The organism is Amycolatopsis sp. QT-25 (genome assembly GCF_029369745.1).
Lineage (GTDB): Bacteria > Actinomycetota > Actinomycetes > Mycobacteriales > Pseudonocardiaceae > Amycolatopsis.
In genome coordinates, this window is record NZ_CP120210.1 from 510208 (window position 1) to 567878 (window position 57671).

General features: G+C 68.4%; 50 protein-coding genes (2 of these 50 only partly in view). 27 read left to right on the forward strand and 23 right to left on the reverse strand.

Annotated elements, in window-relative coordinates; all coding sequences use genetic code 11:
• The 9 genes from nuoF to nuoN all read left to right on the forward strand — a co-directional run.
• A protein-coding gene (gene nuoF, locus P3102_RS02570) for an NADH-quinone oxidoreductase subunit NuoF (RefSeq protein ID WP_276366209.1) crosses the window boundary here: on the forward strand, positions 1–304 show its final stretch. Its footprint begins 977 nt before the window's first position; the window shows 304 of its 1281 coding nt (coding positions 978–1281); its start codon lies beyond the left edge, outside the window; the stop codon is at positions 302–304.
• Positions 301–2787 (forward strand): NADH-quinone oxidoreductase subunit G, encoded by a 2487-nt coding sequence (locus P3102_RS02575; RefSeq protein ID WP_276366210.1) that lies wholly within the window; start codon positions 301–303, stop codon positions 2785–2787. Before nuoF ends, P3102_RS02575 begins: the two co-directional genes overlap by 4 nt.
• Positions 2784–4121 (forward strand): NADH-quinone oxidoreductase subunit NuoH, encoded by a 1338-nt coding sequence (gene nuoH, locus P3102_RS02580; protein WP_276366212.1) that lies wholly within the window; start codon positions 2784–2786, stop codon positions 4119–4121. The genes P3102_RS02575 and nuoH overlap by 4 nt, the downstream gene beginning before the upstream one ends.
• Positions 4108–4653: an NADH-quinone oxidoreductase subunit NuoI gene (nuoI, locus tag P3102_RS02585; protein WP_276366213.1), complete on the forward strand. Its 546-nt coding sequence runs from the start codon at positions 4108–4110 to the stop codon at positions 4651–4653. The genes nuoH and nuoI overlap by 14 nt, the downstream gene beginning before the upstream one ends.
• Entirely contained in the window at positions 4650–5498 is an 849-nt protein-coding gene (locus tag P3102_RS02590) for an NADH-quinone oxidoreductase subunit J (protein ID WP_276366215.1), read from the forward strand. The genes nuoI and P3102_RS02590 overlap by 4 nt, the downstream gene beginning before the upstream one ends.
• Positions 5495–5794 (forward strand): NADH-quinone oxidoreductase subunit NuoK, encoded by a 300-nt coding sequence (gene nuoK / locus P3102_RS02595; protein WP_005151882.1) that lies wholly within the window; start codon positions 5495–5497, stop codon positions 5792–5794. The genes P3102_RS02590 and nuoK overlap by 4 nt, the downstream gene beginning before the upstream one ends.
• A 65-nt stretch (positions 5795–5859) precedes the next feature.
• Entirely contained in the window at positions 5860–7758 is a 1899-nt protein-coding gene (gene nuoL / locus P3102_RS02600) for an NADH-quinone oxidoreductase subunit L (RefSeq protein ID WP_276366217.1), read from the forward strand.
• Entirely contained in the window at positions 7755–9344 is a 1590-nt protein-coding gene (locus P3102_RS02605) for an NADH-quinone oxidoreductase subunit M (protein ID WP_276366218.1), read from the forward strand. Before nuoL ends, P3102_RS02605 begins: the two co-directional genes overlap by 4 nt.
• 2 nt (positions 9345–9346) lie before the next feature.
• A complete protein-coding gene (gene nuoN / locus P3102_RS02610) occupies positions 9347–10912 on the forward strand; it encodes an NADH-quinone oxidoreductase subunit NuoN (protein ID WP_276366220.1) in 1566 nt (521 codons plus the stop codon).
• A gap of 182 nt (positions 10913–11094) precedes the next feature.
• On the opposite strand, the gene P3102_RS02615 is transcribed toward nuoN, so the two are convergent.
• Genes P3102_RS02615 through P3102_RS02630 form a run of 4 tightly spaced genes read right to left on the reverse strand, consistent with a single transcriptional unit; the run spans position 11095 to position 14197 of the window.
• Positions 11095–11847 (reverse strand): ESX secretion-associated protein EspG, encoded by a 753-nt coding sequence (locus P3102_RS02615; RefSeq protein WP_276366221.1) that lies wholly within the window; start codon positions 11845–11847, stop codon positions 11095–11097.
• A 27-nt stretch (positions 11848–11874) separates the two neighbouring features.
• Positions 11875–13158, reverse strand: coding sequence for a PPE domain-containing protein (locus P3102_RS02620; RefSeq protein ID WP_276366223.1), 1284 nt, complete (start codon positions 13156–13158; stop codon positions 11875–11877).
• A complete protein-coding gene (locus P3102_RS02625) occupies positions 13158–13781 on the reverse strand; it encodes a DUF3558 domain-containing protein (RefSeq protein ID WP_276366225.1) in 624 nt (207 codons plus the stop codon). The genes P3102_RS02620 and P3102_RS02625 overlap by 1 nt, the downstream gene beginning before the upstream one ends.
• On the reverse strand, positions 13781–14197 hold the full coding sequence (locus tag P3102_RS02630) for a hypothetical protein (RefSeq protein ID WP_276366226.1): 417 nt from the start codon (positions 14195–14197) through the stop codon (positions 13781–13783). The genes P3102_RS02625 and P3102_RS02630 overlap by 1 nt, the downstream gene beginning before the upstream one ends.
• A 656-nt stretch (positions 14198–14853) precedes the next feature.
• Between P3102_RS02630 and P3102_RS02635 the strand changes: the two genes are divergently transcribed.
• Complete coding sequence (locus P3102_RS02635; RefSeq protein WP_276366228.1) at positions 14854–16041, forward strand: ATP-binding protein; 1188 nt, start codon at positions 14854–14856, stop codon at positions 16039–16041.
• Positions 16038–16778 carry an HNH endonuclease gene (locus P3102_RS02640; protein WP_276366229.1) on the forward strand — a complete coding sequence of 247 codons (741 nt, stop codon included), beginning with the start codon at positions 16038–16040 and terminating at the stop codon, positions 16776–16778. Before P3102_RS02635 ends, P3102_RS02640 begins: the two co-directional genes overlap by 4 nt.
• Here P3102_RS02640 and P3102_RS02645 read toward each other — a convergent pair.
• Together P3102_RS02645 and P3102_RS02650 are read right to left on the reverse strand one after the other, a co-directional pair.
• Entirely contained in the window at positions 16754–17389 is a 636-nt protein-coding gene (locus tag P3102_RS02645) for an SRPBCC family protein (protein WP_276366230.1), read from the reverse strand. The genes P3102_RS02640 and P3102_RS02645 overlap by 25 nt on opposite strands.
• A gap of 108 nt (positions 17390–17497) precedes the next feature.
• Complete coding sequence (locus P3102_RS02650) at positions 17498–18157, reverse strand: hypothetical protein (RefSeq protein WP_276366232.1); 660 nt, start codon at positions 18155–18157, stop codon at positions 17498–17500.
• A gap of 179 nt (positions 18158–18336) precedes the next feature.
• Between P3102_RS02650 and P3102_RS02655 the strand changes: the two genes are divergently transcribed.
• The 3 genes from P3102_RS02655 to P3102_RS02665 all read left to right on the forward strand — a co-directional run bounded on the left by P3102_RS02655 (position 18337) and on the right by P3102_RS02665 (position 21212).
• Positions 18337–18642: a DUF6204 family protein gene (locus tag P3102_RS02655; protein ID WP_276366234.1), complete on the forward strand. Its 306-nt coding sequence runs from the start codon at positions 18337–18339 to the stop codon at positions 18640–18642.
• Positions 18643–18854: 212 nt separating this feature from the next.
• Positions 18855–19880 carry a polyprenyl synthetase family protein gene (locus P3102_RS02660; protein ID WP_276366235.1) on the forward strand — a complete coding sequence of 342 codons (1026 nt, stop codon included), beginning with the start codon at positions 18855–18857 and terminating at the stop codon, positions 19878–19880.
• 15 nt (positions 19881–19895) lie between these two features.
• A complete protein-coding gene (locus P3102_RS02665) occupies positions 19896–21212 on the forward strand; it encodes a hypothetical protein (protein ID WP_276366237.1) in 1317 nt (438 codons plus the stop codon).
• Positions 21213–21283: 71 nt separating this feature from the next.
• On the opposite strand, the gene P3102_RS02670 is transcribed toward P3102_RS02665, so the two are convergent.
• The 4 genes from P3102_RS02670 to P3102_RS02685 all read right to left on the reverse strand — a co-directional run bounded on the left by P3102_RS02670 (position 21284) and on the right by P3102_RS02685 (position 25889).
• Positions 21284–22351 carry a 2-oxoacid:ferredoxin oxidoreductase subunit beta gene (locus P3102_RS02670; RefSeq protein ID WP_276366239.1) on the reverse strand — a complete coding sequence of 356 codons (1068 nt, stop codon included), beginning with the start codon at positions 22349–22351 and terminating at the stop codon, positions 21284–21286.
• Complete coding sequence (locus P3102_RS02675; RefSeq protein ID WP_276366241.1) at positions 22348–24255, reverse strand: 2-oxoacid:acceptor oxidoreductase subunit alpha; 1908 nt, start codon at positions 24253–24255, stop codon at positions 22348–22350. The genes P3102_RS02670 and P3102_RS02675 overlap by 4 nt, the downstream gene beginning before the upstream one ends.
• 289 nt (positions 24256–24544) lie before the next feature.
• Positions 24545–25297: an enoyl-CoA hydratase gene (locus P3102_RS02680; RefSeq protein ID WP_276366243.1), complete on the reverse strand. Its 753-nt coding sequence runs from the start codon at positions 25295–25297 to the stop codon at positions 24545–24547.
• Positions 25298–25442: 145 nt separating this feature from the next.
• Positions 25443–25889: an Lrp/AsnC family transcriptional regulator gene (locus P3102_RS02685; protein WP_005151923.1), complete on the reverse strand. Its 447-nt coding sequence runs from the start codon at positions 25887–25889 to the stop codon at positions 25443–25445.
• Between the two features lie 73 nt (positions 25890–25962).
• On the opposite strand from P3102_RS02685, the gene ddaH reads away from it, so the two are divergent.
• The 13 genes from ddaH (at position 25963) to P3102_RS02750 (ending at position 44124) form a co-directional block, all read left to right on the forward strand.
• Positions 25963–26805 (forward strand): dimethylargininase, encoded by an 843-nt coding sequence (gene ddaH, locus P3102_RS02690; protein WP_276366245.1) that lies wholly within the window; start codon positions 25963–25965, stop codon positions 26803–26805.
• A gap of 105 nt (positions 26806–26910) precedes the next feature.
• Positions 26911–27567: a polysaccharide deacetylase family protein gene (locus P3102_RS02695; protein WP_276366246.1), complete on the forward strand. Its 657-nt coding sequence runs from the start codon at positions 26911–26913 to the stop codon at positions 27565–27567.
• 294 nt (positions 27568–27861) lie between these two features.
• Positions 27862–29178, forward strand: coding sequence for a nucleotide sugar dehydrogenase (locus P3102_RS02700; protein ID WP_276366248.1), 1317 nt, complete (start codon positions 27862–27864; stop codon positions 29176–29178).
• Complete coding sequence (locus P3102_RS02705) at positions 29159–30346, forward strand: glycosyltransferase family 4 protein (RefSeq protein WP_276366249.1); 1188 nt, start codon at positions 29159–29161, stop codon at positions 30344–30346. Before P3102_RS02700 ends, P3102_RS02705 begins: the two co-directional genes overlap by 20 nt.
• Positions 30347–30485: 139 nt before the next feature.
• On the forward strand, positions 30486–31766 hold the full coding sequence (locus tag P3102_RS02710; RefSeq protein WP_276371600.1) for an exopolysaccharide biosynthesis protein: 1281 nt from the start codon (positions 30486–30488) through the stop codon (positions 31764–31766).
• Positions 31763–33313 (forward strand): Wzz/FepE/Etk N-terminal domain-containing protein, encoded by a 1551-nt coding sequence (locus P3102_RS02715; protein ID WP_276366250.1) that lies wholly within the window; start codon positions 31763–31765, stop codon positions 33311–33313. The genes P3102_RS02710 and P3102_RS02715 overlap by 4 nt, the downstream gene beginning before the upstream one ends.
• A 15-nt stretch (positions 33314–33328) precedes the next feature.
• Positions 33329–35263 (forward strand): asparagine synthase (glutamine-hydrolyzing), encoded by a 1935-nt coding sequence (asnB, locus tag P3102_RS02720; RefSeq protein ID WP_276366252.1) that lies wholly within the window; start codon positions 33329–33331, stop codon positions 35261–35263.
• 7 nt (positions 35264–35270) lie between these two features.
• The gene (locus tag P3102_RS02725) at positions 35271–37442 is read left to right on the forward strand and encodes a bi-domain-containing oxidoreductase (protein ID WP_276366254.1); all 2172 of its coding nucleotides are present in this window, start codon (positions 35271–35273) and stop codon (positions 37440–37442) included.
• Entirely contained in the window at positions 37442–39397 is a 1956-nt protein-coding gene (locus P3102_RS02730) for an alginate lyase family protein (protein ID WP_276366256.1), read from the forward strand. Before P3102_RS02725 ends, P3102_RS02730 begins: the two co-directional genes overlap by 1 nt.
• Positions 39394–40917: a right-handed parallel beta-helix repeat-containing protein gene (locus tag P3102_RS02735; protein WP_276366257.1), complete on the forward strand. Its 1524-nt coding sequence runs from the start codon at positions 39394–39396 to the stop codon at positions 40915–40917. Before P3102_RS02730 ends, P3102_RS02735 begins: the two co-directional genes overlap by 4 nt.
• 1 nt (position 40918) lies before the next feature.
• The gene (locus tag P3102_RS02740) at positions 40919–42145 is read left to right on the forward strand and encodes an O-antigen ligase domain-containing protein (RefSeq protein WP_276366259.1); all 1227 of its coding nucleotides are present in this window, start codon (positions 40919–40921) and stop codon (positions 42143–42145) included.
• Between the two features lie 165 nt (positions 42146–42310).
• Positions 42311–43492, forward strand: a complete 1182-nt coding sequence (locus tag P3102_RS02745; protein ID WP_276366260.1) for a glycosyltransferase family 4 protein — start codon at positions 42311–42313, stop codon at positions 43490–43492.
• Complete coding sequence (locus P3102_RS02750; RefSeq protein WP_276366262.1) at positions 43489–44124, forward strand: phosphatase PAP2 family protein; 636 nt, start codon at positions 43489–43491, stop codon at positions 44122–44124. Before P3102_RS02745 ends, P3102_RS02750 begins: the two co-directional genes overlap by 4 nt.
• On the opposite strand, the gene P3102_RS02755 is transcribed toward P3102_RS02750, so the two are convergent.
• The 13 genes from P3102_RS02755 to P3102_RS02815 form a co-directional block, all read right to left on the reverse strand.
• Entirely contained in the window at positions 44031–44660 is a 630-nt protein-coding gene (locus P3102_RS02755) for a hypothetical protein (RefSeq protein WP_276366264.1), read from the reverse strand. The genes P3102_RS02750 and P3102_RS02755 overlap by 94 nt on opposite strands.
• Before the next feature lie 635 nt (positions 44661–45295).
• Positions 45296–46732, reverse strand: a complete 1437-nt coding sequence (locus P3102_RS02760) for a right-handed parallel beta-helix repeat-containing protein (RefSeq protein ID WP_276366266.1) — start codon at positions 46730–46732, stop codon at positions 45296–45298.
• A 56-nt stretch (positions 46733–46788) separates the two neighbouring features.
• Complete coding sequence (locus P3102_RS02765; protein WP_276366267.1) at positions 46789–48288, reverse strand: right-handed parallel beta-helix repeat-containing protein; 1500 nt, start codon at positions 48286–48288, stop codon at positions 46789–46791.
• Positions 48285–49601, reverse strand: coding sequence for a glutamate-1-semialdehyde 2,1-aminomutase (locus P3102_RS02770; protein WP_276366269.1), 1317 nt, complete (start codon positions 49599–49601; stop codon positions 48285–48287). Before P3102_RS02770 ends, P3102_RS02765 begins: the two co-directional genes overlap by 4 nt.
• Before the next feature lie 4 nt (positions 49602–49605).
• A complete protein-coding gene (locus P3102_RS02775) occupies positions 49606–50154 on the reverse strand; it encodes a dTDP-4-dehydrorhamnose 3,5-epimerase family protein (protein WP_276366270.1) in 549 nt (182 codons plus the stop codon).
• On the reverse strand, positions 50151–51338 hold the full coding sequence (locus P3102_RS02780; protein ID WP_276366272.1) for a polysaccharide pyruvyl transferase family protein: 1188 nt from the start codon (positions 51336–51338) through the stop codon (positions 50151–50153). The genes P3102_RS02775 and P3102_RS02780 overlap by 4 nt, the downstream gene beginning before the upstream one ends.
• Positions 51335–52285, reverse strand: a complete 951-nt coding sequence (locus tag P3102_RS02785) for a glycosyltransferase family 2 protein (protein ID WP_276366273.1) — start codon at positions 52283–52285, stop codon at positions 51335–51337. The genes P3102_RS02780 and P3102_RS02785 overlap by 4 nt, the downstream gene beginning before the upstream one ends.
• Entirely contained in the window at positions 52282–53556 is a 1275-nt protein-coding gene (locus P3102_RS02790; RefSeq protein WP_276366275.1) for a hypothetical protein, read from the reverse strand. Before P3102_RS02790 ends, P3102_RS02785 begins: the two co-directional genes overlap by 4 nt.
• A gap of 7 nt (positions 53557–53563) precedes the next feature.
• On the reverse strand, positions 53564–54838 hold the full coding sequence (locus P3102_RS02795) for a DUF4910 domain-containing protein (protein WP_276366276.1): 1275 nt from the start codon (positions 54836–54838) through the stop codon (positions 53564–53566).
• The gene (locus P3102_RS02800; protein ID WP_276366277.1) at positions 54838–55860 is read right to left on the reverse strand and encodes an SDR family oxidoreductase; all 1023 of its coding nucleotides are present in this window, start codon (positions 55858–55860) and stop codon (positions 54838–54840) included. The genes P3102_RS02795 and P3102_RS02800 overlap by 1 nt, the downstream gene beginning before the upstream one ends.
• Before the next feature lie 5 nt (positions 55861–55865).
• The gene (locus tag P3102_RS02805; RefSeq protein ID WP_276371601.1) at positions 55866–56519 is read right to left on the reverse strand and encodes a PIG-L deacetylase family protein; all 654 of its coding nucleotides are present in this window, start codon (positions 56517–56519) and stop codon (positions 55866–55868) included.
• On the reverse strand, positions 56516–57313 hold the full coding sequence (locus tag P3102_RS02810; RefSeq protein WP_276366279.1) for a sugar phosphate nucleotidyltransferase: 798 nt from the start codon (positions 57311–57313) through the stop codon (positions 56516–56518). The genes P3102_RS02805 and P3102_RS02810 overlap by 4 nt, the downstream gene beginning before the upstream one ends.
• A protein-coding gene (locus tag P3102_RS02815; protein ID WP_276366280.1) for a class I SAM-dependent methyltransferase crosses the window boundary here: on the reverse strand, positions 57310–57671 show its 3' end. 874 nt of this gene lie beyond the right edge of the window; only the last 362 of its 1236 coding nucleotides appear in the window; the start codon falls outside the window, past its right edge; it ends in the stop codon at positions 57310–57312. The genes P3102_RS02810 and P3102_RS02815 overlap by 4 nt, the downstream gene beginning before the upstream one ends.

The window sequence follows — 57671 nt, forward strand, 5'->3', positions numbered from 1 at the left end:
CGTGCCGTGGGCCGTGATGAAGTGGACGCAGTTCTACGAGCACGAGTCCTGCGGCAAGTGCACGCCGTGCCGCGAGGGCACGTACTGGCTGGTGCAGATCCTGGAGCGCATGGTCGAGGGCCACGGCACCGAGGAAGACATCGACACCCTGCTCGACGTCTGCGACAACATCCTCGGCCGCTCGTTCTGCGCCCTCGGCGACGGCGCGGTCTCGCCGATCCAGAGCGGGATCAAGTACTTCCGCGAGGAATTCCTCGCACTCTGTGAAATAAACAAGCGCGAACTGGTGGGGGCGCAGGCATGACGATCGCACCCGACAAGCCGGGAACGTCCACAGCGGACACCCCCGTTCCCGAGGGCCATGTCAAGCTGGTCATCGACGGTGAAGAGGTCATCGCGCCCAAGGGCGAGCTGCTGATCCGCACCGCCGAACGGCTCGGCACGGTCATCCCGCGCTTCTGCGACCACCCCCTGCTCGACCCGGCCGGTGCCTGCCGCCAGTGCCTGGTCGAGGTCGAAATGGGCGGCCGCCCGATGCCGAAGCCGCAGGCCTCGTGCACCATGACGGTCGCCGACGGCATGGTCGTCAAGACCCAGCTGACCTCGGCCGTCGCGGACAAGGCCCAGCAGGGTGTGATGGAGCTGCTGCTCATCAACCACCCGCTGGACTGCCCGGTCTGCGACAAGGGCGGCGAATGCCCGCTGCAGAACCAGGCGCTCGCGCACGGTCGCGCGGAGTCCCGCTTCGTCGACACGAAGCGGACGTTCCCGAAGCCGCTGCCGATCTCCTCGCAGGTGCTGCTGGACCGCGAACGCTGCGTGCTCTGCCAGCGCTGCACCCGTTTCTCCCGCGAGATCGCCGGCGACCCGTTCATCGAACTGCTCGAACGCGGCGCCCACCAGCAGATCGGGACCGCGGAGACGGCGGACGTGCTGGACCTGGCTTCGCGGACCACGTCGGGGCAGCCGTTCCAGTCGTACTTCTCCGGCAACGTCATCCAGATCTGCCCGGTCGGCGCGCTGACTTCGGCGGCGTACCGGTTCCGCTCGCGGCCGTTCGACCTGGTGTCGGCGCCGAGTGTGTGCGAGCACTGCTCGTCCGGCTGCGCCGAGCGGACCGACTTCCGCCGCGGCAAGGTCATGCGGAAGCTGGCGGGCGACGACCCCGAGGTCAACGAAGAGTGGATCTGCGACAAGGGTCGCTTCGCCTTCCGTTACTCGACCGCCGACGACCGCATCCGCCGTCCGCTGGTCCGCGACGCCGACGGCGTGCTGGCCGAGGCTTCCTGGACCGACGCGCTGCGCGCGGCCGCCGAAGGGCTGGCCAAGGCACGCGACGGCAAGGGCGCCGCGGTGCTGACCGGTGGCCGTCTGACCGTCGAGGACGCCTACGCGTACTCGAAGTTCGCGCGGATCGCCCTGGGCACCAACGACATCGACTTCCGGGCTCGTCCGCACTCCGCCGAGGAGCTGGGCTTCCTCGCCTCGCACGTCGTCGGGACGACGCCGGAAAGCGGCGTCACCTTCCGCGAGATCGAGCGGGCGCGCACGGTGCTGTGCGTCGCGTTCGAGCCGGAGGACGAAGCGCCGATCGTGTTCCTGCGGCTGCGCAAGGCGGCTCGCAAGAACCGCACCCGCGTCGTCCACTTGGGACAGTGGACCACCTCGTCGGTCCGCAAGACCTTCGGCGAGCTGCTGGCCTGCGCTCCGGGCGCCGAGGCGGTGGCGATCGACGGCATCGCGCAGCACGCGCAGGACGTCGACCAGGCGCTTTCGGCCGAAGGTTCGGTGATCCTCGTCGGCGAACGCGCCGCCGAGGTGCCCGGCCTGTTCTCGGCCCTGCACCGGCTGGTGGAGCGCACCGGCGCCCGGCTCGCGTGGATCCCGCGTCGCGCGGGTGAGCGCGGTGCCCTGGCGGCGGGCGCGGCGCCGACGCTGCTGCCGGGTGGCCGTCCGGTCACCGACGACGTGGCCCGCGCCGAGATCGAACGGGCTTGGGGCGTCACGCTTCCCGCCACGGAAGGCCGCGACACCACCGCCATGCTGAAGGCCGCGTCCCGCAACGAGCTCGACGGCCTGCTGGTCGGCGGCGTCGACCCCGACGACCTGCCGGACCCGGTGCTGGCCCGTCGCGCGCTCGTGAACGCGAAGTTCGTGGTGAGCCTGGAACTGCGGCACAGCGCGGTCACCGAACACGCGGACGTCGTCCTCCCGATCGCCCCGGCGGTCGAGAAGGCGGGCAGCTACCTGAACTGGGAAGGCCGCCGCCGCGAGTTCGCCGTCACCCTCGAAGGCACCGGCGCCCTGCCGGACTGCCGGGTGCTCGACACCCTCGCCGTCGAGATGGACGCGGACATCTTCACCCAGACCCCGGCCGCTTCCGCCGCCGATCTCGCGAAGCTGCCCACCCATGAGATGAAGGACGCTTTCATCGCAGATTTCGCAATGAAGGACGCTTTCATCGCACGTCCGGAGGCGGGGAACGGAAAGGCTCTCCTCGCCACCTGGCGCCAGCTGATCGACAACGGCTCGCTGCAGGACGGCGAACCGCATCTCAAGGGCACGCAGCGCGAGGTCGTCGCCAAGGTCTCGGCGAAGACCGCCGAAGGTTTGGGCAAGACCGTGAAGGTCTCCAACGAACGCGGTTCCATCACGTTGCCGATCGAGGTCGCGGACCTGCCGGACGGCGTCGTGTGGCTCCCGGGCAACTCCGACGGCTCGGCCGTCCGCGCCTCTCTCGGCGCGGGGCACGGTTCGGCCGTCACCCTCACCGGAGGTGAGAAGTGACTCCGTTGCTCAGCCAGATGCCGGACGCCGCCGAGCGGGCGGCGCTGCTGGCCGACGACCCGTTGTGGCTGATCCTGATCAAGACGGTCGTCATCCTGCTGATCGGCCCGATCCTGACGATCTTCCTGATCGTCTGGGAGCGCAAGGCCGTCGGCCGGATGCAGAACCGTCCCGGCCCCAACCGGGTCGGCCCCGGCGGCTACCTGCAGTCCCTGGCGGACGCGATCAAGCTGCCGTTCAAGGAACAGATCATCCCGGACACCGCCGACCGCAAGGTGTACTTCCTCGCCCCGGTGATCTCCGCGGTGCCGGCGCTGATCGCGCTGGCGGCGATCCCGTTCGGCCCGGTGGTCTCGATCTTCGGTGAGCGCACCACGCTCCAGCTGGTCGACCTGCCGGTCGGCGTGCTGGTGATCCTCGCCTGTTCCTCGATCGGCGTGTACGGCCTCGTGCTGGCCGGGTGGTCTTCCGGATCCCCGTATCCGCTGCTCGGTGGACTGCGAAGCGCGGCTCAGGTGATCTCCTACGAGATCGCGATGGGGCTGTCCATCGTGGGCGTCATCCTCTACGCGGGTTCGATGTCGACGTCGGCGATCGTCGAGTCGCAGCAGACCGGCTGGTACTTCTACCTGCTGCTGCCGAGCTTCGTGATCTACCTGATCTCCATGGTCGGTGAGACCAACCGCGCGCCGTTCGACCTCCCCGAGGCCGAATCCGAGCTGGTCGGCGGTTTCCACACCGAGTACAGCTCGATGAAGTTCGCGATGTTCTTCCTCGCCGAGTACGTCAACATGGTGATCGTCTCGGCGTTCGCGACCACGTTGTTCCTCGGCGGCTGGAAGTTCCCGTTCGTCGGCGCCGACCACGCGCTCAACCAGGGCTGGCTCCCGCTGCTCTGGTTCACCGCCAAGCTGTTCGTCCTGCTGTTCGGGTTCATCTGGCTGCGTGGCACGCTGCCGCGGCTGCGGTACGACCAGTTCATGCGGCTGGGCTGGAAGGTCCTGGTGCCGGTCAACCTGGTCTGGATCGTCGTGATCGTCACGGTCCGCGCGATCAAGAACTCGGGCGGGCTGTCCACCCCGCAGATCCTCATCGGCGGCGGCGCGCTCATTCTCGTCGTCGTCATCCTGAGCCTGCTGCTGCCGGACAAGAAGGTCCCGGACGACGACTACGTCCCGGTGACCGGCGGCGGATTCCCCGTGCCGCCGCTCGATTTGCAGGTTCCGGACCAGACTCCGCGTCAGAAGGCCCTCGCGAAGGCCGAAGCCCGGGCTGCCAAGCGCAAGCCCGCGGCGGTTTCCAGTGGAAGGGAGGCCGGCGATGGGGATGTTTGATCCCATCAAGGGTTTCGGTGTCACCTTCGGGATGATGTTCAAGAAGGTCGCCACCGAGGAGTACCCGGAGGCAGGCGCTCCCGCCGCTCCGCGTTACCACGGCAGGCACCAGCTGAACCGGCATCCGGACGGGCTGGAGAAATGCGTCGGCTGCGAGCTGTGCGCGTGGGCCTGCCCGGCGGACGCGATCTTCGTCGAAGGTGGCGACAACACCGAAGAGGCACGGTTCTCGCCCGGTGAGCGCTACGGCGCCGACTACCAGATCAACTACCTGCGCTGCATCGGCTGCGGGTTGTGCGTCGAGGCCTGCCCGACCCGGTCCCTGACGATGATCAACTTCTACGAGCTGGCCGACGACGACCGGCAGCGGTTGATCTACACCAAGGAAGACCTCCTCGCGCCGCTCCTGCCCGGGATGGAGCAGCCGCCGCACCCGATGCGGCTGGGCGACAACGAGCAGGACTACTACGTCAACGGTCCCGAACTCGCGCGCAAGCCCACCGGGGCCACCGAAGCGGAGGCCGTCAAGTGATCACGGCTTTCCTCGCGCAGACGGACGTCTCCGCCGGGATCACCAGCGGCGAGACGATCGCCTTCTGGGTGCTCGGCCCGCTCGCGCTGCTCGGCGGGCTCGGCATGATCTTCTCCCGCAACGCCGTGCACTCGGCGCTGTGGCTGGTCCTCACCATGCTGTGCCTCGGCGCGCTGTACATGATCCAGCAGGCACCGTTCCTCGGCTTCACGCAGATCATCGTCTACACCGGCGCGATCATGATGCTGTTCCTGTTCGTGCTGATGCTGGTCGGCCGGGAGAGTTCCGACTCGGTCGTCGAAGTACTGCGCGGGCAGCGGGTCATGGCGACCCTGCTCGGCATCGGCGTCGGCGGGCTGCTCGCCGCGGGGCTCGCCCGCGCGATGGTCAACGTGACCCCGGCACTGCCGGTCGACCCGGCGAACGTCGACGGTGGCGGCCCCGGCGGGCTGGGACGGCTCATCTTCACCGAGTACCTGTTCCCGTTCGAGCTCACCTCGGCGCTGCTGATCACCGCCGCGCTCGGCGCGATGGTGCTCGCGTTCACCGACCGGCACGCCAAGGGCGGCAAGAAGAACCAGAAGGAACTCGTCGTCGACCGGTTCACCGGAAAACACGACCGGCCTTCGCCGCTGCCCGGCCCGGGTGTCTTCGCGACCGCCAACTCGGTCGCCACCCCGGCGCTGCTGCCCGACGGTTCGATCGCCCCGGAGTCGCTCTCGGACATCATCGAGTCGACTTCGGCCTCGCGGTTGGAGAACGAGCGCAGGCAGGTCGCCGGCACGACCGACGACGCCGTAGGCCCGCACGCTCTCGTGGGCAAGCCTGAAGGGGAGAAGGAATGACCCCGACGTACTACCTGCTCCTGTCCGCGCTGCTGTTCGCCATCGGCGCGGTCGGGGTGCTGGTGCGCCGCAACGCGATCGTCGTGTTCATGTGCATCGAGCTGATGCTGAACGCGGCGAACCTGTCCCTGGTCACGTTCGCCCGGATCAACGGGTCGCTCGACGGACAGGTGATGGCGTTCTTCGTGATGGTCGTGGCCGCCGCGGAGGTCGTGGTGGGGCTGGCGATCATCATGGCGATCTTCCGCACCCGGCGTTCGGCCTCGGTCGACGACACCAACCTGCTGAAGTACTAGGTGCCGCCTCATCCCCACCGCCCACCCTTGACGGACGCGCTCCGCGCGACTGATTGGAATCGAGAGTGACCGCATCATCGTGGCTGCTGGTGGCCTTCCCGGCTCTCGGCGCCCTTGTTCTCCTGCTGGCCGGCAAGCGCGCGCGTCCTTGGGGACACCTGCTCGGCAGTGCGACCGTCTCACTGTCCTTCGTGTACGGCCTGCTCCTCTTCTTCACGGCCGACACGAAGAACGTCGCGGACGTCAAGTTGTTCTCGTGGATCCCGGTCTCGGCGCTACAGGTCGACTTCGGGCTCCGGATCGACGCGCTGTCGCTGACGTTCGTGCTGCTGATCACCGGCGTCGGCATGCTGATCCACTTCTACTCGATCGGCTACATGGCCTCCGACCGTGACCGGTCGAGGTTCTTCGCCTACCTCAACCTGTTCGTCGCCTCGATGCTGATCCTGGTGCTGGGCAACAGCTTCGTGACGCTGTACCTCGGCTGGGAAGGCGTCGGCCTCGCTTCGTACCTGCTCATCGGCTGGTACCAGGACCGCCCGTCCGCGGCCACCGCGGCGAAGAAGGCGTTCCTGATGAACCGCGTCGGCGACGTCGGGCTCGCGCTGGCGATCTTCCTGATGTTCAAGTACGTCGGGAGCACCGGCTACGCCGAGGTCTTCGGCGCCGTCGGCCGGATCCCGACCGGCGCGGTCACCGCGATCGCGATCCTGCTGCTGCTGGGCGCCTGCGGTAAGTCCGGCCAGTTCCCGTTGCAGGCCTGGCTTCCGGACGCGATGGAGGGCCCGACCCCGGTCTCGGCCCTCATCCACGCGGCGACGATGGTCACCGCCGGCGTCTACCTGGTCGCCCGCGCGCACGAGATCTTCAACGCCACCCCGGACGGCCGCCTGGTCGTCACCCTCGTCGGGACGGTCACGCTGCTGATCGGGTGCGTCATCGGCTGCGCCTACGACGACATCAAAAAGGTCCTGGCGTACTCCACGGTCAGCCAGATCGGTTACATGATGCTGGCCGTCGGCCTCGGGCCGATCGCCTACGCGCTCGGCATCATGCACCTGGTCGCGCACGGCTTCTTCAAGGCCGGGCTGTTCCTCGGGGCGGGCTCGGTCATGCACGCCATGAACGACGAGGTCGACATGCGGAAGTTCGGCGGGCTGCGCAAGCACCTGCCGGTCACCTTCTGGACCTTCGCGCTCGGCTACCTGGCGCTGATCGGCATCCCGCCGCTCTCGGGCTTCTTCACCAAGGACGCGATCATCGAAGCGGCGCTTTCCCAGGGCGGCTGGCGCGGCTGGGTGATGGGCGGCGCGGCACTGCTCGGCGCCGGGCTCACCGCGTTCTACATGACGCGCCTGATGGTGATGACCTTCTTCGGCAAGGAACGCTGGAAGGAGATCAAGAGTTCCGACGGCCGCGACTTCCATCCGCACGAATCGCCCGCGGTGATGAAGTGGCCGATGATCATCCTGGCCGTCGGTTCGGTCGGTGCCGGCGCGTTCTTCGCCATCGGCGACCGGTTCGCCGCATGGCTCGCCCCGGTGGTCGGACCGCTCGAAGAGGGTGGCCACAGCGTCATCCCGCACGCGCTGGTCCCGTTCCTCACCGTGGCGCTGTCCGTGCTGGGCGCGGTGGCCGCTTGGCTCTTCGTCGGCCGCAAGGACGTTCCGGTGGAACGCCCCGAGCGGGTCTCGACGGTGGTCAAGGCCGCGCGCAACGACCTCTACGGCAACACCCTGAACGAGACGCTGGTCGCCCGTCCGGGCACCTGGCTCGCCCGCGCGCTGGTCTACGTGGACAACCGCGGGGTCGACGGCGCGGTCAACGGCCTCGCCGCCGCGCTCGGCGGCGGATCCGGGCGCCTGCGCCGCCTGCAGACCGGCTTCGTCCGCTCGTACGCACTGTCCATGCTGGGCGGCACATTCCTGCTTCTGGCGGCACTTCTGCTGGTGAGGTTCGCATGACCTGGGTACTCGCAACCATCCTGCTGCCGCTGGCCGGCGCCGCGGTCGTCGCGGGGATGAAGAAGAACGACAGGCTGGCGACGCTCACCGCGCTCGTGGTCTCGCTCCTGACGTTCCTGCTGGTGATCCCGATGTGGGCGAGCTACGTGCCCACGGGGGACCGGATCCAGCAGAAGTCCTCGATGGACTGGATCCCGAACTTCGGCATCCACATCTCCTTCGGCATCGACGGCATCGCGCTGGTGATGATCGCGGTCATCGGCCTGCTGGTGCCGATCGTGGTCGGCGCGCTGGGCCTCACCGACAAGCTCCCGGCCGGGCGCTCGGCGGGCGGTTTCCTCTCGCTGATCCTGGTGCAGGAGGCGCTGACCATCGCGGTGTTCGCCGCGACCGACGTCTTCCTGTTCTACGTGCTGTTCGAGATCATGCTGATCCCGATGTACTTCCTGATCGGCGGCTACGGCGGCGCGAACCGGCAGTACGCGGCGGTCAAGTTCTTCCTGTACTCGTTCCTCGGCGGCCTGATCATGCTGGCCTCGGCCATCGGGGCGTACTCGATGGCGTCGGACGAACTCGGCAAGGGCACCTTCGACTGGGAAACGCTCGTCACGGTCGTCCGCGACGCCCCGCTGGGGACGCAGATCTGGCTGTTCATCGGGTTCTTCCTCGCGTTCGCGATCAAGGCCCCTTTGGTGCCGTTCCACACCTGGCTGCCGGACGCCGCCGGCCAGGCGCCCATCGGTGTCGCGGTGCTGCTGGTCGGTGTGCTGGACAAGGTCGGCACGTTCGGGTTCCTGCGCTACTGCCTCCCGATGTTCCCGGAGGCCAGCAAGGAACTCGCGCCGTGGGTGCTGGTGCTCGCCGTCGCGGGTGTCCTCTACGGCTCGATCCTCGCGGCCGGGCAGCGCGACATGAAGCGATTCATCGCCTACGTGTCGATCGCCCACTTCGGGTTCATCGCGCTGGGGATCTTCACCTTCAACGAGCAGGCGATGGTCGGCTCGGTGTCGTACATGCTCAACCACAGCCTCGCCACCGGCATGCTGATCGTGGTGGTCGGCCTGATCGTGATGCGCGGCGGGTCCACCAGGATCTCCGACTACGGCGGCATGGCGAAGGTGACCCCGCTGCTCGGCGGGATGCTGCTCATCGCCGGTCTGTCCACTTTGTCCCTGCCCGGCACCAACTCGTTCATCAGCGAGTTCCTGGTGCTGCTGGGGTCCTTTGTGGACTATCCGGTGTACACGATCATCGCGACGGTCGGCATGGTGCTGGCCGCGGCGTACGTGCTCTGGCTCTACCAGCGCGTCATGCAGGGACCCGTCCGCGGTGACGCTTTGACATCGCCGGCCCCGACGGGGCCGCCCGCCCCGACCAGTGATCGTTCGCCGGCTTTGGCCGGTGCGGTGATCGCCCCCGAACTCGGGGCCACCAAAGCCATCAAGGACCTCGGCGGCAGGGAGATCGCGATCCTGGCGCCGATGGTCGTGCTGATCATCGCGCTCGGGTTCTATCCCAAGCCGGTGCTCGACACGATCACCCCGTCGGTGCAGGCGACGATGTCGTCCGTACAGGGAGGCAAGTAACAGTGCTCTTCTTGACTCAGGCGCCACCGATCAAGGTGCCGTCGATCGACTACTTCGCCGTCACGCCGATCCTGATCATCCTCGGCGCGGCGTGTGTCAGCGTGCTGTTCGAGGCCTTCCTGCCCAAACACATGCGGTGGCCGTCGCAGGTCTTCCTGTCCCTGGTCGGGATCGGGGCGGCGGGCGTCTTCCTGGTCTGGTACGCCAGTTCGTCCGCGCCGAAGAACGGCGTCACGACCTTCAGCGGCGCGATCGCCGTCGACCGGCCGTCGCTGTTCCTGTGGGGCACGCTCCTGGCGCTGGCGCTGGGCGCCTTGCTGCTGATCGCGGACCGCTCGGTCGAGCCGGGCGGCGCGTTCGTCGCGCAGGCCGGTATCCGCCCCGGCACGGTCCAGGACCGCGCGCAGGTCGGCACCACCGGCATGCAGACCGAGGTCTTCCCGCTGACGCTGTTCGCGCTCGGCGGCATGATGGCCTTCGTCGCGGCCAACGACCTGCTCACCATGTTCATCGCGCTCGAGGTGCTGAGCCTGCCGCTGTACCTGATGTGCGGTCTCGCGCGGCGGCGTCGCCTGCTCTCGCAGGAAGCGGCGGTCAAGTACTTCCTGCTCGGCGCGTTCTCGTCGGCGTTTTTCCTGTACGGCCTCGCGCTGCTGTACGGCTACGCGAACTCCGTGAAGCTGTCGGACATCGCCAACGCGGCGGCCGGTTCGGACCGTTCGGACACGCTGCTGTTCGTCGGGCTCGGCCTGCTCGCGGTCGGCCTGCTGTTCAAGGGTTCGGTCGGCCCGTTCCACACCTGGACCCCGGACGTCTACCAGGGCGCGCCGACCCCGATCACCGCTTTCATGGGCGCCTGCACCAAGGTCGCCGCGTTCGGCGGGATCCTGCGGGTGTTCTCGGTGGCCTTCGAGTCGACCAGCTGGGAATGGCGTGGCGTGCTGTGGGGCGTCGCGATCATCTCGATGCTGATCGGCGCGGTGCTGGGTCTCACGCAGACCGACGTCAAGCGCATGATCGCCTACTCGTCCATCGCGCACGCCGGATTCCTGCTCATCGGTGCGATCACGATGACCGAGGAAGGGCTGTCGAGCACGCTGTTCTACCTGCTGGCCTACGGCTTCACCACCCTCGCCGCCTTCGGTGTCGTCTCGCTGGTGCGGGACTCGAACGGCGAGGCGACGCACCTGTCCGCGTGGGCCGGGTTGGCGAAACGCTCTCCGATGCTGGCCGGGGTGTTCACCTTCCTGCTGCTCGCGCTGGCCGGTATTCCGCTGACTAGTGGGTTCGTCGGCAAGTTCGTGGTGTTCTCGGCGGCCCTGTCCGACGGGATGGCGCCGCTGGTCGTCGTCGCCCTGGTCTTCAGCGCCGTCGCCGCGTTCTTCTACCTGCGCGTGATCGTGCTGATGTACTTCTCCGAGCCGGCCTCCGACGGCCCGACCGTCACCGTGCCCGGCGCGTTCACCACCACGGCGATCACGCTCGGCGTCCTCGTCACGCTGGTGCTCGGCCTGATCCCGGCGTTCGCTCTCGACTGGGCGGGCTCCGGCGGCTTCGCTCTCAAGTAGTTTCTTCGCCGGTGAAGGCCCTTTTCCTTCGGCTCAGCCGCGGGAAGGGGGCCTTCACGCATTGGCCGACAAACAGGCCTGGTCCTAGGCGGATCGAAGCGGGCGTTCGCTGAATCGGAACCACGCTGCTCCCGGACCTGCTCGAGACTCCGCCGTGTGCGAAGGCTGTGCGCCTGATCGACTCAGCGGTCGAGACTCGCTCGCAGCGCCCCGAGCTTCTGGGCCAGTAACGTGGGTTCGCCGGGGAGGACGGTGATGTACCGGTTCCGCGGAGCACCGCTCACGTGCATGGCCACCCGTCCGGCATCGAGGTCGAGGTACGTCAGGCCGTCCGTGGCCTCCGTGCGCCTTCCCCCGTCAGGACGCATGGCCGCGGCGAAGAACCCGACGCCGAAATAGGGCTGCTCGAAGACCTCGTCCAGTCGCCGGGCTTCCCGGCTTCGAGACGCGGGCTCGTCGTAGAGCTCGCTCCCGCCAACTCCGCTGAAGTCGTCCTGTGGAACCGAAAATGGGGAAAATCGCGCGGGCGGGTACTCGGGCAGGTTCATCACGAGTGCCGCCGCGCGATCGGCGGTGCGCACGCTTTTCAGCCACACCCGGTTCCCTTCGCAGATCGCGGTGACCGCGGCGCGCCCGCGCACGGCGACGAGCACGCTGTACTGCTCCGCCTCCGTGCGCACGGTCGCGTAGTACTCGGTGTTCGGCCGGTCGAGTATGTGCAGGACGTCCTCGAAGTCGCTGGTCAGACGGTTGCCCTCGGTGAACCCGAGCCCACCGAGCTCCTCGAACGCCGCCCGGTCCTCGCCGTTGCGCGACGACGGCGGGATGTAGCGCAGGCCGCCCGCGAAGATCAGATGCGGATCTCCGCAACCGGCGTGACGGAACGCGGTCAATACGGTGTCGAGTGTGATCTCGACCGGGCGCGCGAGCACCACGTGTCTCCCTCCCCTGGAGCTGTGGCGCTATTTCCTGTTCTCGCCGATCACCGGCGGCATCGGCTTCTCCGTATAGCCGCCGAAGGTCTCGTCCGGATCGGGGTTCTGCAGGTACGCCGGCGCCTTCTTCTCCTTGTCCTCCTCGCCCTTCCCGCGCGCGGCGCCGGGCGCCATCGGCATCCCGTTCGCCCCGCCCCGGCCCGCTGCCCCGGCGGAACCCGCCGTGCCACGGCCACCCACACCTTCGCCGGGCATCCCAGCACCGCTTCGGCCACCCATACCGGGTTGACCGCCGGGGACACCTCCACGCGAACCGCCGCCGGGCGCTTTACCACCCGTGCCTTGACCGGCGCCGCTCGTCCCTGGACCGAACGGGCCGTACCCGGGCGGGAAGGCGCCGGGCGGGTTGTGAGTGGGGCCGGGTTTGCCGGTCGGTCCGAAGTCGAGGTTCGCCGCCGGCGGCACGACCGGCGTGGTCTGGGGCGGCGTAGACGAATTCGCGAGGGTCCCGTCGTCCGGCTGCTGCCCGCCGGGCTGGTGCTGGTGCGGGTACGACGGCCCTGGCTGGGGGGCCGAGGATGGTTGACGCGGGCCTGGCTGGGGCTCTTGCCCAGGCCGGGGGCCACTGTCGGCTGCGCCACCCGGTGGCGGTGTGCTCGGGCCGCTAGGCCCGCTGGGTCCGCTTGGGCCGTTCGGGCCTTGGTAGGGCTCGCCGATACCGGGATCGCGTCCGTCGGAGCCGTCGCCGAAGCTCTTCACCGCCGGCTTCCCGCCCTCGTCCAAGGTGACGCTGCCGCCGGGATCGGTGAGCTGCGCGTACCGGGCAGGCAGCTCCTCACCGTTGGAAGTACTGGCCGAGTGGTAGCTCGCGAACGCGTCGATGTTGTGCTGGCTGTCGGCCTGGAATCCCTTGACCTTGTCCGCGTAGGTTCCCCTGCCCGCGAGCTGGTTCAAGACGTCCATCGCGGTTGGCTCCGGGGGATTCGGCGGAACCGGCTTGACCTTGTTCTTGGCGGTGCCGAACGCGTCCAACTGAGCGCTGATGGCCGCCTGTGCCACAGTCAGATGCATCACGTCGTCATACGCCGCCTCCACGACGGGCTTCGTCGCGTCGGCAGCCGCGTCGCCGGCGCCACCTTGCCAACCGGCCATGGTCTTCTGGGTGAGCACGGTGAGCTTCTGCGCCCGTTCGTGATGCCGCTCGATCAGGTCGTAGGCGGCGCGCTGGGCCTCGGACAGCGAGCCGGTGCCTTCACCCCTGGTGATCTGTTCGTAGATCTGGGCGGCGGTGAGCGGTCCTTCGGCGACCATCAATTGCCTCCTCGGACGGTGGCCAAGACTCTGATCGCGGCTTCACGCGCGGCGCCACAAGGGTCCTTCTTGCCGATGTTGGCCTCGGACAACTCCGTCACGATTCCGATGGTTTCGGTGTCACTGGCGCCGAGCGCCACAGAGCACTTGCCTGAGGGGCGCTCGTCTGTCGTGCCGTAGGCGGTCAGTGGGTAACCGTCCACTGGTGCAAGGGGCTCGACAAGTTTGTAGGCACCGCCCTTGGCGTTGTAGACACTCGCCGTACCTCCGTCGGGGGATCGGCCGAAGATCACGTCCACCAGCGGTCGGGAAGAAGATGGAATGGACCACATGCAAGAGGGACCGGCCGTGCCATCCAGCCGTTCCTTGGGGACGGCACGGGGACCGAGAAGTTCCCCAGCCTGTTCCTCGGTCAGGGCATTACAGGGTGCTTGTTTGACCTGTGTCAGGGCAAGGGGGCTGGCGACCTGGGGAACATCAGGGCCAGGCTGCCGAGGGGACGATCTCGAAGGGGCCAGACTGCTCCCGCCATCCGTAGGAGTCGGAGTGCCATTGGTGATGGAGGGCGAGCACGCGGCAAGCGCAAGCGTGGCGATACCGACGAGAAGGACGGAGCTTCGCATCACAAGATGCCTTTCGGCTGTTGATTGACGACCGTGGCGGCGTGGTCATCCGTGGTGGCGTACTTGCCGAGTGCGGTCAGGTACTTGCGCGCCATGTCCTCGCAGTAAGCGATGCGCTGGTTCAGTGCGTCCATGAGCGCCGCACCGGATTGCTGAGTGAGGTCGGCGTTGTTCCCGCTCGCATACTCCGCCCCAGGTGGCTTCGTCTTGGCCAGGTAGTCCGCCTGATGCAAATCTGACTTGTACTCCTTGGCCAGGTCGGACCACTCTCGGGCCAGCTCGTGAAGGGTCGCCGCGTCGTACTCGAACCCCGCGCCTTCCGCGACGGGCACCCCGTAGGAGCCCCCGGTGGGGCGGAAGCGATCGACTTCACTCCACCGCAATCCGGGCTGATAAGCAGGAGATCCCTCAGCCACGGCGGGACACCCCCGCCGTCCCGAGCCGATTCCCGCTGAACGAAGTCACCGTCGTCATACGCCCCTCCCGTGGCTACAGGGCGCGTCTACCGCTGCACCCTGCGTAATCCGACGATGGGAAGATTACCAAGGGTTCCCGTGGCAGGGAATCCATCCGCATGAATTTTTTCTTCCTTGCTGAATGGCCCGAGCGAACCCGGTGATCATTCGTGAAGACCATTCGTGTGAATGGTCCCGAGAAATTCGGCTGAGGTGGTGGTCGACCCGGTGAACTTGCACACTCTGGGTATGAAGCCCCGAAGAGTGATTCTCGGCGCTGTACCTCTCGACTCGCTAATGGCTCGTGCGAAATCCGTGGATACCCGTCACCGGCACCGCAGGTTTCGAAATGACAAACCAAAACAACCGCTTCCGGCGGAGTTGATCGAGTTGGCCGCCTACGGTCGCTGGAACGGTGGTGACAACCGTCCCATGACGTTCGAGCTAAAGGTGAAGTACGAGAAGGACGCCCAGGTGCCTCGAAACCGCCCCGTGACCTCGGTTACCCGTCGTACGGTCAAGAGGAGGACGTCGCCGAGGCGCTCTGTGACGGATTTCGTGCTGGCGACCCACTTTCGGGTGGCAAGGTGACGTCCACGCCGTCGTAAGCTTTCTCCATGTACATCGAGCGGGTCCGGCTGGAGAACATCCGCGGCTTCAGTGGCGCCCGCGCCGTCGACCTCAAGTTGCCCGGACCCGGCTGGGTGGTGCTCGCCGGGCGCAACGGCTCGGGCAAGACCTCGCTGCTGCGGGCCATCGCGGTCGCGGCGGCGCCGGACGTGGCCTGGGGGTTGTTGTCGGACGCCGGCAGCTGGATTTCGACGAATCAGACGTCGGGGTCGATCGAGTTGTCGGTGATGCGCGAGGGGGGACCGGCGCCCGTCGAGGTCCGCTGGCTCGACTCCGGTCTGCTGCCGATCTCCGGGCTCCCGCCGGGTCAGCCGTTCTGCGCGGCGTATGGGCCTTTCCGGCGGCTCGCGGGCGGGAGCGGGGAGGCCGAGTCGTGGATGCGCGGGGCGGGATCGCTGGCGCGGATGGCCAGCCTGTTCCACGAAGACGCCTCGCTCGCCGAGGGGGTCACCTGGCTGATCAATCAGCATCTCCGTGCGCTGGAAGGGAAAGCGGGCGCGCGTGAGCTGAAGGACACGGCGCTGGGAATCCTTGGCGATGGTCTTCTGCCTGGCGGTTACCGGATTCGGGACGTGGATTCGGACGGGCTCTGGGTCGAATACCGCGGTGACCGGTTCCCGCTGCGTGAGATGAGTGACGGCTACCGCACGGTGACGGCACTGGTGGTCGACCTGCTCAAGCAACTGAACGGCGCCGGGCTCGATCACGAGAGCCCCGGTGTCGTGATCATCGACGAGGTCGACGCGCATCTTCACGTGTCGTGGCAGAAACGCATGGGGCCGTGGTTCAAGGCGCATTTCCCGCGCATCCAGTTCATCGTCACCACGCACAGCCCTTACGTCTGTCAGGCCGCCGATCCCGGTGGTCTCGTCCGCCTTTCCGGGCCCGACGAGGAAGTGCCGCCGCGCGTGGTCTCCGAGGAGTTGTACGAGCGGGTCGTGTTCGGCTCCGGGGACGACGCCGTGCTGTCCGACCTTTTCGGCTTGGACACGCCTTATTCACCGCAGGCGGTCGAATTGCGGGAGCATCTCGCCGAGCTCGAATTCCAGGTGGCTTCCGGCCGGGCGGACGCGAACGGCGTCCGGGAATGGGAGCGCCTCCGGGACATGTTGAGCAGTTCGCCGCCGAGCCGGGTCGACGAGGTGGCCAAGCGGTTCGAGGCCGAAGATCGGTGATCGGGCTTCGCCGGATCGCGCTGCCGGGGCGGGTGGTGGCCGATCTCGAAGAGCTGACCGCGCGGATCCCTGCCGGTGACAGCAGAGAAGCGCGACGGCTCTGGCGGGTTTCCCGCGCGGTGCGGCGTTCTTTGCGGGCGGCACTGGACGTCATGGCCGCCGGCCGCGGCTACTGCATGTACTGCGGCGACGGCCTCGGGTCCACTGTGGACCATTTCGAGCCGATCGCCCGGAATCCGGGGCGCGCGTTCGACTGGCTCAATCACGTGCTCGCCTGCGAGTACTGCAACAGCCACCACAAACGCGACCTGTTCCCGGTGGACGAAGACGGCAACAGTCTGCTGATCGACCCGACCGCCGAAGACCCGCTGGACCACCTGTTCCTGGTGCTGTCGATCGGGACCTATCGCGCGTTGACCGCGAAGGGCGAGCAGACCATCGAGGTGTGCGGGCTGAACCGCGCGCAACTGGCGCGCGGGCGGGAAACGGCGGTCACCCAGGTGAGCGCGCTCGTCCGGGGCTGGTGGACCGCGCGCGAACGCGGGGACGACCGGAGGCGGCGCGCGATGGTGTGGACGCTGCTCGACCAGCCGCACGCCGATGTCCTCCACGCGATGGTCCGGCAGGCGGGGATGCCGGGAGCCCGTGCCGTGTTCCGGGCGGACGACGAGCTCATCGACCTGCTTCGCGCACCGGAACTCACCGAAGACCTTCAGCTCTCCGGCGGGGCGGTATAGGCGGCCAAGGTGGCGTCGGCGCGCGTGCGGGCGGTGGCCGCGTCCGTCCCGTTGGCGACATCGGCCTCGTACCAGGCCTCGTTGCTCAGGGTCATGAACCGCACCCCTGCTTCGCTGGTCATCCAGGCCACGGCCGCCTCGGGGTCGGTGGCCTCACCGGATCCGAGGTGCAGCGCGAGCCCGTTCAGCAGCATGTCCCAGCCGATGCCCACCGCACCCGGCCCGAACTGGTTCCAGTGCTCGTTCGGGACGGCGGTGTGGTCGAGTTCGAATCGCGTGCGCCCGTCGGCCTCGGGGCTCAGCCGGAGCTCGATCCAGCTGACGTCGCCGCCGTACTCCCACGTCGCGGCGAAGCTCGTCGGCGGATCGCAGCGCTCGACGGTCCCGCTCGCGTTGCCTTCGAGCTGGTACTTGCCGCCGACGCGCAGCTCACCGCTGATCGGCAGGAACCAGCGCGGGATGCGCTCGGGATTGGTGCAGGCGTCCCAGAGATCGTCGAGGCCGGTGTCGTAGACCTGACCGACCGTGGCCGTCACCGCCTCGCCCGCTTCCACCACACGTTTACCCAGCTTGCGCTGGACGGAGTTGATCTGCGTGGTCACGTCGACCAAGGGTGTCTCCTTCACACGACTTCCGCCAAAGTATCAGTAGAAGCTTATATAAGCCAGAATGAAAAGGGCGCCCGGTTCGGCCCGGACGCCCCTTCCCGGCGGGTTGGCTTACCGAATGGGGGAGCAGGCCGTGCGTCCGACGACCACTTCGCCGGTGATGTCCGACGCCGGGGCGAACTCGATGCGCAGCATGGTCAGCGCGATGCTGCCGTCACCCGGCGACGTCTGCTCGTTGAAGATCGCCTCGGCGAGCAGGGTCCCGTCGGACTTGGTGATCGGCTTGACGTAGCCGACCGGCACGGGGGACGGCAGGGTGCCGAGTCCGCTCGCGCCACCGTAGGTCCAGCTCGCGTTCGTGCCGGCCCGCGTGGCCGTGCAGGTGACCGAGTAGGACCCGACCTCGATCCGCGGGCCGCTCGACGAGACGAGCGCCGACAGCTCGAAGTTCTGCCCCTTGGCCTCCGATTTCGTCGAGGTCACGTCGTTTTCGGGAGCGACGACGGTGGTCGTGCACGTCGACGTGCCGCCACCGAACGTGACCCCGGTTCTGGTCACGACCCCGGACGAGTTGCTCGTCGGCCCCTCGACCGCGCAGTCGGCGAGCGACGAGATCGAGATCGGCGCCGAGGTGCCCTGGGTGAAGCCGGCGGAGCCGAGCGAGGCCACGCCCGCCGGGTTCGACGCGGCGGCCGGTGTCACCCCGGCGCCGAGACCCGCCAGCAGCAGCGCGCCGACCAGGGCTGCCCGGCCGGCGATGGTGCTACGCAATTCACGTCCTCCTCATGTGCGGGAGAGCGAGCCGAGTCGGCCGCTCTTCCTTTGGCATCACTATCTGCGGTCGGATTCGCCCGTTGCGCGCGTGACGGTCGTTTCACTCGGCCGTGGCGCAGGGGCACCCGTTGGATATTCGGATTCGTATTCGAATACAGGTCTGTATATTCAGCGTCATGCCGACCTATCGCGTTCTTGTCAGCGGCAAGTTCGACCATCCCGACACCGCCACCCGGGCCCGGCTCCTCGCCGAGCTGGATGAGCACCAGGCGATGGGGTTCACGGAGGACGGCCTGCTCACCTACAGCGCGCACCTCGGCGCGTTCACCTTCCGCGTCACGCTTCGCGGCGAAGAGGAACGCGACGTGCTCGACGAAGCCGAGCTGAAGGTCATGGAGCTGCTGGACGCCAAGGGGTATCCGTACCGGGACGTCGTGGGGAAGGCGACCTGCATGGACGACATCAAGATCCGCCGCCGCTGAGACGTCAGACGCCGACCACGAGCACGACCACGCCGGAATCGTCCGTACTTCCCCCTGGGTCCCCGGTCCGCCCCGAAGCGGGAGGGATACTCGGCGGGGGTGTCATCTTCGTCACCGTTTCCCCTGGACAGCACGTCAACAGGCCTCAGCGGCTAGCCACTACGCTGGAAGCAACCCCGAACGGTGTCAAAGAGAGCGGAGCCGACGTGTCTGTGTCTTCACCTGCCCCAGGTGGTGCCATCGAGGACCTGCGCGCGTCCGTGGGGCTCCAGCTCGCCGACGAGCAGCTCCTGCGCACCCTCGCGACCGGTCTCGCCGACGTCGAGACCCTGCTCCGCGAGGTCGTCCGCAGTGACGTCAAGGCCGTCGAGGACGCCGCTTCACATCTGGTCGAGGCGGGGGGCAAGCGTTTCCGCCCGCTGTTCACGCTGCTGGCCTCGCAGTTCGGGCCGAAGCAGGGCGACCAGGTGGTCATCGCCGCCGCGGCCGTCGAGCTGGTGCACCTCGCGACGCTGTACCACGACGACGTGATGGACGAGGCGACGATGCGCCGCGGCGCGGAGAGCGTCAACGCCCGCTGGGACAACACCATCGCCATCCTGACCGGCGACTTCCTGTTCGCGCACGCCTCGCGCCTGGTCGCCGACCTCGGCACCGACGCGGCCCGGATCATCGCCGAGACCTTCGGTGAGCTGGTCACCGGCCAGATGCGCGAGACGGTCGGCCCGGCCGACGGCGACGACGCGGTCGAGCACTACCTCACGGTCATCGCCCAGAAGACCGGTTCGCTGATCGCCACCTCCGGCCGGTTCGGCGGGATGATGTCCGGCGCGCCCGACCACTACATCGACGCGCTCCGCCGCTTCGGCGACATCATCGGGACGGCGTTCCAGATCTCCGACGACGTCATCGACATCGCGTCCGCTTCGGACGAGCTCGGCAAGGCGCAAGGCACAGATCTGCGCGAAGGCGTCCGTACGCTTCCGATGCTGTACGCGCTGGCCGACCCGGCCACCGACCCGCGTCTGGTCGAGCTGCTGTCGGGGCCGATCTCCGACGACAAGCTCGTCGCGGAGGCCTTGGACCTGCTGCGGGCCTCGTCCGGCCTCGAACGCGCACGCGAAACTCTTTCCGACTACGCTCGTCGGGCGCGTGCCGAACTCGCGGCGCTGCCCGCGTCGCCCGCCCGGGACGCCTGCGAATCGGTCGCCGACTACCTGGTCGCACGAACGCATTGACAAAGGGCAGGTTAGATGTCCATTTTCGGACAGGTTTGGCTGTGGAGTCTGCTGGCGTTCGTCGTCGGCGCGCTGCTCACCTGGCTGGTGCTGGTGGTCCCGGCGCGCAAGCGCATCCGTGAGCTGGAAAGTTCGCTGGCCACCGCGCACGCCGAGACGTCCCGGCTGCCCGCCGGGGTGAGCGTCGGCGCGGGCGCCGCGGCCGTCGCCGGCGGCACCGCGTACCTCGCGAAGCCGTCGCACGACGAGCTGGACGAGGAGTTCGCGGCGGTCGAGGAGCCGAAGCACGCGTACCCCGAGACGCTCACCGAGCAGGAACCCGCGCAGCAGTGGACCGAACCTGCCGAAGAGCCTGCCCAGGACGCCGTCGAGGAACCCGTCGAGGAACCCGTCGCCACCACGACGCAGACCTTCGAGCCCGAAGAAGAGTACGAGGCCGAGTACCGTACGGCGCCCCAGACCGACCGGGAGCCGGACCCGGAGCCCGAACCGGAACACCCGGCCGAGCGGACGCAGTACATCCCGGCGGCCCAGCAACCGGAACCCGAGCCGGAGCCGGAACCCGAGCCCGAGCCGGGGAACCCGTACGTCACCGCGGCCACCGAGTACCTCCAGCCCGCGTCGAAGCTGGACGTCGAGCCCGAACCTCAGCGGCCTTCGCCGAACGAAGCGCCGTACCGGTCCCGCCTGGAGATGCAGCTCGACCCGGAAGGCGTCGAGACGCAGCCGGAACCGGTGTCGCTGTTCAGCCCCGCGTCACGCGTGGAGACGGAGCAGGCGCCCGTCGAGACCAACTGGTTCGAGCGCGAAGAAGAGCTGCACGATCCACCCGAGTACGCCTTCGGTTCCGGCGAAGAAGCGCGGGCAGGTCTCCACGACTCGGAGCCCGAGACACCCGCCGAGGCCACCCAGGTGCTGCCCAAGCGCACGCCCCGGGGCGCGGTCCGCGGTGGTTTCGAGCCGCCGCAGCCGATCCAGCCGTCCATGCGGGCGATCGAACGTCGTGAGCCGGAACTGTCCGGCGGGCAGAGCGGTTCGCTGTTCGAGCCCGCCGTCCACCCCGGCGACGCGATGCCGGCGCCGGAGCCGCCGCCCGCGCGGCAGGTCGCCGCTCCCGTGGCCGAGTCCGTTCCGCCCGGCCCGTTCGGTCCCGGATCGGCGATGCCGCGGCCGGGTGGCGGTCGCCCCGCCGACGACTTCGCGGTCAAGGCCAGCGTGACGGCCCTGCGGTACTGCGCCGAGGACTCGCCGCAGTTCCCGAAGATGGTCGCGGAGGTCTGGTTCCGCACGGCCGCCGACGCGGAGCGCGTGGGCTTCCGTCCTCTCAGCTGACAAACGCCATGAAAGGTCCTTTCCTTGCAAATTTCGCAAGGAAAGGACCTTTCATGGCGTTCGGGACGGGACTAGCTGAGGACGGTCCAGGTGTCCTTGCCGCGCAGCAGGCCCTGCAGATCGGGCTTGCGGGTGGCCTGGGCCTCCGCGACCTGGGCACGCGCCTGGTCGTCGTAGGTGGGCCGCTCGACCTGCCGCAGGATGCCCGTCGGCACGTGGTTCAGGTTCTGGTCGCCGATCCGCGACAGCGCGAACGCGTACGACGTGTCCTCGATCGCCGGATCGTGCACGACGAGGTTCTCCTCGCCGATGTTGGCGACCTTCCCCACTTCCAGTCCGGCCCAGCCGCCGCGCGTGACCCCGTATTCACCCTGCGGGCCGAATTTGATCGGCTCGCCCGCCTTCAGCGGGATGAGCCTGCTCGCGGCCTCGTCCTTGTCCTTGAGGACGTCGAAGGCGCCGTCGTTGAAGATCGGGCAGTTCTGGTAGATCTCCACCAGTGCCGATCCGCGGTGCTTCGCGGCGGCCTCCAGCACCTCGGTCAGGCCCTTGCGGTCCGAGTCGAGCGCGCGGCCCACGAACGACGCCTCGGCGCCGATCGCCAGCGAAAGCGGGTTGAACGGGGTGTCGACCGAGCCCATCGGGGTGGACTTCGTGACCATGCCCGGCCCGGACGTCGGCGAGTACTGACCCTTGGTGAGGCCGTAGATCCGGTTGTTGAACAGCAGGATCTTGATGTTCACGTTGCGCCGCAACGCGTGGATCAGGTGGTTGCCGCCGATGGACAACGCGTCGCCGTCCCCGGTGACGACCCACACCGACAGATCCGGCCGGGCGGTCGCGAGCCCGGTCGCGATCGACGGCGCGCGGCCGTGGATCGAGTGCATGCCGTAGGTGTTCAGGTAGTACGGGAACCGGGACGAGCAGCCGATACCCGAGATGAACACGATGTTCTCGCGCTTGAGCCCCAGCGTCGGCAGGAACGACTGCACGGCGTTGAGCACGACGTAGTCCCCGCAGCCGGGACACCAGCGGACCTCCTGGTCCGACTTGTAGTCCTTCGCCTTCTGCGGTTCGGTCTCGGTCGGCACCAGGTCCAGGCCGCCGAGGGTGGGGATCCCCAGGTCGATCGCGGTCACTTCGTCCCCTCCGTACTGGTGATGATCTCCGTGAAGACGCCTTGCAGCTCCTCGGCCTTGAACGGCAGCCCGGCGACCTTCGTGTACGACTTCACGTCGACGAGGTACTTGGCCCTCAAGAGCATCGAAAGCTGGCCGAGGTTCATTTCAGGGACGACGACGGTGTCGTACGAACGGAGTACGTCACCGAGGTTGCCGGGGAACGGGTTGAGATGCCGGAGATGCGCCTGCGCGATCGGCATCCCGTCCTTGCGGACGCGGCGGCACGCGGCGCCGATCGGGCCGTAGGACGAGCCCCAGCCGAGCGCCAGCACCCGTGCCTTGCCGCCGCTCGGGTCGTCGACGACGAGGCCGGGCACGTCGATGCCGTCGATCTTGGCCTGGCGCAGGCGGACCATCTTGTCGTGGTTGTCGGGCTCGTAGGAGATGTGGCCGGTCTTGTCGGCCTTCTCCAGCCCGCCGATGCGGTGCTGCAGACCGGCCACGCCCGGCACCGCCCACGCGCGGGCGAGGGTCTCGGGATCGCGTACATACGGCCAGAATTCCCCGGAATCGTCCTCGGCATTCGGCTCGGTGGCGAATTCCACCCGCAGATCCGGCAGCTCCTCGACGTCCGGGATCAGCCACGGCTCGGAGCCGTTCGCGATCGCGCCGTCCGAGAGCAGGAAGACCGGCGTGCGGTACTTCAGCGCGATCCGGGTGGCCTCCAGCGCCGCGTCGAAACAGTCGGCGGGCGACAGCGGCGCGACGATCGGCACCGGGGATTCGCCGTTGCGGCCGAACATCGCCTGCAGCAGGTCGGCCTGCTCGGTCTTGGTCGGCAGCCCGGTCGACGGGCCGCCGCGCTGGACGTCGACGACGACCAGCGGCAGTTCGGTCATCACCGCGAGACCGATGGCCTCGGACTTCAGCGCGACACCGGGCCCGGAGGTCGAGGTGACGCCCAGCGCACCGCCGTAGGAGGCGCCGAGTGCCGCGCCGATGCCGGCGATCTCGTCCTCGGCCTGGAAGGTGAGGATGCCGTAGTTCTTGTGTCTGGACAGCTCGTGGAGGATGTCCGACGCCGGGGTGATGGGATACGTGCCCAGCAGGATCTGCAGGCCGGACTGCTGCCCGGCGGCGACCAGCCCGTACGCCAGGGCGGTGTTCCCGGTGATCTGGCGGTACGTGCCCTGGTTGAGCTTCGCGGGCGCGACCTCGTACGTCGTCGCGAACGACTCCGTCGTCTCGCCGTAGTTCCAACCGGCGCGGAAGGCCAGGATGTTGGCCTCGGCGATGTCGGCCTTCTTCGCGAACTTCTCGCGCAGGAAGCGTTCCGTGCCCTCGGTCGGCCGGTGGTACATCCAGGAGAGCAACCCGAGCGCGAACATGTTCTTCGCGCGTTCGGCGTCCTTTTTGGACAGTCCGGTCGCTTCGAGCGCGCCCCTGGTCAACGTCGACATGGCCACCCGGTGGACTTGATAGGCCGAAAGGGTGTCGTCGTCGAGAGGGTCGTTGTCGTACCCGACCTTGACCAGGTTCCGCTTCGTGAACTCGTCGGTGTTGAGGATGATCGTCCCGCCCGACGGAACGTCGGCGACGTTCGCCTTCAGCGCGGCGGGGTTCATGGCGACCAGGACGTCCGGCCGGTCGCCCGGCGTCAGAATGTCATAGTCGGCGAAGTGCACCTGGAAGCTCGAGACACCCGGGATCGTGCCCTGTGGCGCGCGGATCTCCGCGGGGAAGTTCGGCATGGTCGACAGGTCGTTGCCGAACGCGGCCGCTTCCGAGGTGAACCTGTCGCCCGTCAGCTGCATGCCGTCACCGGAGTCGCCGGCGAACCGGATGACCACCCGGTCCAGCTTGGCGACCTCGGTGGGCCGGACGGCCGACAAGGAGCCGTTGCCGTTCGCACTCGTGCTCATAGGTCAGGGATTCCCTCTCTCCCGACGTGCGTCGTCCCCGGCCGTGCCGGAGATCCGGTGCCTCGCCCGGCGATGTCGGCCAGGTCACAGGTGCCATGTCCCGAGGTTAGTCCCCGGCACACCTTCCAGGTTGCCGCAAAAACGGTCCGGACCTACTTCTCGCGTGTCCTGAGCTCGTCGTCGAGCGGGGATTTCCCGATTTATCTGTTACCGATGGTAACGGTTAGTTGTGCGGCTCGATTGTGAGCCGTATCTCCTTCAAGGGTAGTGAAGTCCCGTTGGGGAACGGTCATCGGCCGGTGATGGCGGCGCGCAGCTCGGTGAGCCGTTCGGCGAACGCGGGCCCGGTGAGCGACGCGATCTGCGGCTCGATCTCGGCGTCGACGGCGGCCGGATGGTCGGTCAATGACGCGGTGTGCCGAAGCGTGCGCTTCGTCGCCAAAAGGATGTCGCGGGGAGCTTCGACGGCGGGTTTCGCCAGTTCACGGGCGGCCTCGACCAGATCTCCGTCGACGAGCCGGAGCGCTAGTCCGCATTCCACAGCCGCTTCGGCACCGACGACCTCCCCGAAGAGGGTCATTGCCGCGGCCTTCTGCGGACCGACGAGCCGCTGGATCATCCACGTCATCCCGCCGCCGGGATGGATGCCGAGATCGAGAAATCTGGCCACGAACTTCGCCTTCGGTCCCACGATGCGGACGTCCGCGGCGAGCGCGAGGTTCAGACCGGCCCCCACGGCGGCACCGCCGACCGCGGCGATCGTCGGCAGGGAACACCGCGCAACCGAGAGGAATCCGGCGTAAATGGCGCGGAGGCCGTCCTCCCTGGCCTCGGCGAGGGTGTCCAGGTCCGCGCCCGCGCAGAAGGCCGGAGGTGCGCCGGTGACGACCAAGGCGTGGACGCTTTCGTCGGCTTCGGCGCGCGAAACGGCCTCGGCCAGCCGCGCGGACAGGTCGAGGGTCAGGGCGTTGCGGGTCGCGGGCGCGTCGATGGTGAGCACGGCGACGCCACCGTCGTGGCTGGAGCGGATTCGATCGGTCACGGGACCGAGGGTGTCATGCCTCGGGGGTCGGCGGGTGTTCCGCCAACCAGGAAAGGTTCATGCCTCGGGGGTCGGCGGGCGTTCCACCAACCAGGAAAGGTTCATGCCTCGGGGGTCGGCGGGCGTTCCACCAATCAGGAAAGGTTCATGCCTCGGGGGTCGGCGGGCGTTCCAACAGCCGGGAAAGAACGACGGTGGAGACCGTGCGGTCGACGATCTCCAATCCGCGCAGCCGTTCCAGCGCCGTCTCCAGATGGTGGATGTCCGACGCGCGGAGGTGGACGATCGCGTCGGCCGCGCCGGACACCGTGTAGGCGGCGACGACCTCGGGCAACGGCTCCAGCCGGGCGCGGATGCGGGCCGGGGTGATGTTGCCGTTGCAGGTCATCTCGACGAACGCCTCCGTGCCCCAGCCCAGTGCCTCAGGGTCCACGACCGCGGTGAAACCGCGCAGGACCCCGGTTTCGAGCAGTCTGTCGACCCTTCGTTTCACCGCGGGCGCGGACAGGCCGACGACCTTGCCGATGTCGGCGTAGCTGGACCTCGCGTTGGCCATCAGACAGGAAACGATTCGCTGGTCGATGGTGTTCACACGCAATGTTTAGCAGGGATGTGCGCAGCGAACAGCGATTGCTTGCGAATTAGGGGAGACTTACCCTTCGGATATGCCGGAACTGGAGCAGCCCCGTGTACCCACGACGCGCCGCTACCTCATGTGTCCGCCGCGGTATTTCGCGGTGGATTACGTCATCAACCCTTGGATGGACCCGTCCGTCCCGGTCAGCGTCGACACCGCGATGGCGCAATGGACCGAACTCCGTGACACCTACCGACGCCTCGGCCACACCGTCGAGGAGATCGACGCGCAGCCCGGCCTGCCCGACATGGTGTTCGCCGCGAACTCCGGCACCGTCGTCGACGGCCGTCTCCTCGGTTCCCGGTTCCGCGCCCCGCAGCGCACCGCCGAGGCCGAGCACTTCCGCCGCTGGTTCGTCGAGCACGGCTACCGCGACATCACCATGCCCGAGAAGATCAACGAGGCCGAAGGCGACTTCGCCTGGACCGGCAAGGTCCTGCTCGCCGGCACCGGCTTCCGGACCGACCCGGCCGCGCACGCCGAAGCGCAGGAAGTCCTCGGCGTCCCGGTCGTCTCGCTGCGGCTGATCGACCCCAGCTACTACCACCTCGACACCGCGCTGTTCGTGCTCACCGAGGCCACCGACGCCACGCCCGCCCAGATCGCCTACTTCCCGGAAGCGTTCTCGGCCGGATCGCGGAAGGTGCTGGAGCGGATGTTCCCGGACGCGGTAATCGCGGACCGGGCCGACGCGGAGTGCTTCGGGCTGAACGGGGTGTCCGACGGCCGCAACGTCGTCCTGCCGGTCGAGGCGACCGGCTTGGCGGCGCGGCTGACCGGACGCGGCTACGAAGTCGTCTTCCTGGACATCTCCGAACTCCGGAAGGCCGGCGGCGGCCCGAAGTGCTGCACCCTGGAGATCCGCAAGTAATCCTTTCGTGGACACCTTGCGGGATCATGTAACTACTCCGTTCGCCAACTCGATTAATCGGGAAACACACTGAGTCCCGAATACTGAGTCCCGAACGAGGCGCGGATGGTGATCCTGGCGATAGGCGGCGTGGGCAGGCCCGTGCGCGCGCTGGATCCCGGCGAAAACGAATCATGGGTGACCGTCGAACAGTTCGAACGCGTGCTCGACACGGTGGCCGGCCGGGAGGACGTCGGGCTCACCTTCGACGACGGCAACTCCTCGGACGTCGAGATCGCGCTCCCCAGACTGGTGGAGCGCGAGCTCACGGCGGAGTTCTTCCCGCTGGCCGGCCGGATCGGGCAATGGGGTTTCCTCGACGCCGAGGGGCTTCGGAAGCTGGTCGACGCGGGGATGTCGATCGGCTCGCACGGCTGGGCACATCGCGACTGGCGGCGGCTCGACGGCAGCCAGGCCCGGCGCGAGTTCGAAACCGCGCCGAAACTGCTCGCCGATCTGAGCGGCGCACCCGTGCGCGCGTACGCGCCGCCGTTCGGCGCCTACGACCGGCGCGTGCTCGGCAGGCTCCGGCGTTCCGGCGCGACGAAGGTCTACACGACCGAAGGCGGCGCGGCGTCGCGCGACGGCTGGCTGCGGCCGCGGGTCGAGGTCCGGCACGACGTCGACCAGGAGTGGATCGACAACGTCCTCGCTGACCGGGAGGGCCTGTACCGCCGAGCGGGGCGGGCCATCGCGCGGGTCGCCAGGCTCGCCCGATTTTGACCGGTTTTCTTTTTGTGGTGGGAAAGTCTTGTCGACCAAGCCGAATCGGTGACCCGCTCCGTGGCGCTCACGGGCCCGGTGCCGCTGGAACGTCGACGGTGTCGTCCTCGAGACCGCCCTCGATCGAGACGAAACCCTTACGCGGCCCCTGTAGCGTTTCGCACCCGTCGAACGATGAGTGATTCCCTTGCCGCACAGGTATTCCGCCAAACGCAGGCGAACCGCGGACGGTGGTAACGAACCCGGTCCTCCGGCCGACCAACGGGCAGCGGAACGCGGCTGGAGGAATTCGTCATGAAGATCAGTGTCTTCGGGCTCGGTTACGTCGGTTGTGTGTCGGCGGCGTGCCTGGCCGGACGTGGGCACGAGGTCGTCGGGGTGGACGTGAACCCGGTGAAGATCGACCTCGTCTCCAGCGGCAAGGCGCCGGTGGTCGAGGAGCGGATCGGGGAACTGACCGCCGAGGTGGTGGCCCAAGGCAGGCTCAGAGCCACCACCGACGTCGGACAGGCGATCGCGGACAGCGAAGTCTCCCTGATCTGTGTCGGTACCCCGTCGGCGCCGAACGGCAGCCTTTCGACGGCCTTCCTGGAGCGCGTGGCCGAGGAGATCGGCGAGGCGCTCAAGACCAAGACCGAGCGGCACACCGTCGTCTTCCGCAGCACCATGTTGCCGGGCACCTGCCTGGACCTGCTCGTCCCCATCCTCGAGAAGTCGTCCGGTCGCACCGCCGGTGTCGACTTCGGGGTCGCGGTGAACCCCGAGTTCCTGCGCGAGGGCAGCAGCGTCCGGGACTTCTTCGACCCGCCCAAGACCGTCATCGGCGAACTCGACGCGGCCAGCGGCGACGTCGTCGCGGCGCTGTACGAAGGGCTCCCCGGCGAGGTCTTCCGCGTCGCGATCCCGGTCGCCGAGATGACGAAGTACGCCGACAACTCCTTCCACGGCCTCAAGATCGGCTTCGCGAACGAGCTCGGTGCCATTTGCCGCGCACTCGGGCTCGACTCGCATCAGGTGATCGACGTCTTCCTCGCCGACCGCAAGCTCAACATCAGTCCCGCCTACCTTCGCCCCGGGTTCGCTTTCGGCGGCTCGTGCCTCCCCAAGGATCTGCGCGGCCTGGTCTACGCCGCGCACCGCGCGGACGTCGCCGTCCCGATCCTGTCGCACGTGCTGCCCTCGAACGACGAACACCTCCAGCGCGCCTTCGACCTGGTCGCGCGCACCGGAAAACGCAAGGTCGGGCTGTTCGGCCTGTCCTTCAAACCCGGCACCGACGACCTCCGCGAGAGCCCGCTCGTCGAGCTGGCGGAGCGGTTGCTCGGCAAGGGGTACGACCTCCGCATCTACGACGCCAACGTCAGCCTTTCCCGGCTGATGGGCGCGAACCGCGAGTACATCGAGGGCAGGCTGCCGCATCTCGGCCAGCTGCTGGCCGGCTCCATCGACGAGGTCGTCGACCACGCCGAGGTCTGTCTCGTCGGCTGCACCGATCCGGAGGTCCTCGCGGCCCTCCCGGCGGGCGGCGGCCACACCATCATCGATCTCGTCCGCGTACCCGACGCCGACCGGCGCCGGACTGAAGAGGGATATGTCGGTCTTGCCTGGTAAAGCTCTCATCCTCGTCGAGAACCTTTCCGTCCCCTTCGATCGCCGCGTGTGGCAGGAGTGCCAGACACTTCGTGACGCCGGCTGGGACGTCCACGTCATCTGTCCACAGGGGACGAAACGGGACACCGAAGCCGAAGTCACCATCGACGGCGTCCACATCCTGCGGTACCCGCTGACGGCCGCCACCGGTGGCCCGGCGGGGTACGTCCAGGAGTACGGCTCCGCGCTGTGGCACACGCTCCGGCTCGCCCGCGAGGTCGGCCGGGTGGACGTCGTGCACGCCTGCAACCCACCGGACCTGCTGTTCCTGGTCGCGCTGTACCTCAAGCGCCAGGGCGCGAAGTTCATCTTCGACCAGCACGACCTGTGCCCCGAGCTCTACCTTTCGCGGTTCGACCGCGGCGAGGACTTCCTGTACCGCGCGGTCTGCGCGCTGGAGCGCCGCACGTACAAGACGGCCGACGTCGTCATCGCGACCAACGAGAGCTACAAGGACGTCGCCGTGAAGCGCGGCGGCAAGTCGCCGGAGGACGTCTTCGTCGTGCGAAGCGCGCCTGTGGTCGAGCGGTTCCATCAGGTCCCGGTCGAACCCGAGTTGAAGAAGGGCAAGCCGTATCTGCTCGCGTACCTCGGTGTGATGGGCCCGCAGGACGGTGTCGACTACGCCTTGCGGGCGCTCGCGTCCCTGCGTGACGAGGTCGGCCGCACCGACTGGCACGCCGTGTTCATCGGGTCCGGTGACGCCTTCGACGACATGGTGGCGTTGTCGAAGGAACTGAAGCTCGACGACCAGGTCGAGTTCACCGGCCGGATCTCCGACGAAGACCTGCTGCGTCACCTGTCCGCGGCCGACGTCTGCCTCTCGCCGGACCCGCTCAATCCGCTCAACGACGTGTCGACCATGAACAAGATCATGGAGTACATGGCGATGAGCCGTCCGATCGTCTCCTTCGAACTGCGGGAGGCCCGGGTTTCGGCCGGGGAGGCCGCGCTGTACGCGCCGGCGAACGACGAGCCGGAGTTCGCGAAGCTGATCGCGCATCTGCTCGACTCGCCGGAGCAGCGGGCCGCGATGGGCGAGCTGGGACGGGCGCGCGTCGCCGGTCCGCTTTCTTGGGAGAACTCCCAGAAAGCCCTGCTCGCGGCCTACGAGGCCGCGACCCGTTGATCGACATCCCGGTCGCGTTTCGAACAAGACTCGGGAAATCCTGTAACCAACGCCGTGGTCGGTCCGACGGGATTCATGCCACATCCGACCGCGCCGATGGGAGATCCCGGCTTTGAGTGACGACACGGTGCGCCTGTCCATGATCGGACAGGTTCTGCGCGGGAGGTGTCGGACCCTGGTGGTCCTCGCCCTCCTCGGCGCCTTGGTCGGCGCGGGATCGTCGGTGATCCTTTCCCCCGGCTACCGGACCACCTCCAGCGTGCTGCTGCAGGGCCCGCGGGAGGCGGACGAACTGCTCACCCAGGCCGAGGTGGCGACCAGTTCGGTGGTGCTCGACCGGGCCGCCGCCGTGCTCGGGGACGGCGAGACCGGCGCCGACCTGCGGGACAAGGTGACCACGTCGGTCGCGCAGGGCAATGTCATCACCATCGAGGCCACCGGTGACACCGCCGAACAGACGCAGCGGCTCGCGGACCAGATCGCCCAGGAGTTCGTGAAGTACTCCACCCAGATCATCGCCGGTTCCGGTGACGCCGCCGTGCAGCTGGCACAGGAGCGCCGCGAGACGTTGCGGCAGCAGGTCGCGCAGACCAACCAGCGGATCAGCGAACTTTCGGCGAAGGTCAACGACGGCAAGACGACCGTGGAGAGCGTCCAGCTCCGCACCGAACTGCAGGGGCTGCGCTCGACGATCGAGTCGGCGATGTCCACGTTGAACGCGGCCGACACGGCGAGTGGTCTCGGCAACATGGTCGTGCTGGGTTCGGCCGAGCTGCCGTCCTCGGCGGCCGCGCCCACGTGGGCGCAGCTCGCCCTCGGCGGCGCGGCGTTGTTCTTCCTGATCGGCCTGTTCGGGCATCTCTTCACCGCCCGCACCGACCGGCGGCTGCGCGACGACGAGGAGATCGCCGCGGCGATCGGCGGCCCGGTGCTGGCCACCTTCGACGCCGTGGATCGGCGCCCGGCCGGAACCACCCTGCGCGCCAGGATCCTCCGTGACGACCGGCCGTGGAACATCCCGCGGGTCGACGTCTTCGCCGACGAGATCGACGCCGACATCCAGTACCGGCGCCTGGTTTCCCGGCTCCCGCATCGGCGGCTGTTCGTCCTCGCGGTGGACGGTGACCACGCCGGGCAGGCGGCCGCCGAGCGGATCGCCCGCCTTTCCGGCCGGTGGTTCGCGCCGGTGACGGTGTCCCCGGTGCGGCCCGTCGTCGAAGACACCGACGCCGACGGGGTCCTCGTCGTGACGAGCCTCGGTTCCCGGTCCGCGTGGGAACTGGTCGGGATCGCCGAAGCCGTCGCCGACGCCGGGCTCACCGTGGTGGGCACCGTGCTGCTCCGTCCCGTCTCCCCGACCCGAACCCGGCCCGGCGCGTCCACCCCCGCCGGCCACGAAGCACTGGCAGGTACCGCGTGACCAGCGCCGACAAAGCGAAGTCCGAACCGCTCATCGACCTGCAGCGCCTGGTCGTCTCGGTGCGGAGACGGCGTCGCCTGTGGCTGTCGATGGCCCTGCTCGGCCTGCTCCTCGGCGGGCTGGTCGCGGTGTTCCTGCCGTCGCCGCCCACCGCCGTCGCGCAGATCCTGGTCGTCCACCCCGACGACTCGCCGACCGACAGCGGAACGCTGATGCGGACCGACGTCGCCGTGCTCCAGACGACCAAGACCGCCACCGAGGCGCTCAAGAAGTTGAACAGCACCCAGGCACCGGAGGAATTCCTCAAAGACTACGAGGGGCTGGGCCTGACGAACAACGTCCTCCAGCTCACGGTCAAGGGCAAGACCGACGAAGAGGCCGTGGCCCGCGCGCAGGCGATCTCCGACGCCTTCATCACGGAGTACATCTCCCGTAACCAGGCGGCCGCGGCGGCCGAGCAGAAGGCCCTGCTCGACCAGCGCAACCAGGCACAGAACGAACTCGGTTCCATCGAGTCGGCGATCGGCGCCGAAGAGGCCAAGAACCGCAACGCCAACCCCGCCCAGCTGGAGCGGCTGTACTCGCGCCGCGCGGAGCTGACGTCCAAGATCTCCGACTACGACGGCCGCGCGCAGGAGGCGGGCATCGGCACGCCGAAGGTCGCCGCCGGGACGCAGATCGTCGACGCGCCGCGGATCCTGCCGCATTCCTTCCTCAAGACGCTCGCCACCGACGCCGGGATCGGCTTCGCGCTGGGACTGCTCGCCGGGCTGGGGCTCGCGGCCGTCACGAGCGTGGTGAAGGACCGGCCGGTGCTGCGCCGCGAGATCTCGCGGCACCTCGGCGCCTCCGTGCTCGCGCAGCTGCCAGAGCCGCCGCGTTTCCTGCACCGCTCGCGGGCGGTGTCCAGGCGGCAGCGGGTCGCGGCGACGCTGGTCCGCGCCGTCCGGCAGGAAGGCGGTCCGGTGTCGCTGCTCGACCTCGGCGCCCGGCAGCTCACCGCCGCGCTCGCCGTCGACATGGCGCGCGAACTGGCGGAGAAGGGGCCGGCCTCGCTCGTCGACGACCTGCCGAAGACGAATCTCCGGGAGCTGGCCGGTCAAGGCCCGATCCCGGTGCTGGACCGGGCGGACACGCCGTTGGCGGCCAGGGAACGCCGGATCGGCGTCGGCTCGGTCGAGCCGGGCACGTCGTGGACCGACCTCGAATTCCTCGGCGAGGAGACGATCCTCGTCGTCCGCGCCGGGCACGCGAACACCGAATGGCTGCACACGGTCGCCCGTCAGCTGGCCGACCGGCACATCCCGATCATCGGGGTCGTCGTGGTGGATCCGGATCCGCGCGACCACACCGACGGGACGCTGTGGGACGGCCTGCACACGGCGTTGCGCGGCCGGGCCGCCCGGCCGATGCCGAAGCCGGTGGAGATGTTCCCGAAGAAGAACGGGCACCCGACTCCGTACAAACGCGTCAAGGAACTCGGCAACGCCGATCAGCCGACGAAACGGTTCGCGCCCGTGTCACCGGACAACGCCGAAGCGCTTTAGGGGGAGTAAGAGCAGATGTGCGGCATCGCAGGGGCCTGCTACTGGCCGGACGGGGGCCCGCTCACCGATCGGCTCACCAAGACCCTCGCCCATCGCGGACCGGACGGTTCCGGCCGGTACGACCACGGCGAAGTCCACTTGGGACACCGAAGGCTGTCGATCGTCGACCTGACCGAGACCGGCGCGCAGCCGATGGTCAAGGACGGGCTGGCGCTGACCTACAACGGCGAGCTGTACAACGCGCCGGAGCTGCGGAAGGAACTCGAAGCCACCGGGGTGCGGTTCCGGGGGACGTCCGACACCGAGGTGCTGCTGGAGGCGTGGCGCGAGTGGGGCACCGACGGTCTGCACCGGCTGCGCGGCATGTTCGCGTTCGGTGTCTTCGACGAGCGCACCGGCGCCTTGACCCTGGTGCGGGACCAGCTCGGCATCAAACCGCTGTTCCTGGTACGCCGCGGCAAGGGGGTCGCGTTCGCCTCGGAGCTGAAGGCGCTGGCCGCCGAACTCGGCGGTTCCCTGACCGTCGACGACACCGCGCTCGTCGCCTCCCTGCTCTACTACTGGGTCCCGGACGGCCGCTGCGCGTTCCGCGAGGCCGAGAAGCTGCCGCCGGGCAGCTGGGCGCGGTTCCGGCCGAACGGCGACGTCGAGCGCGGCACGTTCTGGTCGCTGCGCCAGGTCGCCGAAGAGGGAGCGGCGATGGGGGGTGGGTACCTCGGAGAGGGGGGTGGGAAGAACACCGAGGGCGAGTTCGACCTCGGCGCCGTCATCGAGGACTCCACGCGCAAGCACCTGATGGCCGACGTGCCGGTCGCGACGTTCCTTTCCGGTGGGCTCGACTCCAGCTACCTGACCGCGATCGCCGCCCGTGAACAGCCGGGGATCTCCGCGTACACCATCGGCTTCCGGGCCGAAGACGCGAAGTTCGAGGCGATGCCGGACGACCTGATGTACGCGAAGAAGGTCGCCGCGAAGTTCGGCGTCGACCTGCACGAGATCGAGATCGCGCCGCGGGTGCTCGATCTGCTGCCGCGGATGACGTACCACCTCGACGAGCCGATCGGCGATCCGGCGGCGATCAACAGCTACCTGATCTGCACCGCCGCCCGCGAGGCCGGGGTCAAGGTGATGCTGTCCGGTATGGGCGCCGACGAGCTGTTCGCCGGGTACCGCAAACATCTCGCGAACAAGATCGCCGTGCGGTACCAGCGGGTTCCCGGTCTCGTGCGGCGTCCGGTGGAGTCCCTTGTGGACAGACTGCCGGTGGCGACGTCGAAACGCGGGTTCCGTTCGGTGCGGTTCGCCAAGCGGTTCCTCTCGTTCGCGGAACTGCCGGAGGAGACCGCGTTCCGGCGCAGCTACACGATGTACGACCAGGCCGAGCTCGTCGCGCTGCTGAACCCGGACCTCGCGGGCGCGGTGGACGACGTGCTCACCGAGCACGCGGACACCTATCACGACAACACGCTGACCGATTTCGTGAACCGCATGTGCCTCGCCGATTCGCGGCTGTTCTTGCCAGGGCTCAACCTCGCCTACACCGACCGGTCCAGCATGGCCGCCTCCACCGAGGTGCGGACGCCGTTCGTCGACATCGAGGTCGTGAAGGCCGCGTTCCGGATCCCCGGTGACAAGAAGATCGTGAAGCGTCAAGGGAAGATGGCGCTGAAGGAAGCGGCGCTCTCGATCCTGCCCGCCGAGATCGTGCACCGGCCGAAGGGCCTGTTCAGCGCACCACTGCGGGCTTGGATGAGCCGCGACCTCGCGCCACTGGTGCGCGAGGTGACCAACGATGGCGAATTGGTGAAGGCCGGGTTCCTCCGACGTGAGGCCCTGCAACGGCTCGTCGACGAAGACGCGTCCGGGCAGCAGGACCGGTCCAAGCACCTCTGGCACATCTTGACCCTCGAGTACTGGTACCGCGGTGCCGTTTCGGCCCGAAGCGCTTAGGAGCGACGTGAAGCAGGTAGTGCAGAACTACAAGAGCGGGGAGCTGGCACTCCTCGACGTCGAAGTGCCCGCGTGCAAACCGGGGGGTGTGCTGGTCCGCACCGCCTACTCGCTGATCTCCACCGGCACCGAGATGATGAAGGTGTCCGAGGCGAGCCTTTCCCTGGTGGGCAAGGCGAAGGCGCGGCCGGACCAGGTCGCGAAGGTGATGCAGAGCGTCGCGACGAACGGCCTGGGCGCGACCTACCGCAAGGCGATGAACAAACTCGACTCGTACACGCCGCTCGGATACTCCCTGTGCGGCGTGGTCGAGGAGGTCGGCGCGGGCATCGACGACGTCACCGTCGGGGATCTCGTGGCGTGCGCGGGGAACGAACACGCGCTGCACGCGGAACTGAACTGGGTGCCCAAGAACCTGTACTCCAAGGTGCCCGACGGCGTCGACCCGCGGCACGCCGCGTTCGGCACCGTCGGCGCGATCGCGATGCAGGGCGTCCGCCAGGGCGAGCCGCAGATCGGTGACATCGCGCTGGTCATCGGCCTCGGCTTGATCGGTCAGCTGGTCGTGCAGCTGCTGGTCGCCTCCGGGGTCCGCGTGGTCGGCGTCGACCCGGATCCGACGCGGTGCGCGCTCGCCGAACAGCTCGGCGCGCTCAACTGCGGTCACCCCGGCTCCGGTGTCGTCGACACCGCGGTCGCGGAGATCAGCTCCGGGCACGGCGTCGACCAGGTGTACCTCGCCGCGGGCGGCAGCACGAACGAGCCGGTGGAGCTGGCCGCGAAGCTGAGCCGCGACCGCGGCCGGGTCGTCGACATCGGCAAATGCTCGCTGAACCTGCCGTGGAACGCCTACTACGAAAAGGAACTCGATGTCCGATTCTCCCGCTCGTACGGCCCCGGCCGCTACGACCCGGAGTACGAACTCGAGGGCCGCGACTACCCGATCGGCCAGGTCCGCTGGACCGAGCGCCGCAACCTGGAATGCGTCGTCGACCTGATGGGCCGCGGCCGTCTCGACGTCGAGCCGCTGATCTCGCACGTTTCGGACTTCTCCGACGCCGTCGAGACGTACCGGAGGCTGAACGAGGGCGAGCTCAAGGCCGTCGCCGTGCTGTTCGAGTACGACAAGCGTCCGGCGGCCGCGGCCGGGCAGGCCGTCACCGCGGTTTCCGTGCCGAAGCCCTCGGCGGTCCGCGCGGCACCGAAGCCCGGTGGCGTGCGGATCGGGTTCGTCGGCGCGGGCAACTACGCGTCCTCCATGCTCCTGCCGCATCTCGCGGAGATGGAGAAGGTCGACCTCGCCGAGGTCGTCACCACCTCGGCGCTCTCGGGCGCGAACGCCAAGCGCAAGTTCGGGTTCGGCCGCGCCACCACCGATCTCGACGCGTTGCTCGAAGACTCCTCGATCGACGCCGTGTTCATCGTGACCCGGCACAGCTCGCACGCCGAGCTGACCCGGCGCGCGCTGCTCGCGGGCAAGGCCGTCTTCGTCGAGAAGCCGCTCGCATTGTCCGAAAAGGAACTGGAGATCGTGCTCGGCGCGATCGAGGAGTCCGGCAACGACCGGCTGCAGGTCGGTTTCAACCGCCGGTTCGCCCCGCTGCTCAACGAATCGGTGCTCCACTTCGGGCCGCGGATCGGTCCGGCTTCCGTGCGGTACCTGGTCAACGCCGGGCAGCTCGACGCGAACAGCTGGTACAACCAGGCCGACAGCGAGGGCTCGCGGTTCGCCGGCGAGGGCGGGCACTTCATCGACACGGTCGGCTGGCTGCTCGGCGCCGACCCGGTCTCGGTGTACGCCACCGCGACGCCGGGCCACCAGGACCTGCAGATCCTGCTGCGCTACCCGGACGGCTCGACCGCGTCGATCGCGTACACCACGAGCGGTGCGTCGTCGTTCCCCAAGGAGACGATCGACGTCACCACCGACGGCAAGGTGCTGAAGTTCGACGACTTCGCGCGCGCGTCGGTGTTCGGCCGCAAGAAGTGGGCCAGCTCCCGGATCCCCAAGGGCCGGGACAAGGGCCAGGCCGCCGAACTCGAAGCGTTCGTCACCGCGCTGACCACCGGGGTCGCGATGCCGGTGTCCGTCGACTCGCTCGTCGCGACGACACTGGCCACGCTCGCGGTCAACCGCAGCCTGGAGACCGGGGCGCCGGTGCGGATCGGACTCGGCTGATGGATCCCTCCTGGTACCTGCGAAGACTGTCGCGGATGGGGCCCGCCGAGATCGCGGGCCGCGTCACCGACGTCGTGCGCAAACGCCAGTGGCGCGCCGTCGCGAGCGAGCAGGCGGCTTGGCTGCCGCACCGGCGTTTCGCGTCGGTGCCCGGTGACGAGGTCCTCGCCGCCGTCTCCGGTGAGGCGGTGAAGGACCTGCTCGTCAAGGCGGACCGGCTGATGGACGGGCGTGCCGAGTACTTCGGCGTCGAGCGGGACGACCTCGTCGACCCGGACTGGTCGTACGACCCGAAGACCGGTCGCCGCGCACCGTCCGATGTGTACTCCTTCGACATCCCGTATCGGAGCGAGGAGACCGTCGGCGACATCAAGCAGATCTGGGAGCCGTCGCGGCACCAGCATCTCACCGTGCTGGCCGCCGCGTACGCCCTCACCGGCGAGGACAGGTACGCCGAACGTGTGGCCGCGCACCTGAAGTCCTGGTGGGCGGCCAACCCGCCGCTGCGCGGGGTGCACTGGGTCAGCGGGATCGAACTCGGCATCCGGCTGCTGTCGTGGGTGTGGGTCCGGCGGCTGCTCGACGGCTGGGCCCCGGCCCCGGCGCTGTTCGAGGACAACCCGGTGGCGCTCGGCCAGATCTGGCACCACCAGCGCTGGCTGGCCGCGTTCCCGAGCCGTGGTTCGTCGGCGAACAACCACGTGATCGCCGAGGACGCCGGACAGCTCGCCGCCGCCTGCGCGTTCGCCTGGTTCCCCGAATCCCCGCGGTGGCGGGACGCGGCGCTGGCGTCGCTGGACAGGATGCTGCGGCACAACACCTTCGAGTCCGGTCTCAACCGCGAGCTCGCCACCGAGTACCACGGGCTCGTCCTGGAGCTGGGGCTCGCCGGGACGTTGGAGGCGAAGGCCGCCGGTGTCGCGGTGCCCGAGTCGACCTGGCTCGTCCTGCGGCGGATGACCGACGCACTGGCGTCCATGGTGGACCATCGACTGCGGCCGCCGCGGCAGGGCGACGCCGACGACGGCTTCGGGCTGATCGTCGACGGCGACGGAACGAGCCGCTGGGCGTCGCTCATCGACACCGGTTCCGTCCTTTTCGGACGGTTGGCCTGGTGGCCGGAGACGCCGGGCGGTGATGTCCGCACGCCGTTCTTCTCCGCATTGGGCAAGGACATTCAGCTCCGATCGGAGCGTCCAGTGCGGCGGCGGGACGACTTCGCCGACGCCGGGATGACCGTCCTGCGCGACGGAAGGATCTGGTGCCGCTGCGACGGCGGGCCGCACGGCTTCCTGTCCATCGCGGCGCACGCGCACGCGGACGCGCTTTCGGTGGAGGTCCGGCACGACGGCGTCGACATCCTCGCCGATCCCGGAACCTACTGCTACCACGGCGAACCGAAGTGGCGGTCGTACTTCCGGTCCACGGCGGGACACAACACGCTCGAACTCTCCCGCGCCGACCAGTCCGTCTCGGGTGGTCCGTTCCTGTGGACGAAACACGCCGTGACCACCGTGATCGCGGCGGGAACGCCATCGCGCTGGAGCGCGGAACACGACGGCTACGCGCCGTCCGTCCACCGGCGTTCGGTGCGGCTGGAAGGCATGGACGGCACTGTGCTCAGGATCCTCGACGAGATTCGCGGTGGCGAGGCACGACACTGCCGTCTCGCGTTCCACTTCGGCCCGCTCGTCGAGGTCTCGCTTTCCGGCGCGACCGCGACCCTGTCCTGGACCGCCGACGGCGAGGCTCGGACGGCTTCGGTCGAGCTGCCGCCGGAACTGGACTGGTCGGCACATCGCGGCGAGACCACCCCGCCGATGGGCTGGTACTCGGCCGGGTTCGGCCGCCGCGAGCCGTCGTGGACCCTGCTCGGCAGCGGAACCGCCGCCGACGGAACCACGTTCACCAGCGTGCTCACCTTCGAAAAAGGCAACGAGGATCCCCCATTGTGATCGCACGACCGCACCGCCTCCGCCGGGCAGCGCTTCTGGTGCTGCTCGGCTCGCTGACGCTGACCGCCTGCACCACCCCGGCCGAAGAACCTGGACCGGATCCGGCCGAGGCGCCGCCCGGCGCGCTCGCGCAGGTGTGCGACAAGCTGCCGGAGGGGCCGGCGGAAGCACCGGCGGGGGCGGTGAAGATCGATCCGGCGGTGCCGGGCGACCTCGCGGCGAAGACGCGATCGAGCCCGGCGGGGACGACGTTCTGGCTGGCACCGGGGACGCACAAGCTCGGCGACGACCGCTACGACCAGGTCAACCCGAAGCCGGGGAACGTCTACGTGGGCGGCCCGAAGGCCGTCCTCGACGGCCGGAAGATCAACCAGTACGCCTTCGCGGGCGACGCCGCCGACGTCAAGATCCGGAATCTGACCGTGCAGGGCTTCGCCGCGCCGCACGACGAAGGTGTGGTCAACCACGATTCCGCCGACGGATGGATCATCGAGCACAGCGCCGTCCAGGACAACGACGGCGCGGCGCTGATGGCGGGCGCGCGGCAGCAGGTCCGGGGCAACTGCCTGCGGCGCAACGGCCAGTACGGGATGAACGCTTACGCGCGGGACAGCGGCATCACCGGCCTCGTCGTCGAGGGCAACGAGATCACCGGCAACAACACCGGCGACTGGGAAAGCAAAATCGAGGGCTGCGGCTGCTCCGGCGGGATCAAGTTCTGGGCGGTCGACGGGGCGGACATCGTCGGCAACAGGGTGCACGACAACCGCGGTGTCGGGCTGTGGGCCGACACGAACAACAACGACTTCCGCATCGCGGGCAACGTCGTCGAGAACAACGACGGCTCCGCGCTGATGTACGAGACCAGCTACAACGCCGTGATCAGCGGCAACACCTTCCGCCGCAACAACTGGGTGGACGGCAAGCGGTACATCGACCGCGGCGACAGCTTCCCGGTGGCGTCGATCTACGTGTCCGAATCCGGCGGCGAGCCGAGGGTGAAGGCGCGCACGGACAAACTGGAGATCTCCGGGAACACGTTCGAGAACAACTGGAACGGCGTCACCCTGTGGGAGAACTCCGACCGGTTCTGCAACAGCCCGGCCAACACCTCGTCCGGCTCCTGCACGCGGCTGGTGCCCGAGCAGGCGAACTGCGCGCTGCCCGGGATCGCGGGCGGGCCGCTGAACGGCGACTGCCGATGGAAGACCCAGCGCGTCGAGATCCACCACAACCGGTTCGTGCTCGACCCGGCCGTCGCCGGTTGCGAGGAAAGCTGCGCGCGGATGGCGATGCTCGCGAACTTCGGCACCTTCCCGGACTGGTCGCCGTACAAGGGTGAGGTCGTCCAGCACGCGATCACCTTCGCCCAGGGCAACCGGCACTACGACAACACCTACTCCGGACCGTGGAACTTCATCGCCTTCGAGCCGAGCCGGGTACTGGGTTTCGGTGAATGGCAAGGCGCGCCGTACCGGCAGGACCAGGGCAGCAAACTCACCCGTGCGGGAGGTGGCTGACATGCTCGATCCCGCGGTCCGGGCCGAACCGTCGATCCGCACGGGCATGCCCAAGGCGGTCGGCGTCGCCTGGACGCTGCTGATCATCAACACGCTGGGCTCGACCGGGGCGAAGACGCTCATCCCGTTGCCGCGTTCGGTCAGCCAGCTGATCACCATGGGGGCGCTGGGCGCCGCGTTCGTGATCGCGCTCGCCCTGAACGCCCGGCTGCGCATCCGGCCGAGCGCCTATCTCTTCCTGCTCACGCTGTTGCTGGTGCTGAGCGTGGTCTCCAGCCTGAACCTGGAGGGCGGGTTCGGCGCGCTGTTCCGCTGCTTCCGGTTCGCCCTCTTCCTCAGCACCCTGTGGCTGCTGACCCGCTGGTGGAACGGCGGTCTCGACCTCGTCCGCACGCATGTCCGCGCCTACGGCATGGTGCTGGTGACGGTGGTGATCGGGCTCGCGCTCGGCCCGGGCAACGCGCTGCCGTTCGAGTACGGCGGACGGCTCACCGGGACGCTGTGGCCGCTGACCCCGCCGCAGGTCGGCCAGTACGCGGCCGTCGTCATCGGGCTCACGACGTTGTTGTGGCTCGGGGGGAAACTGGAGCGGAAACACGCGCTGGTGGTCATCGTCCCGGCGTTCGGCATCCTGCTGCTGACCCACACCCGCACCGCGATGCTCGGCCTGGTGGCCGGCACCGTGGTGGCGCTGATGTCGCAGTGGATGTCCAGCGCCCGCGCGCGCAAGGTGTTCACCTGGCTCGTGTTCGGCGGCCTGTTCGCGGTGGTGGCCTTGGGCGGGTTGCTGCAAGCCTGGTTCCTGCGGGGGCAGTCCGAGGAGAACTTCTCCAGCCTCACCGGCCGCGCGAAGGTGTGGGACGCGCTGCTCGACGCGCCGCGTACGACGCTCGAATACCTGTTCGGCGTCGGGCTGACCGACAAGTCCTACGACGGTCTCCCGATCGACAGCAGCTGGCTCGCCGTCTACCACGAGCAGGGTTACGTCGGGATCGCGATCGTGGCCGCGTTCCTGCTCGTTCTGGTCGTGGTCGCGGTGCTGCGCCCGCCGTCCCCCGCCAGAGCGTGCGCGATCTTCCTGATCACGTACTGTCTTTCCGCCTCCTACACCGAGGCCGGCCTCGGCGACGCGTCGCCGTACCTGCTGCACCTGGCCCTGGCCGCGTCGCTGCTGGTGCGTGCGCCCGCCGAAGAACCCGAGTTCGTCACGGATGACAGGCGGAGCTGAAGATGTGCAGCGAAGTGGGACCACACGCGTGAACCCGACCGGCCGAAGGCTTCCGCTGTCGCGGTGGCAGGGTGCCATGCCCGCCACCGCGAGGTCGATGACCGGGCAGCGTCCTGCCGACGTCGATCGCGGCCACGGGTTCACCACAGACACGAAGGAGCCCGCGTGAAGGTTCTCGTGATCCACAATCGGTACCGATCCGAGCAGCCGAGCGGCGAGAACACCGTCGTCGACCAGGAGACCGCGTTGCTCGCCGAGGCCGGGCACGACGTCGGCCTGTTCGAGCGGCGCAGCGACGACATCGCGGAGATGTCGCTGCCGCGCAAGGCCGTCGTCCCACTGCAGGTGCCGTGGAACCGGGCCGTGCGCGCGGAACTGGCGCGGCGCCTCGCCGACGACCGGCCGGACGTCGTCCACATCCACAACACGTTCCCGCTGCTGTCGCCGTCGGTACTGGCCGCCTGCGCCGACGCGGGGGTCCCGGCGGTCGCCACCGTGCACAACTACACGCTGATCTGCCCGCCCGGCACGCTGTACCGCGAGGGCTACATCTGCACCGATTGCGTGGGCCGCAAGCCGGTCCCGGCGGTGCGGCACGGGTGCTACCGCGGTTCGGGGCTGGCCACCGTGCCGATGGCGGCGAGCATGATGCTGAATCGAAACCGCTGGTGGAACGGGGTTTCGCGGTTCTTCTGCATCTCGAAGGCGCAGCGCGAGATCCTCATTGCCGCCGGGATGCCCGCCGAGCGGCTCGCGGTGAAGTACAACTACGTCACCGATCCGGGCAAGACGCGCCAGGGGGCGGGGGAGCACCTGCTGTTCCTCGGCCGCATCACCGCGGAAAAGGGCGTCGGTCTGCTGATGAAGGCGTGGGACCAGCTCGCCGCCGCGGGCGGTTCGCTGCCGCCGCTGGTGATCGCCGGCACCGGCCCGATGCAGGACGAGGTCGCGCGCTGGGCACACGGCCGTGACGACGTCCGCTACGTCGGGCTTCAATCCAAAGAGGAGTGTCAAGACCTGATCGTCCGCTCGAACGCCGTCATCGCCCCGTCGGAATGGCTGGAGGCGTTCGGCCTGGTCGTGGTCGAGGCGATGGCCGCCGGTGTCCCGACGGTCGCCGCCGCCCACGGCGCCTTCCGCGAGTTGGTGGAAGAGGGCGTCACCGGCCTGCTGCACGAACCAGGGAACGCCGGCTCGCTCGCGGCGCGGCTGCGGGAGATCGTCGGCGACGCCGAACGGAACCAGGAAATGGGCTGGGCGGCACGGCTGGTGTACGAACAGGAGTTCACCCCGAAGGTCGGCCTCGACCGGCTCGTCGGTGGCTACCAGGCAGCGATCGACGCGTGATCGGCGGTCCGCCCGCGTTCCCGCCGCGGGCGCGGATCCCGCTCTGGGCGCTGGGCGCCTTCGGCTTCGTCGTCGCTCTCGTCCTCGGCCTCCGCTACGCCGGGACTTCCCACACCGCCGGCCTCGACGCCCTGGTGTTGCCGGTGGTCGACCGGGTCCAAGGCCCGCTCTGGTACCTGGCGACCGCCATCGACTTCGCGGGCGAACCGGTGGGCGCGATCGTGGTGATGGCGCTGTTCGGCTGGGTGTGCGTGCGGCACCGGCGGCCGCGGACAGCGCTCCTGCTGGTGGCCGCCTCCGGGGTGACGGTCGCGCTGACCACCGGCCTGAAACCCCTGACCGGCAGGCTGATCCACGGCGAGTTCCTCTCCTACCCCAGCGGTCACACGGCTTTCGCGGTCACCGTGGCGACCGTCGTCGCGCTGCTGGTGATCGACGTGCGGGGTCTCGGAGCCGTCGGGGCGGCCTGGGTGCTGGTGGGGTCGGTCGCGTTCTCGGGGCTCGCGATGGGATGGGCGGAGGTGGCGCTGGGGGCGCACTATCCGACGGACACCTTCGGGGGGTTCGGGGTCGCTGTCGCGGTGGTGCCCGTGGTGGCGTGGGCGGTGGACCGGCTCACGCGGCGGGCTTGAGCACGACGTCCGGCCGCGGGCGGGCTTGTGCCGTCCGGAACGGCGTGCAGCTCGCGCTGGACCTCGTCCGGCTCGGTGCGCAGGCGGGACGGCGGCGTCTGCAACACGACGATCCCCGCGGCGGCGTACCGGGCGTTGCGGGCGACGGTGGCGCGATGGCCGTCGAGATCCGCGTGGTGGCGAAGCGAATCGATCTCCCAAGCGAAAGCGACCTCGTCGCACCAGAAGTCGGGCGTGGCGATGTAGGTGCCGTTCGCGTCGAAAATCGGGACGTTCCAGTGGCCCGGCGGGAGACCGGATCTTCGCCAAAGACGCCCTGCGTCGGCTTCGGCGACGGATCTCGCCCCGGCCAGGAGCGGGGCGAGGGCCTTCCTGGGCAGGGCCGTTCCGTTCCGGCCTGCTTGGTCGAGTTCGCGGGTGAGCAGGTCGGTGGTGCAGAAGCGGCGTTGGACGGACTCGGCCATCATCGCCTGGATCTCGTCTTCGTCGGTGAGCCTGCGGGCGGCGTCGATGACGGCTCGGGGGACGGGTGCCACGGGGAGATCTCCTCGGAGATGAGGGCGGGGTAGTCGTGTGGTGCGCTCGACGTGGACGAAGCCGACGTCGGCCACACCTCGATATGCAGGGATGAGCACGTGGACGTCCTCCTGCCGTGGAACCCGTTCCAAGCCATGGCGGCGGAGCGCCCACGTGCCGGTGAGTACCGCGTCTTGCCTGGCATGGAGTAACCCGGCGCGGACACGGTGCTCGTCTGTCGGCGTACCGCTGCTCAGTAATACGATGCCGGGCAGCAGTTTTCGCCAAGGGCCGCCTGCCGCACATCGACGGGAGATGGTCCGGCGCGGCACACCGATCTGTTCGAGATCGGCCGCGCGGATCACTTCCGGGTGGCCCGGAGCGGTGAGCAGAGCGTTCGTTGGCCAGTTTCCTCGTCGCACTGGATCATGGTGCGACGGAGTACCGACAATTTTCGCTCTTCGGCCGCATGAAAGTACCTTTCACGAAAAAGAGGGCCAACGATGTAGGAATTGGGACACTCAACGTCCCGATTCCTACATCGTCGCGACACTCTTCCCCTTCGCGCTCGCGTCACACGAAAGGTCCGGTCACGTCGACCTTCCCACCCGGGCAACTCAAGCCGCTCAAACAACTCAAGCCGCGAAAGGTCCGCTCAGCACCCGCCATCCCCAAAAGAACTACAAGCATCCTGCGAGTAAGGAGCCCCCTGCCACCCCGAAACCCCCACGGTCCGCGAAGTGTCCTGAACGACGAACCGCCACTCACCGGAGTAAGCGTTGTCGTACCACCGATTTTCCTGCCGGAAGGTCACCGCCTCCGAAACGGAGGTTCCCCGATAAGGCGACCAGTCCGGATAGGTCCCGTAGTTCGCCAAAAGAGCCATCCGCCCGCAAAGGTCCGAGCACGCGGAGCCGTGAGAGAACTTGTTGCCGTGGATGGAAACCCGCTGCGTCTTCCACCGGCAGTCGTCGTACAACGGAGCAGAAGCGATCCCGGGCGAAGAACACGAAGAGACCGAAGGGACGAGCAATGTGCACGACCCGGAGGACGTGTTCGCCGGGCTGTTGCAGAAGCGGTCCGCGTTCTCCCACAGGGTGATTCCGGCCCAGTTGTCCTGGAAGACGTTGTCGACGATCTCCACCGAAGAAGTCCGGGCGCGAACGCGTGGCTCACCGCCGGACTCGGAGATGTAGATCGTCCCGATCGGGAAGTTGTCGCCGCGCGCGGCGAAGGCGTGACCCTGCACGAGGGTGTTGCGCCGGAAGGTGTTCCCGCGGACCACGGCGTTGTAGGAGATCTCGTAGAACAACGCCTCCGCCTCGTTGTCCTCGATCAGGTTGTCCTCGATCAGGAAGTCGTTGTTGTTCGTGTCCGCCCACAGGCCGGCGCCGTGGTTGTGGTGGACCCAGTTGCCGCGGATGTCGGCGCCGTTCACGGCCCAGAATTTCGCGCCGCCGGTGCACCCGCAGCCGGGTTCCTTCGTCTCCCAGTCGTCGGTGTTGTTGCCGGTGATCTCGTTGCCCTCGACGAGCAGTCCGGTGATCCCGTCGCCCGCCCGGTAGGCGTTGATGCCGTACTGCCCGTTGTTCCGCAGGCAGTTCCGCAGCACCTTCTGACCGGGCCCCGCCATCATCGCGGCGCCTCCGTTGTCCTCGATGGTGTTGCCTTCGATGGTCCAGCGTTCGCCGGAGTCGTGGTTGACCACGCCCTGATCCCGCGGCGCCGCGAAACCGCGGATCGTGAGGCCGCGGAGGACGACGTCGCGCGCCTGTTGGGTGAACGCGTAGCGGTTGACGCCACCTCCGTCCAGGACGGCGCCGGGCGCGCCGAGGTAGGCGTTGCCGTCCTTCGGGATGACCTGGCCGAATTCGTCCGAGCCCAGGGTGTGCTTGCCTTCGGTGAGCCAGAACGTCGTACCGGCCGGGAGTTCGCGCGTCTTCGCGGAAAGATCGGTTCCCGGGGAGACGACCACGGCGTCGGCCGGCTTCCCCGGGCTCACCGGTCCCGCGGCGCAGGCCGCGACAGGAGCCGCCGAAGCCGTGACGACTCCTGTCGCGATGAGCAGCAGAACAATCAGGAACGCGGGCACAACGGCAACGGTAAGCCAGTATGGACGGTCCCGGACGGACACTTACAGGTGAAACTTCAGCAGGTCGTCGCCTCCCCGAAACCGCTGCAAACGTCCTGCCCGTAGGGCTCGGCCCGCCATTGTGCCGCGGTCAGCTTCCGTGACGTGTCGTGGGCGACGAACGTCCAGGGCCCGTAGTACTGGTTGTCGTACCACCGGTTGTCCTGCCGGAAGGTGATCGACTCCGAGATCACGGCACCCCGATACGGCGACCAGGCCGGGAAGGTCCCGTAGTTCGAGAGCACCGCCATCCGCCCACAGAGGCCGAGACAGCCTTCCAACGACGAATCGATCTCGAACGTGTTCTCGTGCACCGAAACGCGCTGGGTCTTCCAGCGGCAGTCGCCGTACAGCGGTTCGGTCTTGATGCCCGGATCGGAGCAGGCGGACGTCGGCGACACCAACGGCGTACAGGACAGCGTCGACGTGTTGGCCGGGCTGTTGCAGAACCGGTCGGCGTTCTCCCACAACGTGATCCCCGACCAGTTGTCGGAGAACATGTTGCCCCGGATGTCGATCCGGCTGGTCCGGGCGGGCAGTCTGGGCTCGCCGCCGGATTCGCTGAGGTACACCGCCGCGACCGGGAAGTTGTCTCCCTTGGCGGCCCGGTTCCGGCCTTGCACCAGCGCGTTCCGGTTGAAGGTGTTCCCGATCAGCTCCAGGTTGTAGGAGATCTCGTAGAACAGCCCCTCGGACGCGTTGTCCTCGATCAGGTTCTCCTGGATGAGGAAGTCGTTGTTGTTCGTGTCGGCCCAAAGCCCGACACCGTGGTTGTGGTGGACCCAGTTGCCGACGACGTCGGCCCCGTTCACGGCCCAGAACTTCGCACCACCGCTGCAACCGCAGCCGGGTATCCTGGTCTCCCAATCATCGGTGTTGTTCCCGGTGATCTCGTTGCCCTCGATCACCAGATCGGTCAGCCCGCCACCGAAACGGTAGGCGTTGATCCCGTACTGGCCGTTGTCGCGCAGGCAGTTCCCGATCACCCGCTGGCCGGCCCCGGTCATCATCCCGGCCCCGTCGTTGTCCTCGATGACGTTGCCTTCGATGGTCCAGCGTTCGCCGGAGTCGTGGTTGACCACGCCCTGGTCCCGTTCGGCGACGAAACCGCGGATGGTCAGCCCGCGGATCACCACGTCCTTGGCCGGCGTGGTGAAGGCCGCGCGGTTGATCCCGCGTCCGTCGAGCACGGCGCCGGGTGCGCCGAGGTAGACGTTGCCGTCCTTGGGCATCACCTGGCCGAACTGGTCGGAACTGAGCGTATGCGTGCCCGGCGCCAGCCAGAACGTGCTCCCCGGCGGGCTGAACCGGGTCCGGTCGGTCAGATCGGTGCCCGGTTCGACGATCTGGGCGCCCGCCGGGGCGGAGGGGACGCCGACGGTCGTGCCGCACACCCCTCGAGCCGGCTCTTCGGTTGCCTCCGCTGTGGTTTCAACGGCGACCAGGAGCAGTAACACCGACAACGCCACGCGAAGCGTGCGCGAGCCGGCCGAGCGAGCTGCGATCCTTGAACTCATACCCTTCTCCGAAAAACCGGCTTCACCGGACGGCCACCCAGCCACGGCGCCGGATCATCCGCGTCGAGCGCTTTGCGGTACACGAGGCAGGCCTGCGAGACCACTTCGACCGTCCGGTCGATGTCTTCTTCGGACAACGCGCTGCTGACCACGAACGACGGCCCGAGGACCCCGCCGGTGACCAGTTGCCGCAGGAACAACGTTCGGTAGTCCTGCGACGGTTTCTTCCCGGCGTCGAGCGTGCCGAAGACGAGGTTGCTCGCCCGGCCGCGCACGACGACGTGTTCCCCGACCCCTGCCGAGGCCGCGACTTCGCGGACTCCGGCGGCGAGCCGGTCGCCGAGCGAGTGCAGCCGCGCGGCGATGCCTTCTTCGGTGTAGGTCTCCATGACCGCGATGGCGGCGGCCAGTGAATGCGTTTCGGCGCCGTGCGTGGTGGACAGCAGGAAGACGCGCTCCTCGGCGGTGCGCAGTCCGCCGAGTTCCATCAGTTCGCGTTTACCCGCCAGCGCCGAGACGGCGAACCCGTTCCCGAGTGCCTTGCCGAACGTCGAAAGGTCCGGCGTGACCCCGTAGAGACCCTGCGCTCCCGCCTCCGACCAGCGAAAGCCGGTGATCATCTCGTCGAAGACGAGGACGCAGCCGTACCGGTCGGCGAGTTCCCGCAGGCCGACGAGGTACCCGGCGGGCGGTTCGAGTTGCGTGGACGCCTCGAGGATCAGGCAGGCGACCTGGCCCGCGTTCTCCCGCAGCAGCCGCTCGGTCGCCGGGAGGTCGCCGTAGGGGAACGACACCGTCAGGTCGGTGATCCCCGCCGGGATGCCCGACGACATCGGGGTGGTGCCGATGAACCAGTCGTCGATGGAGAAGAACGCGTGGTCGCGGCAGATCGCCACCAACGGCCTGCCGGTGGCCGCCCTGGCGAGTTTGACCGCGGCCGTGGTGGCGTCCGAGCCGTTCTTCGCGAACTTGACCATCTCCGCGGTGGGTACGGTTTCGAGGAACTTCGTCGCCGCGCGTTCCTCCACGATGGATGGACGGGCGAAGTTGGCGCCCCGGTCGATCTCCCGGTGGGCCGCTTCGCTGACCCGCGGGTGCACGTGCCCGAGGCTGACCGCGCGCAGGCCCGAGCCGTACTCGATGTAGGAGTTCCCGTCGACGTCCCAGACGTGCGCGCCGAGCCCGTGCGAAATGACCGGCGCCAGGTTCTCCGGGTACTGGTCGTCCCCCTTGGCGTAGGTGTGCGCGCCGCCGGGGATCATCGCGTGGAGGCGTTCGTTGGCCCGCATGGATCGGGGAAGACGACGGGTCATGATCTCACCTCGTGTTCTGTAGTGCCTCGGAAAGAGAGAGGGCCGCGCGGTCCCGCTCCGACATCAGCGCCACCGGCAGCGGCCACGAGATCGCCAGTTCCGGGTCGTCGTGGGCGATCGCGACGTCCTCGCTCGCGTCGTGGGCGCGGTCGATCCGGTAGGAGACGTCGGCGTACTCGGTGAGCGCCTGGAACCCGTGCGCGCAGCCTGCCGGGATGTACAGCGAGACCTGGGTCTCCCCGGACAGTTCGAACGTCTCCTTGCCGAGGTACGTCGGCGAATCCGGCCGCAGGTCGACGACGACGTCGAAGACGGCGCCCCACGAGCACCGGACCAGCTTCGCCTCGCCGAGACCCGAGCGCAGGTGCATCCCGCGCAGCACCCCCTCGCGGGACCGCGACACGCTGTCCTGGAGGAACCCGTTCGGGTCGATCCCCACCGACCGGACGACGTCGGCGTCGAACGTGCGGCTGAAGAAGCCGCGTTCGTCGGTGTGCGGGGTCGGCTCGAACAGGTACGCGCCCGCGATGGCGGGCACCGGGATCGCTTTCATCGGACTCCGATCGGCAGGAGGGCGGCCGACAATTCGACGAACTGCTCTTCCAGCAGTCGTGCCTGCGCCGCACCTCGTTTCGCGACGATCTCGGTCAGTTCGCCCGCCCGCGACTCGAGTTCGGCGAACCGGCGGACCAGCGCGTCGAAGTCGATGTCCTTGGCGGACAGGCAGAACTCCCCGAGCCCCATCGTGGTCATGAGGACGTCGTTCTTGCGGGCGTACCCGACGGACAACGTCGGTTTCGCCAGCTTCAGCGCGCACAGGATGTTGTGGTAGCGGGTGGCGACGACGATCTCGACCGCCGACATCGCCCGCAGCACATCGTCCAAAGTGGACGTTTCGGCGGCGGTGATCAGCGGTGACTCCAGTTCCCGCATGATCTCGTCGACGACCTGCGCGTCGGCCCGGTCGCCGATGAACAACCGCACCGGCCTGCCGTCGGCGATCAGCCGGGCGACGAACCGGGTCATCCCGTCCACATAGGACTCATAGATCTCGTCGGCGCGGGCCCTGTCCTCGTTCCCGCCGCGGTAGGCCATCACCCCGACCCCGACGGAGCGGGGCAGCACCGGTTCCGCCGGCGCGGAGAGGGCGAAGGCGAGATCGGGATGGACACGGTCGTTCGTGACGTCGACGCCCATCGTGCGCATCGCCTCCCGCGACAATTCGTCCCGGTAGGACCGGAACGTCGCCAGCCGCGCGGCCCGGCCGATGATCGACCGGGTGACCCGCCGGTCGCTCACGTTGGCACCGACGCAGACCAGCGCCACCTTGGTCCCGGCCAGCCGCCCGGACACCGACAGCAACAGCAAGGCATACGGGAAACCCCAAGGGCGCAAGGGAAGCGTGGACTCGAGGACACCCATCCCCGGCACGATCACCACGTCCTGGCGCCCCACCCACGCCGCCGTCCGGACGATGTCGACGAGCTTGCCGAAACCCTTCATGGCGATGGACACCGGTCCCGAAGCCGTCCGGTACTCACCCTGGTACCAGTTCAACGCGGTCGTCTCGAGGTCGTAGCGCGACGCGACGATTTCCGGACCGCCGCACATCACGCTGAGCGCGGCGTCCGGATGCTCCGTGCGCAGATACCCGAGAACCGCCTCGAAGGAACCGTCGTTGCCGAGGTTCCCTGATCCGAGGAGTCCGAACAGCCCGATTCTCACGGGCGAGCTCAAGGGACTCTTCCCTCCTGACCGGCGACGACCGACGCCACGCACACCTCTCGCGGACCGAGTTCGGCCTCGGCCTGCACCGGCATCCGGCCCATGGCCGGGTTCCCCGCCCGGTTCAGCGTCCATTGCCGCAGGTAGCGGAAACACTCGCGCTTCTCGGCGCCGGAGATCGGCGCGTGGCGGATCGCGTTGACGTAACCGAGGACGTACTCGCCGAGCAGCCGGATCATCGGGTGCCGCAGCTTGTCGGCGCGTTTCGGGTCCAGGTTGCTGGCGCGCTTGCGCACGGTCGGGTACTCGTGTTCGGAGCGGCCGGGGTGGTCGCGGCGGAAGTACAGCCAGTCCGGCACCTGGTGGAACGGGCCGTGCAGGGCCAGTTCCGAGATGATCGTGCGGTCCGCGTGGTGGTAGCTGTCCAGCGGCGCGACGCGGCGCAGCACCTCGGTGCGGATGACCGCGCCGTCGTCGTCCCCGCCGGGCGCGAACAGCGTGCTGCGGAAGCGTTCCGCGGCGTGCGGCGAAACCGTGTTGAGCGGGTACTCCAATGCCTGCGTGACGACGGCCTTCTCGTCGATCATCGCCGTCCACGAATGCGAAAGTACGAACTCGGGGTGCTCGTCGAGCGCCTCGATACAGCGTTCCAGCAGGTCCCGCGCGTAGAGGTCGTCGTCGGACGCCCATTTGAACAACTCGCCGCGGGCGACGTCGACACAGTAGTTGTGGTTGGGCGCGCAGCCGATGTTCACCGGCTGACGCACGTACCGTACGCGGGAATCCAGCTTCGCGTACTCACGGCTGATCTCTTCGGTGCGGTCCGTGGACGCGTTGTCCGAAATGATCAGCTCGAAGTTCTCGTAGCTCTGGCCGAGGAGTGCGTCCAGCGATTCGGCGAGGTAGTCCTCGCCGTTGTAGACCGGGAGCCCGATGCTCAGCCGAGGAGCGGTGCTCATGACGTCCTCATCTCTTCCTTCTCCGAAGTCAGGTGTTCCTGGAGAGCGGTGTGCAGCTGGAGCCACCACACCGCCGACCCGCTGGTGATCGCCAACGCGACCCCCCAAGCGGATCCGGACGCCCCGGCCAAGAAGGCGCCAATGAGCCCGAAGCCGACATAGCCGGCCGAGTTGATCAGCTGGGCGCGAAGGCTCCGTTTCGCAGCGCCGAGCGCACGCAGTCCGGCGGCCGCCCCGGTGTTGAATCCCGCCGCGGCGATACCGATGGTCACCGGGAGGATCAGTTCCGAAGCGGGATCCCAGACGTCGCCGAGCACGAACCGGCCGGCGTCGTCGGGTACCAGAAGCAGGGCGAGACCCCAGATCAGGGCCGCGACCGCCTGGCCCGCGCCGAGAACGGCGCAGAAGCGGCGAAGGCGATGCGGGGCCCGTTGGAGCACCCGCGCGCTTTCGGCCACCGTGACCAGGGAAAGTCCCATCAGAAGGGCGAAGAACGGGCCGAGCAGCAGTTCGGCGCCGCGCACCGCGCCGACGCTCGCCAGCCCGGCGATCGCGCCGAGCCCGTACATCCGCAGTTGCGTCGAGCCGCTGTTGCTGACGTTCTCGATCAGGTAGCGGGTGCCGAGGTCGCGGTGCCGGTTGAGCCACTCGAGCGTGCCACGCGGGTCCGGCCGGACCCCGGACTGCAAGCAGCCGTAGCCGGCGGCGACCGCCCCGGACAGCCCCCACGCCAGGATGAAGGCGACGACCGTGTCGAACCATCGGTGCGCGATGAACAGCGCGGGGATCAGCGCGATCCCCCAGACGACGTCGTTGACGAACGCCTTCTTCCCGTGCCCCGCCGCGAAGAACGTGAACCGCCAGGCGTCCTGAAGCAGCAAGGTGGGGATGACGATGCCGAGCGCGACGAACGCGCCGCCGATGGGGCCACCCACCACGAGACCGGCGACCACACTGACGGCACCGGCCACGACACCCGCGGAGAGCGCCGTCCCGGTCGCCCTGGCGGTCGCCGTCCGCCACGTCTCCGTGGGCACCCCGGAGAACCGGACCATCAGCGGATCCGTGGTCAGCCCGCGCGAAAGGTTGAGCACCACGCCGTAGCTGACCCAGGCGAGGCTGAACATGCCGAAGGCGAACGTGCCGAGTGAGCGCGCCACGAACAGCCCGACCACGAAGTTGGTGATACTGGAAACGGCCTGGTCGCCGAGGCCCCAGCTGAGCCGCCCGGCCATGGCCCGGACGGCTTGGGAACGCAGAAGTGAGCGCATAGGGCCTTCAATCCTTGAGCAATCCGGCGTCGTGCAGCGCCTTCGCGGCGGCGACGACGGAATCGAACGGCAGCCCGGACCGCTCGGCGACGTCGAGCAGGCTGTGCTCGCCGTCCGAGAGGTTGAGCACCCAGAGCATGGCCATCTGGGCTTGTTTGGCGTCGCTTCTCCCGCCGAGCGAGTCGTACAGCCCGCGTTTGCCGAGTTGCGGCTCGCCGTACGGGCTGAGGTTGACGTAGCTGCGGTTGCGGTCGAGGACGGCGAAGGTGTCCCGCAGGGTCCGAAGGGTTTCCTCCATGGCCGCCGTGGACACGAAATCGAGGTTGTCGGCCGAGGTGTGGTACTCGGGATAGCCCGCGTACGGCGTCCTCGTCAGCGATCCGACGCCCAGGTCGAAGCCGGGGGAGCAGAACTGGCGCTCGTCGTAGCCGTACGGCGAGAAGTCCACGATCCGGTGCGCGCGATCGGCGAGGACGTACGCGAGCACGCGGTCGATCTCGGCGTCGCCCCGGCGGCTTCGCTTGTATGTCAGCGATCCCGGGTCGCCCGCGCAAGCGAGCACGAGCCCGGCCTTGATCCGTTCGACGCGTTCGGTGTTGCGCGCGAGCCAGGTGATGGCGCCGATCGTGCCGGGCATGAACAGGAACCGGTACGTGTAGTGCGGGTTTTCCAGCGTCTGCGCGAAGGCGGCGGCGATCGCGATCCCGGCGACGTTGTCGTTCGCCAGCGACGGATGGCAGGTGTGGCAGGAGATGATCACCTCGTCGGCGACCTCGCCCGGCACGACGTGCTCGGCGTAGGTGAGGTGACCGTCGGCCAGCGTCGAGTCGATGTGCACCTCGTACTCGCCGTCCGGCATCGCGTCGAGGGTTTCCTGCGCCAGGCAGAAACCCCACGTCGGCGCGTAGTAGCTGGTCCGGTACGGCACCCACGACGGCCGGTCCGGCAGCGTGTGCAGATGTTCGCGCAGCTCGGCGAGCGGCATCTTCCGCGAGATCGGGACGCTGTAGCCGACGACGTGCAGGTTCGACTCACCGAAGTCGACCACGCGGCGGCCGGAGGCGTCCTTGATGTACGCGTCGCGGATGTTCCACTCCTGCGGCACGGTCCAGTCCAGCACCTGGGTGCCGGTGGGGACCTCGTGGATCTCCAGTGGGACGTGCTCGCCGACGATCTCCAGCGTGCGGCGGACGCCGTCGCCGGTGATGCTGCGGCACAGCGGATACAGGCGCTCGACCAGCCTTTCCAGGTCGGCGCCCGTCTCCAGGTCCCGGTGCGACATCAGCGACGCCGCAAGGTGTCGTCGAGTTCACCGGCGGCGGTGCGGTCCTGCAAGCGCGCCAGGCGGGTGAACAGGCGCCGGAAGCCGTGTTCGGTGAGGCCGTGGGTCCGGTAGGCCTCGATCAGTTCGAGCGCGCCGTCCTTGACCGACCAGTCGCAGTCGAAGCCGGGGACGGCCGCGCGGAACCGGGAGAAGTCGACCCGGTACGAGCGCGGGTCCGAGCCCGCCTCGCCGGTGATCCGCAGGGTGGAACCGGGAACGGCCTCGACGACCTCTTCGGCGATCTCGGCGACGGTCACGTTGTTGCGTTCGGTGCCGATGTTGAACGCCTTGCCGTGGACGGCCTCCTTCGGCGCCACCAGCGCCGCCGCGAACGCGCGCGCGATGTCCTTGGCGTGCACCAGCGGCCGCCACGGCGTGCCGTCGGAGAGCACCAGCACCTCGCCGGAGAGGTGGGCGTGCGCGGTCAGGTTGTTGAGCACGATGTCGCCACGCAGCCGCGGTGAGAACCCGAACGCGGTGGCGTTGCGCAGGTACACCGGGCTGAAGTCGCTGTCGGCGAGTTCCTGGACGTCGTCCTCGACCCGGACCTTCGACTCGGCGTACGGCGTGACGGGGCGCAGCGGCGCGTCCTCGTCGACCAGGCCGTCGCCGCCCGAGGCACCGTAGACCGAGCACGTCGAGGCGTAGAGATACCGCTTGACCCCGGCGTCCTTCGCCAGCTTGGCGAGCTCGACCGAGGCGTGGTGGTTGATGTCGTAGGTCAGATCCGGCGCCAGCGAACCGAGCGGGTCGTTGGACAGCGCGCCGAGGTGGATCACGGCGTCCATGCCCGCCACGTGCTCGGCCGTGACGTCACGAAGGTCGACCTCGAAACCTTCGGGATCTTCGGGTGCGGGGCCCAGCACGCAGGTGTCGTAGAGACCGGAGTCGAGGCCGATCACCTCGTGGCCTTCGGCGGCCAGCACCGGGGCCATCACCGTGCCCAGGTAACCCTTGTGCCCGGTCAGCAGCACACGCATGGCTTTCAGCCTTTCGGAGTGAGGTCGAGCGTCAGTTTCTTGAGATCGAAGGCCTCGGCGTAGCGCTGCCCGCATTCGATACCGCGAAGGCGGGCGAGGCCGAGGAAGGCTTCCCGGTCGTACCAGGGCCGGTGCCGCTGGGAGGCGTAATGCTCCTGCAGCAGGCGGACCTTCTCCTCGGCGACCTCGGCCGGCAGCGGGACGTACGCGGCGGGTTTGCCGAGGTCGCCGTCCCATTTGGCGATCTCGTACTCCAGCTGGAGATGGGTGCGGAACACCGTCGGCACCAGCTTCGCCAGGCCGCGGTGGTCCTGATGCGCGTCGGCCGTGCGCGGCGAGAGGACGAGGTCCGGATCCGTGCGGCGCCGCAGCTCCTCCAGCGCGTTCTTGGCCTCTTCCCAGTGCGCGGGGAACCGGCCGTCGGGCAGTTTGAGCACGGTGACCTCGACGTCGGCGCCCGGGCAGAAGGCCGCGAGCGCGGCCCGTTCCTCGGTCTCCCGTTCGGTGCCGCCGCCGGAAAGGACGAGCGCGTCCACCCGGACACCCGGATCGGCGGCGCAGATCGTCAGCAGGGTACCGCCCGCCCCGATGGCGATGTCGTCACAATGCGCGCCGAGCGCGACGAGCCGCTGGAGCCCGCCGGTGCCGAGTGCGATCACGCGATGCCCGCCGGCGCCGGTTCGTGTTCCCACAACGCCCACGGACGGTTTCCGTGCGCGTAGGCGTCGTCCAGCTGGACCCGCTCCTTGACGGTGTCCGTCGGCTTCCAGAACCCGCGATACGGGTACGCGAGCAGCTTCCCCCGTTTGGCGAGCTCGCCGCAGCCGTCGGCCACGAGGTCTCCGCCCTCGGGGATGTGGTCGAAGACCTCCTGGCGCAGCACGAAGTACCCGCCGTTCTCCCACAGCGGCATCTCGCTGACCGGGGTGAGCGCGTCGATCCGGCCGTTCTCGCCCATCTCGACGCAGTGGAACGACGACTGCGGCGGCACGACCATCATCGACGCGCCGGCGTCGGAGGCCGTGAACCGCTCGATCATCTCCGGCAGCGGCGCGTCGGTGAGGACGTCGGCGTAGTTGGCGAGGAACATCTCGTCCCCGTCGAGATGCGGGCGCACCCGGCGCAGCCGTTCGCCGATGGCCGATTCGAGACCGGTCTGCACGAAGGAGATCGACCAGTCCGAGATGTCGGTCGACAGCAGTTCCGCCTTGCCGCCCCGCAGGACGAAATCGTTGGAGGTGGTCTCCTGGTACTCGAGGAAGAACTCCTTGATGTGGTGCGCGCCGTAGCCGAGACAGAGAATGAACTCGGTGTGACCGAAATGCGCGTAATACCGCATCACGTGCCAGATCAGGGGTCTCGGCCCGACCATGGCCATCGGCTTGGGCACGTCGGACGCGTCACCGTTGCGCATCCGCATGCCGTAGCCGCCGCAGAAGAGGACAACCTTCACGACTTCACCTCGACGATTTCCAGGTGCGGGATGGGGAAGACCAGCTTTCCGCCCCACTCGTCCACATAGGACAACTGGGCGGTCAGTTCCTTCCGGAGGTTCCACGGAAGGACGAGCACGTAATCGGGCCGGTCGGCCTCGATGTGTTCCGGCGGGAGGATCGGGATCCGGGTGCCGGGGGTGAACCGGCCGTGTTTGTACGGATTGCGGTCGACGGTGTACCGCAGGACGTCCGGGCGGATGCCACAGTGGTTCAGCAACGTGTTGCCCTTGCCGGGGGCACCGTACCCGACGACGGTCTTGCCTTCGAGCGCCGCGTCGGTGAGGAACTTGTTCAGGTCGAGCCGGACCTTGGTGA

Bases quoted from the DNA above. Each gene is read 5' to 3' on its own strand.
- P3102_RS02575 (WP_276366210.1), top strand. From the start codon at position 301: ATGACGATCGCACCCGACAAGCCGGGAACGTCCACAGCGGACACCCCC.
- P3102_RS02635 (WP_276366228.1), top strand. From the start codon at position 14,854: ATGTACATCGAGCGGGTCCGGCTGGAGAACATCCGCGGCTTCAGTGGC.
- P3102_RS02790 (WP_276366275.1), bottom strand. From the start codon at position 53,556: ATGCGCTCACTTCTGCGTTCCCAAGCCGTCCGGGCCATGGCCGGGCGG.
- P3102_RS02770 (WP_276366269.1), bottom strand. From the start codon at position 49,601: ATGACCCGTCGTCTTCCCCGATCCATGCGGGCCAACGAACGCCTCCAC.
- nuoI (WP_276366213.1), top strand. From the start codon at position 4,108: ATGGGGATGTTTGATCCCATCAAGGGTTTCGGTGTCACCTTCGGGATG.
- P3102_RS02605 (WP_276366218.1), top strand. From the start codon at position 7,755: ATGACCTGGGTACTCGCAACCATCCTGCTGCCGCTGGCCGGCGCCGCG.
- P3102_RS02795 (WP_276366276.1), bottom strand. From the start codon at position 54,838: ATGTCGCACCGGGACCTGGAGACGGGCGCCGACCTGGAAAGGCTGGTC.
- P3102_RS02625 (WP_276366225.1), bottom strand. From the start codon at position 13,781: ATGCGAAGCTCCGTCCTTCTCGTCGGTATCGCCACGCTTGCGCTTGCC.
- P3102_RS02620 (WP_276366223.1), bottom strand. From the start codon at position 13,158: ATGGTCGCCGAAGGACCGCTCACCGCCGCCCAGATCTACGAACAGATC.
- P3102_RS02765 (WP_276366267.1), bottom strand. From the start codon at position 48,288: ATGAGTTCAAGGATCGCAGCTCGCTCGGCCGGCTCGCGCACGCTTCGC.
- P3102_RS02705 (WP_276366249.1), top strand. From the start codon at position 29,159: ATGTCGGTCTTGCCTGGTAAAGCTCTCATCCTCGTCGAGAACCTTTCC.
- P3102_RS02785 (WP_276366273.1), bottom strand. From the start codon at position 52,285: ATGAGCACCGCTCCTCGGCTGAGCATCGGGCTCCCGGTCTACAACGGC.
- P3102_RS02730 (WP_276366256.1), top strand. From the start codon at position 37,442: ATGGATCCCTCCTGGTACCTGCGAAGACTGTCGCGGATGGGGCCCGCC.
- asnB (WP_276366252.1), top strand. From the start codon at position 33,329: ATGTGCGGCATCGCAGGGGCCTGCTACTGGCCGGACGGGGGCCCGCTC.
- ddaH (WP_276366245.1), top strand. From the start codon at position 25,963: ATGCCGGAACTGGAGCAGCCCCGTGTACCCACGACGCGCCGCTACCTC.
- P3102_RS02675 (WP_276366241.1), bottom strand. From the start codon at position 24,255: ATGAGCACGAGTGCGAACGGCAACGGCTCCTTGTCGGCCGTCCGGCCC.
- P3102_RS02800 (WP_276366277.1), bottom strand. From the start codon at position 55,860: ATGCGTGTGCTGCTGACCGGGCACAAGGGTTACCTGGGCACGGTGATG.
- P3102_RS02740 (WP_276366259.1), top strand. From the start codon at position 40,919: ATGCTCGATCCCGCGGTCCGGGCCGAACCGTCGATCCGCACGGGCATG.
- nuoK (WP_005151882.1), top strand. From the start codon at position 5,495: ATGACCCCGACGTACTACCTGCTCCTGTCCGCGCTGCTGTTCGCCATC.
- P3102_RS02700 (WP_276366248.1), top strand. From the start codon at position 27,862: ATGAAGATCAGTGTCTTCGGGCTCGGTTACGTCGGTTGTGTGTCGGCG.
- P3102_RS02775 (WP_276366270.1), bottom strand. From the start codon at position 50,154: ATGAAAGCGATCCCGGTGCCCGCCATCGCGGGCGCGTACCTGTTCGAG.
- P3102_RS02710 (WP_276371600.1), top strand. From the start codon at position 30,486: ATGATCGGACAGGTTCTGCGCGGGAGGTGTCGGACCCTGGTGGTCCTC.
- P3102_RS02655 (WP_276366234.1), top strand. From the start codon at position 18,337: ATGCCGACCTATCGCGTTCTTGTCAGCGGCAAGTTCGACCATCCCGAC.
- P3102_RS02695 (WP_276366246.1), top strand. From the start codon at position 26,911: ATGGTGATCCTGGCGATAGGCGGCGTGGGCAGGCCCGTGCGCGCGCTG.
- P3102_RS02665 (WP_276366237.1), top strand. From the start codon at position 19,896: ATGTCCATTTTCGGACAGGTTTGGCTGTGGAGTCTGCTGGCGTTCGTC.